This is a genomic window from Rhizobium sp. 57MFTsu3.2 (assembly GCF_012932765.1).
Lineage (GTDB): Bacteria > Pseudomonadota > Alphaproteobacteria > Rhizobiales > Rhizobiaceae > Rhizobium > Rhizobium altiplani.
Genome location: NZ_JDWI01000032.1, coordinates 1 through 55,801 on the forward strand (window position 1 = coordinate 1; position 55,801 = coordinate 55,801).

The window sequence follows — 55,801 nt, forward strand, 5'->3', positions numbered from 1 at the left end:
CCTCCTCAGCCGGCGTCAGCACCGTGCTCTTGGGAGACTTAGGCCCCATCGGTGCATCGGCCGTCGTGGTCCGCTCGCGCCATTTGGCCACCGTCTTCGAGTTCAGGCCGTAGCGGGCGGCAAGGGACCGGGTACTTTCTTGCGACGCTTGGAGTTCGGCTCGAAGACGCGGCGTCGTGCGGGCGCTGCCGTGAAGAATACTTCCCATAATGCATCCTCTTCCTGACGACTCAGGTTCAATGATGCACCATCACACTCAGGGACTACACACCTAGCCCTTGCGAAAGCGCGCGATCGCGCTGCGCTCGATGGCGGCGCAAGTGAGCTTATCGAGGCCGAGGCGGTCGCGAAGCAGGCTGAGAAGGCGCAGCTCTTCCGCCTTCACCGAGAGATCGGCGGAAGCAATTTCGACCGCGAGCGCATAGGCCGTGTCGTAGAGGCGCGACGGCAGCGTGTCCTTGACGGTTTCGAGCACGATGTCGAGCCCTTCGGGACCAGCCAGCAGTCCCGCGCAATCGCGCGCGATGGAAATCAGCTTTTCGTCGTCGAAATCACGGAAGACCGGCAGGAAGCCGATCAGTTGGCCGATTCGCTCCATCTCGCGATCGTTCATCGTGCTGTCGACGGCGGATGCCATCACCATCACGTAGATCAAGGCGTCATGGGCGGAAAGCGGCTTGTTCATGTCTCGATGATCCCTTCGAAGTGAGGCCAGAGTCTAGGAGTTGCCCAGCGACATTACAAGCCGTCGGGCGGCAGATCGGAAGGCAGATCCTCAGGACCGCTGGTTTCTGCGAGGCTGCGAGGGTCGTTGCCATGGATGCCTTTGCCCGCCTGTTTTGCCTTCTCGCCGGCCTCGGCGAGCGCAGATCCCTTCGCCGCCTCTGCCCAGCCGTTTTCGACGAGCCACTGTGAAATTTCCTGCGTGCCGATCCTGCAGGCGGCCGTGACGGTACCGGTCCATTCCGCACTGTCGAGATCGCAGCGGACGGCCCTGAGGCGCAGCAGCAGCCGCAGATTGGTCTTTGCCAGCATCCCGCATGGCCACTCACGGCCCCCGCTGTCGATGCATGTCTTGTCCGCCGGCGTTGGGTCGATGCCGGCAAGCTGCAGGCGACGGTCGCCAAACGCCAGGACACCGGCGCTTTCCGCGATCGGGCGAACAAGGTTCACGCCCCTGTCTTTGGCAGGGTTTGCCGGTTGCTCCGGCACAACGGGCGCGATGCGCTCGAGTGGCTTGCCGTCGATGACCGCAGGGTAGAACTGGCTGGCCTCGTCGACACGCCGCGCATTCATGCTGGCTTCGGGATTTGAGGTCGGTTGAGCCGTCGGAGCGGGGGGCGGCACTTGCGCTTCCATCGGCGCTGCCGTTTCCGCCGGATCAATGGCCGAGCCAAGCCGCTGTCCGCCGGCCGCAATCAGGTCGGCGACAATTCCGATCCCTGCAACAGCGGTCAGAATTGCCGCAGGACGCATGGAATATCTTCCTACTGGCTGGCCCAGATGATGCGGGCGATCCAATCCACGTCGGAAAGTTCAATTGTTCGGTTGGGATGCTCCGGGTTGAGCGACATCAATTCGATCGATCGCGGGCTCTGGCGCAACAGCACCTTCGCCATCACTTCGCCTTCGCGCGTCTTGACGACGACGCGATCATTGCGTCGAACCTGCGCGCCAGGCTCGACGATCAAGACGTCGCCGTCGCGGTAGAGCGGCATCATGCTCTCGCCCTGGACTTCGAGCGCATAGACGCCTGCCTTCTGCGAGGGTGCGGCCGGGAATTCCACAACGTCCCAGCCTTGCCCAGCCGGAAAGCCGCCATCATCGAAGAAGCCGCCGGCACCGGCCTGCGCAAAGCCGAGCAGCGGAATCGAGCTGCCCTGCCGCGGGAAGCCGCCTTCCGGAAGACTGGAAAAGCTCCCTGCCGGCCGCATGAACGTCAGGAACTGCTCCATGCTGGCGCCCGTTGCATCCAGCACCTTGGCGATCGATTCCGTCGACGGCCAGCGCAACCGCCCATCGGCGGAGAGCCGCTTGGACTTGTTGAAGGAGGTTGGATCGAGCCCCGCGCGCCGGGCAAGACCTGAAGGCGTCAGGTCATGCCGTTCGGCAAGCCTGTCGATCGCCCCCCAAATCTGCTCGTGTGACAGCATGTCGCCTGATTCCTGCGCGCCTGCGCCATCGTTCAACGACGAAATATTAACCGCAAGCCCAGCGGGAGTAAAGAGATGAAAGGAATAAAATCCTGTCTCGCCTCAGGCGACCAAGGCCATGTTGATCTTGCCGAGCTGGATCACCGCCTGCGTACGGCTGTCGACATCGAGCTTGAGCAGGATCGCCGAGACATGCGCCTTGATCGTCGCCTCGGAAACGCCGAGCTCATAGGCGATCTGCTTGTTGAGAAGACCTTCCGCCAGCATCGTCAGCACACGGCTCTGCTGCGGTGTCAGCGTGTGCAGCCGGTGGATCAGGTCGGCGACGTCAGGATCCTGTTCCTGCCCGTCCCGATAAGTCTCGGGGGTCGCGATATCGCCGGCAAGGACCGTCTGGATACCGCGGCGAATGTCGTCGATCCCGGAGGATTTGGAGATGAAGCCGGATGCGCCGAGTTCGAGCGCGCGACGGATCGTCGTGGCGTCATCCGTCGCGGAAATGATGACGATCGGCAGCCCGGTGAATTCGGAGCGAAGCGCCATCAGGCCGGAAAAGCCGCTGACACCAGGCATCGATAGATCGAGCAGCATCAGGTCCGCTTCGGGATGTGCTCCAGCCGCCATGCGCGCTGCGGCAAAATCGCCGGCCTCGACGATCTCGGGATGGCCTTCCATACCAATCACTGCCTGGCGCAGCGCATCCCGGAAAAGCGGGTGGTCGTCGGCAATGATGATTGTCTGTTCCTGCATCGATAGCTCCCTCCCAAGAGCTCGATCGCCGAGACATGCCTCGTGCCTCCGCACGATACAAGCCTCCATTCGGAGGTGACTATATCAAATCATGTCTTTTGCGGAAGGGCGTTGCGCTCCTCCTCGCTTCGGAATTCCTTGACTATCCCCATGAAGCTCCGCATCCAGCGCTCCATGATGCCGATCGAACGGTTGATCTCCTCGTCGGAGGGAAGCGCCTTGTTGACGATGCTTTTGTTCTCCAGCGCCGTGACGCGGGCCGAAAGCCGGTCGAGTTCCTGCTCATAGGCCGCCCGCTCATCGGCGGCCATCCTGCAGACGAGCGCGCCGTCCTTCTCCTCGCAAAGCGACATGGCGCCGGTCTGCTTGTCGAGCCGCACGAAGTGGTCGCCGCTACGCTCCAATTGAAAGCGCAATGCGTCGGTTTCAGCGGCATGAACGCCGAGCGGCAGGAGAAGCGCGAAAAGGCCGATTGCGATATTTCTCATGGTTTCCTCCGGAAATCTCGGTGGCCACCGCATTTTTCGCGGCGAGGCGTGGACATCGCCGCCGCTTTGCGGCAAAGCCCGGGAAAGACCAGCCATTCTGAGGTTATCATGACCCTGACACCCACGCTTTACAAGATCGTGACGGAAACGCTCTGGCAGGAGGCGAGGGCAGCCGGCGTTTTTCGTGGCGCGCCGATCGACCTTACGGACGGCTACATCCACTTCTCGACAGCCGCCCAGGTCAGGCAGACGGCGGCCCTTCACTTCGCCGGCCAGGCGGGGCTTCTGCTCGTTGCCGTCGATAGCAGCAAGTTCGGCGACGAACTCGTCTTCGAACCCTCGCGCGGCGGCGCTCTCTTTCCACACCTCTATGCGGAATTGCCGATGTCGGCCGTGTTATGGGAGGCGCCGCTGCCGCTCGATGTCGCCGGCCAGCACGTCTTTCCGGATCTTGCGCCATGATCGAGCTTTTCAAGCACGCCGCCCGCAAGGGTCTCTTCCTCTTCGACCCCGAAACCGCTCATGGCATGTCGATTGCCGCACTGAAGGCAGGCGCCGTGCCGGCCTGCCGGATCGCCCCCGATCCACGCCTGCGGCAGAGCGTTGCCGGGCTCGATTTCGTCAATCCGATTGGCATGGCGGCCGGCTACGACAAGAACGCCGAGGTTCCGGAAGCGTTGCTGAAGATCGGCTTCGGTTTCACCGAGATCGGCACCGTGACGCCGAAGCCGCAGCCCGGCAACCCGCGCCCACGCATCTTCCGGCTGGTCGAGGATGAAGGCGTCATCAATCGCCTCGGCTTCAACAACGAAGGCCACGATGCCGCCTTCGCACGCCTGTCGGTCATTCGCGGCAACGGCATGATCGGCATCAACATCGGCGCCAACAAGGACAGCGAGGACCGCATTGTCGACTATGTCCTCGGCATCCGCCGGTTCTATTCGGTCGCTCGCTATTTCACCGCCAATATCTCATCACCGAACACGCCGGGCCTGCGCGATTTGCAGGCGCGCGAAAGCCTCGCCGCGCTCTTGTCGGCAGTGCTTGCTGCCCGCGATGCCGAAGCCGAAAAGGCAGGCAGAAAGATCCCAGTCTTCCTGAAGATCGCGCCTGATCTGACGGAAGAGGGGCTGGACGATATCGCCGCCGAAGCGCTGTCGCATGCCCTGGACGGCCTGATCGTTTCGAACACCACGCTTTCCCGCGAGGGCCTCAGGGACCAGCGTCAGGCGAAGGAGGCCGGCGGGCTTTCCGGCAAGCCGCTGTTCGACAAATCGACCGCCGTTCTCGCCAAAATGCGCAAACGCGTCGGCCCAGGCCTGCCGATCATCGGCGTCGGCGGCGTCTCGTCCGCCGAAACCGCGCTCGAGAAGATCAAGGCCGGTGCCGATCTCGTGCAGCTCTATTCCTGCATGGTTTATGAGGGGCCGGGCCTCCCGGGCACGATCGTTCGCGGCCTGTCGAAGCTGCTCGATCGCGAGCAGGTCAGATCCATCCGCGACCTCAGGGATACGAGAACGGACTACTGGGCAGGACGGAACGTCTGATCCGCCCGCGGCCGCACGAGCATCGCCAGGAAGACACCGCGAAACAGCAGGAAGCCGTTCATCGCCAGCCATAGGCCATGATTGCCGAACAGCGGCACGAAAACGGCCAGCGCTATGAGATAGCCGGCAAACGACATGAGCATCCGGTTGCGCATGTCGGTCGACCAGGTGGCGCCGATGAAGACACCGTCCATCAGGAAGGCCAGCGCCCCCGTAAGTCCGGTGACGGCGGCCCAGGGCAGGTAGGTTTCGGCCGCCTGCTGCACCTCCGGCGAGGTGGTTAGCACCGAAATCAACCATGGACCGGCCAGCAGGAAGAACACGGAAATGAGGCCGGCAAGCCCGAAGGACCAGAGCGCCGTCAGCTTCAGGCCACGCTCGAAGGCCGGCCGGTATCGCGCGCCGATCGCCCGTCCGGTGATCTGCTCTGCCGCGTTGGCCAGTCCGTCGAGATAATATCCGGAGAGCAGGAAGAAGTTCATCAGCACGGCGTTGGCGGCCAGCGTGACCGCTCCGAAGCTCGTGCCGATCCGCGTCATCAGAGTGAAAGCGGCGAGCAGCACGAAGGTGCGGATCAGGATGTCGCGGTTCAGCGCGAAAAGCTCGGCGAGGCGATGCCGGGAGAAGATCTCCGTGCGTGTCGGCCGATGCGCGCGATCGAAGCCGCGAAGGACAATCAGCAAGCCGACGACAGCACCGGCTGTCTCGCCGACCATCGTACCCCAGGCGACGCCCGCCACGCCCCAGTCAAGCCAGAGGCCGAGATAGATCGCCAGTATGATGTTGATGCCGTTGATGATCGTCTGCAGCAACAGGCCAACGGTGCCCTGGCCGCGGCCGAGCACGAAGCCGAGGATCGCGTAATTGGCAAGCGCTGCCGGGCCGGCAAGGATGCGGATGGAGAAATAGGTGCTGGTGGCGGCCGCAACGGCGCTCTCCGGTCCCATCAGCTTCAGCCCGGCTGCGAGTAGCAGTGGCGAAAGACAGAGAAGCGCTATGCCGCAGCCGAGCGCGGAGATCAGCGCTCGCCAGAAGACGCCCTGCTGGGCGTGCCGGTCGTGCCGTCCGAAGGCCTGCGCCGTCAGTCCGGTCGTGGAGGCGCGCAGGAAGTTGAAGCTGCCGAGGATAAGGTCGAAGAGCATGGCGCCGATCGCAAGCCCTGCCAGCGCATCCGGCTGACCCATGTGGCCGACGACGCCGGTGTCGACGAGGCCAAGGAGCGGCGTCGTCATGAAGCCGAGCGTCATCGGAATTGCAATCGACAGCACCAGTCGGTGCGTCACGTCGAATGCCAGCCTGTTCTCGTGACCGTGCGTATCCATGTCTGCCTCTGAGGAAGGAGGCAGAATCGCCTCAGCCGGAAAGCACCATTGCCCAATAGGGCACGCTTTTGGAAGCAGAATTGCGTGCTACCGCAACGCCGAGACCATTGTAACGACCGAGCATGTTCTCCAGATGGTGCGGAGAGTTGATCCAGGCGGTCACAACGGCCGGCACCGACTGTTGGCCGGCCGCGATGTTTTCGGCGGCCGGCATCTGTACGCCGCTTGCCTTGACGCGCGGGCCGAAGCCGTCGCCGATCCCCATCACGTGCTTCATCTTGCCTGCCGATGCCATGCGCTTGGCCTGGAACATCGCGGCATCCTTGGCAGCAGGATCCGCCGAAAGCGGCGGCAATCCGTTCTTGGCGCGCAACTGATTGACTAGCGGTAGAGCGTCCGCCGTTTCGTCTTCGCCATCAGAAGGCGTGGAAGCGAACTTGGGCGCGGTCGTGCAGCTTGCAACACCGGCGACCAGCACGAGGCCGGATATGTGTAGTAGCCCACGCCGCGAGAGGATGAGAGAGGACATATTAGCGCCGATAGCTGAAGAGACGGATGAGGACGAAGACCGGGATCACGACGGTCGCACCAAGCAACAAATAATCGCCGACGCGTCCCAAAGCGGCAAAGCCGCGATGCCAGACTTCCAGAACGAAATTGCGGAAGCCGTAGACGAAATCCAGCGGCGCCCAGCCGAACACGGCCATGATGAAGCCGACGATCAGCGATACGACCAAAAGCTTGACCAATGTGCGGCCGAGGGAATCGCCGAGAAACTTGTTCACCTGATCGGACATGCGCCATCTCCTGTTTGTCCCTGAAATACGGGCGCGGAACGCCGCTCGCAAGCCTTTTTCAGGTCTGGCGTCTCCGCCTCTGAAATAGGACTTGAGTTTTTTTGTGACCGCAGCCAAATGCGGGCCAATCCCAATAGGTCTTCACCATGCAGCCCAACCAACTCACTTCAGGCGACGTGATCGCCGATCGCCGCGCCGACTACGCCAAGATGCTCGACGAAAGCGGCGAACCGGACGCCGCCGCCGAATTGATGGAGCAGGCGTTGGAACTCGTGCCGGGCTGGGCGGCCGGCTGGTATCGGCTGGCCGGCTACCGCGAAAAGGCCGGCGATAAGTCAGGCGCGATCGACGCCTACCGGCGCACTTTGGAGGTCAGTCCGGACGATATTTTCGGAGCCGAGCTCAAGCTCGCTTTGCTTGGCGACGTCGAGATGCCGGACCAGCCGCCGACCAGCTATGTCGAGCGATTGTTCGACGACTATGCCGATCGCTTCGAGACGTCACTGGTGGAGAAGCTCGATTACAGCGTTCCCGCCAAGCTTGCGGCGCTCGTCGCGACGACCGGCAGGAACTATGCGTTGGCCGTGGACCTCGGCTGCGGCACCGGCTTGCTCGGACCGGAGATCCGTGATCGCGTTGCGCGCCTCGAGGGATTCGATCTGTCGCAGAACATGCTCGCCAAGGCTGCCGAGAAGCATATCTACGATCACTTGGCGCAAGCCGATCTGTCGCTGGCTCCGGAAGCGACGGGCCTCTTTGTCGAGGGAGCGACGCATCGTGCCGACCTCGTCACTGCCGCGGATGTGTTGATGTATCTCGGCAATCTCGAGAGTGTGTTCGAGGCGGTTTCAGCGCTTGTCTTGCCGGGCGCCGATTTCGCATTTTCGGTCGAGGACGCGGGTGAGGGCGATGGCTTTCATCTCGCGCCGTCGCTGCGCTACGCCCATTCCGAAAGCTATATACGCGCGCTCTGCGCCCGCCACGGTCTCGAGGTCATCGCCGTCAGCAAGACGCCCATTCGCAAAGATGGCTCAAACATCATTTCAGGTATCCTGTTCCTTACGCGCAAGGCGGGATAGCGGAACGATTCTTGCGAAGTGAATAATAGGTCAGCATTGCTTACGTATTTCGCTTGATTGCACTGCGAAAACGCCTGATAATCCTGGCTAATTCAGTAGGGTTCTTTCAGGATTTCGAGGCACCCGGGACCATTCATCACCTACATTTCGTCACGCTCGGGTCTCGCCCTGGCGCATATGAACATGTCTGCCGTTTGGGGATCAACGACAATGGCACAGCTCTTCAATGCCCTCGGTTTCTGGAATACCAGCGCCACTCGCCATACACCGGTCGAAGACGTCCAGGGGATTTTCTCCGGCAGCCTTATTGCGGCGCTCGGGCTTTATGTTCTGGCCAGCGCCGGCCTTCTGACCGGCAGCACCGCCGGCGTCGCGTTTCTGCTCCACTACGCCTTCGGCGTGAACTTCGGTCTCGCCTTCTTCCTGCTCAACCTGCCGTTCTTTTATCTTTCGTGGACGCGGCTCGGCATGGCCTTCACGGTCAAGACATTTATCGCGATCGGCCTGACATCGCTCATGACCAGCCTGCAGCCGAAGGTCATGGACATTTCCGCCATCCATCCGGCCTGGGCGGCCCTTCTCGGCGGTCTGCTGCTGGGTTTCGGCCTTCTGGCGCTCTATCGCCACCGCGCCAGCCTCGGTGGGGTCGGCATCCTGGGCGTCTATATGCAGGAGCGTTTCGGCATCCGCGCCGGCCTCGTGCAGATGGCGATCGACCTTTGTGTGCTGGCCGCAGCCTTCTTTGTCACCACGCCACCGGTGGTTTTCTATTCCGTTCTAGGCGCGGTGGTGCTGAACCTCTTCGTGGCCGTCAACCACCGCGCCGATCGCTACATCGCGCTTTAGGCAGCCCGTGCCGGCTTGTCGATCGGGTGCTGCGAGCGGAAGCCGACTGCCAGCCGGTTCCAGACATTGATCGTGCCGATCGCGACCGTGATCTTGGTGATCTCTTCTTCCGTGAAGTGGGCCTTCAGGGCTTCGAAATCGGCGTCCGGTGCGCCGGTTTCGGCGATACGGGTCACGGCATCGACCCAGCCGAGAAGGGCGCGTTCCTTGGCGTCATAGATCGGCGATTCCCGCCAGACGCACATCAGGTTGATCCACTGTTCGCTAAGCCCGTCATGCCGGGATTCCTTCACGTGCATGTCGACGCAATAGGCGCAGCCGTTGATCTGCGAGGCGCGCAGCTTGATCAGATGGATGAAGCGGCGTTCAAGGCCCGATTCCTGAACATACTGCTCGAGGGCGGCGACCGCCTTGTAAGCGTCCGGCGCGGCCTTGGCGAAGTTGAAACGTGCTTGCATGGTTCATTCTCCTTTTAGGGTTCTGCGGCTCAGCGAGCCGCTCTGCGTTCATTGATCTCAAGGAAGGCGCAGCCGCGGGCGGCGATCCCGCCGTCGTCATCAGCAGCGAGCTGCACCAGGATGTCGGCGATGCTGGTCTTGGCGAGTTCGGCGCGGTAGACGCGCTCGGCCCTCAGCATCGCCGCGCTGATCTGGCACGGTTTGGTGAAATAGCGCCCTGGAAGCTGGTTCGGCCCGCGCTGGCGGATCTCGCCGCAGCGGAAAGCCGGCTCCGGCCCTTCGACAGCAAGGACGATGTCGAGAAGGCTGATCTCCTCTGTCGGCTTCGCCAACTTGTATCCGCCCTTCGGCCCCGGAACCGTGCTCACGATACCTGCGCCGGAAAGCGCCTGCAGATGCTTCAGAAGATAGCTCGTCGAAACGCCATGGAACTCTGCGAGTGCCGCGGCCGAGAGCACCCCGCCTTCGGAAAGGCCGGCCAGCATGGAAACGCTGTGTATCGCCTGCTCGACTCCATCACCCAGTTTCATCAGACCATCCTCAATTCGTGGATAAAAAATATCTATGATTATTGCACCTGTCAAGCGGCGATATGCGAAGGATCGGATAGACGTGCGCATTTTGGTCGTCCGGGGTTGTGAAGCGGGACGGATTCGCTAAAGTCGGCCCCGTTGGGCAAAAACAATTCCAATAAGGGAACAGCAATGAGAAAGACGATTTTCCTGGCGGCCGCTGCCTTGCTTGCGGCGACGCACCTCGCATCCGCCGAGGACACGATCCGCATCGCAACGGAAGGTGCCTATCCTCCATTCAACTATGTCGAATCCGACGGCAGCCTGAAGGGCCTCGACGTCGACATGGCCAATGCGCTCTGCGACGAGATGAAGGCCAAGTGCACGATCGTAGCGCAGGATTGGGATGGCATCATCCCCGGGCTCCTGGCCAAGAAATATGACGCCATCATCGCGTCGATGAGCATCACCGAGGAACGCAAGAAGCAGATCGACTTCACGAACAAATACTACACGACGCCGCTTGCGGTTGCCGTGCCGAAGGACAGCCCGCTCAAGGGCGTTTCGGTCGATGACATGAAGGGCAAGACCGTTGGCGCCCAGGCTTCGACCACGCAGGCCGACTACCTGAACGACGTCTACGCCAAGGGCGGCGCCGAAGCGAAGATGTATCCGACGCAGGATGAAGCCGTCGCCGACTTGCAGAACGGTCGTATGGACGCCCTGATCTCCGACAAGTTCGTGGTGGTCGACTGGCTGAACAAGGCAGGCAAGGATTGCTGCAAGTTGCTCGGCGACGTCCCCGGTACGGAAACGCAGGCCGGCATCGGCATCCGCCAGGGCGAGACCGAGCTGAAGGAACGCTTCAACAAGGCGATCGACGCGCTCGTTGCGAACGGGAAGTACAAGGAAATCACCAAGAAGTACTTCCCCTTCGACATCTACTGATCGCTTGCCGATCCAATCGCGCGGAGGCCAAAAGCCTCCGCGCCCTCTGATCAAGTCCATCCTATGAAAACAGATATCCTCGTCCTCGGTGCCGGCATTGTCGGCGTCAGTGCGGCCATTCATTTGCAGGATCGCGGCCGCTCCGTCGTGCTTGCCGACCGCGGCGAACCGGGCGGCGGCACCAGCTACGGCAATGCCGGACTGATCGAGCGTTCCTCCGTCGTTCCCTACGCCTTCCCGCGACAGCTCGGCGCGATTGCCAAGTATGCGCTGAACAATTCATCGGATGTCCGTTACGATCCGGCCTACCTGCCGCGCATCGCGAAATGGCTGGCGCGCTACTGGTGGCATTCCTCGCCGACCAATCTGGAAAAGGCGACACGGGCGCTGCTGCCATTGATCGAAGCCAGTGTCACCGAACACGACAAGCTGATTGGCCGCGCCGGCGCCTCCGACCTCATCCGCGAGCGCGGCTGGATGTCGTTCTACAAGAACCCGCGCCGTTTCGAGGCTGCCCGTGCGGAAGCCGAGGGCGTGTCCGCCCATGGTCTGGCGATCCGTATTCTCGATGCCAGCGAGTTTCTGGCGATGGAGCCTGCCTTCGCCGCGCGCGGTGGAAGCATCGCCGGCGCCGTCCACTGGCTCGACCCGAAGACCGTAACCGATCCACAGGCGCTGACGGCAGCCTATGCCAACCTCTTCACGGCAGCCGGCGGCACGGTCGTCCGAGCTGACGCCTCCGCTCTTCGCGAGGAGAAGAACGGCTGGTCGATCACGACAGCCGAAGGCGAGATCATCGAAGCCGGCGAGGTCGTCGTTGCCCTCGGCCCGCAATCCGGCCTGATCTTCCGCAAGCTCGGCTATTCCTTGCCGCTGGCGGTCAAGCGCGGCTACCACCGGCATTATGCGCAGCGCGAAGGCCAGCCGCTCGGCCACTCCGTCGTCGACGAGGAAGCCGGCTACGTGCTGGCGCCGATGGCGCGCGGTATCCGGTTGACGACGGGCATCGAATTTGCTGCGCCCGATGCGCCGCCGAATACCATCCAGCTCCGCCGCGACGAGGCTCAGGCCCGCGCGCTCTTCCCGCTCGGTGAGCCAGTGGAGGCCACGCCCTGGCTCGGCCTGCGTCCCTGCCTGCCCGACATGCGCCCGGTGATCGGACCGGCGCCGCGCCATCGCGGCGTTTGGTTCAATTTCGGCCACGCCCATCACGGCCTGACGCTCGGCCCGGCAAGTGGCCGGCTGCTGGCCGAGCAGATGGCCGGCAACGACACGTTTGCCGATCCGAAGCCCTTCCACCCGCATCGCTTCCTGTAGTTACAAGGTCTGCCATTCTATTTCTGCAGCCGCTGCACTACCTTTAGGGCCGTGGACCAGATCGATTCCGAAGCCCGCGTTGTCCTGCCTCAGCCTTTCACCCGCTGGTTCGCGGACAAGGGATGGCGTCCACGCGCCCATCAGCTGGAATTGCTGGCCCGCGCCGAGGCTGGTGACAGCACGCTGCTGATCGCGCCAACCGGCGCCGGCAAGACGCTCGCCGGCTTTCTGCCATCGCTGACCGACCTGACGCGTCGCGGCAAGATCCTCCCGGGCTCCGCCTTCACCGGTATCCACACGCTTTACATCTCGCCACTGAAGGCGCTTGCCGTCGACATCGAGAGAAACCTGATGAAGCCAGTGGAGGAAATGGTCCTGCCGGTGACGGTCGAAAACCGCACCGGCGACACGCCCGTTGCCAAGCGCCAGCGCCAGAGATTGAGCCCGCCCGACATTCTGCTGACCACCCCCGAGCAAGTGGCCTTGCTGCTCGCCAGCCGCGAGGCAGAGCGCTTTTTCAAGGACCTCAAATACGTCGTTTTCGACGAACTGCATTCGCTCGTCACCTCGAAGCGGGGCCACATGCTTTCGCTCGGCCTTGCCCGCCTGCGCCGGCTGGCACCCGCCCTGCAGACGATCGGCCTTTCGGCTACCGTCTCCGACCCGATGGACCTGCAGAAATGGCTAGTCGCGCAGCGGGAAGGCGAGGATCACCACGCCGGATTGGTCATCGTCGAAGGCGGCGCCAAGCCCGACATTTCGATCCTGTCGACCGAGGAGCACATTCCCTGGTCGGGCCATTCGGCGAAATACGCGATCCCCGACGTCTACAAGCAGCTCCTCGACCACCGCACGACGCTGCTCTTCGTCAATACCAGGTCGCAGGCCGAGATGCTGTTCCAGGAACTCTGGACGGTGAACGAGGAAAACCTGCCGATCGCGCTGCATCACGGCTCGCTCGATGTCGGCCAGCGCCGCAAGGTGGAGGCCGCGATGGCGGCAAACCGGCTGCGGGCGGTTGTCGCCACCTCGACGCTCGACCTCGGCATCGACTGGGGCGATGTCGATCTTGTCGTTCATGTCGGCGCGCCAAAGGGAGCCTCGCGGCTTGCCCAGCGCATCGGCCGCGCCAACCACCGCATGGACGAGCCGTCGAAGGCGATCCTCGTGCCCGCCAACCGCTTCGAGGTGATGGAATGCCAGGCAGCACTCGACGCGAACTATATCGGCGCGCAGGACACGCCGCCGGTCGGGAAGGGCGCGCTTGATGCTCTGGCGCAGCATGTGCTCGGCATGGCCTGCGCCGAACCTTTCGATATGCTGGAACTCTTCGACGAGATATTGAGCGCCTCGCCATACGCCGATCTCTCGTGGGAGACCTTCGAGCGCGTCGTTGATTTCGTCGCGACGGGCGGCTATGCGCTGCGCACCTATGAGCGCTATGCCCGGATCCGCAAGACCAAGGAAGGACGCTGGCGCGTCTCAAATCCCCAGGTCGCCCAGCAATACCGGCTGAACCTCGGCACCATCGTTGAAAGCCCGATGCTCAACCTGCGCATGGTCAAGCGCGGCGAAGGCGGCAGGATCGGCCGCGGCGGTGCGACGCTGGGCAAGGTCGAGGAATACTTCCTCGAGCAGCTTTCGCCCGGCGACACCTTCATCTTCGCCGGCAAGGTGCTACGTTTCGAGGGCATCCGCGAGAACGAGGCGGTTGCCTCGCAGGCCTTCTCGATGGATCCGAAGATCCCATCCTATGCCGGCGGCAAGTTTCCTCTTTCCACCTATCTGGCGGACCAGGTGCGCTCGATGATAGCAGATCCCGACCGCTGGCGCCGCCTGCCGGACCAGGTGCGCGACTGGCTGGCGATCCAGCAGGAAAAGTCGATGCTGCCGAAGCGCGACGAGCTCTTGATCGAGACCTTTCCGCGCGGAAGCCGCTGCTACATGGTGATCTACCCCTTCGAGGGACGACTGGCGCACCAGACGCTCGGCATGCTGCTGACCCGGCGCCTCGAGCGAGCCGGCGCCAAGCCTCTCGGCTTCGTCGCGACGGATTATTCGCTCGGCATCTGGGGCTTCGAGGACATGGGGCTGATGATCCGCAACGGCCGGCTCAGCCTTGCCGATCTCTTCGACGAGGACATGCTGGGCGACGATCTCGAAAGCTGGCTCGACGAATCTTTCCTTTTGAAGCGAACCTTCCGCAATTGTGCCGTGGTTGCAGGTTTGATCGAGCGCCGTCACCCGGGCAAGGAAAAGACCGGGCGCCAGGTCACGGTCTCGGCCGATCTGATCTATGATGTGCTGAGAACCCACGAGCCGGATCACATTCTGCTGCAGGCGACGCGGCAGGATGCGGCAAGCGGGCTTTTGGATATTTCCCGGCTTGGCGATATGCTGAGGCGAATCAAGGGCCATATCACGCATCGCGCGCTCGACCACATCTCGCCGCTGGCGGTCCCCGTCATGCTGGAGATCGGCAAGGAGCCAGTGCATGGCGAGGCGCATGATGCCGTGCTGGCGGAAGCCGCCGACGACCTGATCGCCGAGGCGCTGGCTTAGAATAAGTCCCGGATAGGTTTGCGCCGGCTTACCATCCGGAATGCCCGATACGGAGATAGGGAGCGACCCGAAAAGGAGCTTCCGAGACCAAGGACTGACCCGAGTGATGAACCGCCTGGCGCTTGCGCGTGAACTGAACGGACTGGCCGCGCGACCGGGCGTCGAGACTTCGGTCCACGGCGTTGCCGCCGTCTGCGATCCGCTCGGCGCGCTCTACATGCCCGATGCCGGCATTCTCGTCGTGTCCGACCTGCATCTCGAAAAGGGTGCGGCCTTCGCCCGTCGCGGCATGATGCTGCCGCCCTACGATACGCTGGCGACGCTGACTGTGCTTTCGGCCGTCATCACCCGCTACGACCCGAAGCTGGTGGTCTCGCTCGGCGACAATTTCCACGACCGCGTCGGCTCGGCGCATCTGCCCGAGTCGTTCCGCAGCCTGATTGCGGAAATGGCGCGCGGCCGCGAATGGATCTGGATCAACGGCAATCATGATCCTGACGGCACTGTCGATCTGCCGGGTGCTTCCGTCGATGAGATGCATTACGGCGGTCTGACCTTCCGCCACGAGCCGAGAGGCGGGCTGCAGCAGGGCGAGATCGCCGGGCACCTGCATCCGGCCGCAACCGTCCGCCGCCGCGAAAAATCCGTCCGCCGGCCGTGCTTTGCCACCGACGGCGCCCGCCTGCTGATGCCGGCCTTCGGCGTCTTGACCGGCGGCCTCGACCTTCGCCACAAGGCGATGAAGGGCCTGTTCGATCACACTGCGCTCATCGCCCACCTCCTTGGGCGTGACCGGATCTACTCAGTCAGGTTTGGCAACCTGGTGGGTTAAGCGCGCGATAGGCGACAGGCGTGCAAACCGCCGTCGCGCTAGTCGCCGAAATAGTAGAGCGGCTGGCGAGTGAGCTCACCACGGCCGAGATGGCCGTACACATCGTTTCCCAGAATCCAGAAGGCAATCGCCTGTGTCTTCGTGTTGAAGATGTAGTCGCCGGAGATCCAGTGTTCCGCTTTGTTGCCAGAAAGCGCATACAGATAGTCGCCAACCTCATACATGACCGCCCGGTGCGAGTTGTAATCGTATAAGTAGCGCTCGGCCATCTATTCTCCTGATTCTATTTCGGAAAGAATCCCATGGTCCCGAATGTATTGTCAAACAATACTGTAGATGTACGAAGATCGACCCAATTTTGTTTGGTTCGTGTTGTATAGTGTTTCTATTGGACGTTCCCAGTGAAGGCCTTAATTGCACTCCTGCAATTGCCGTTGATAGGTCACTGCCATGTTGTTGAACCGCTGCGCCGTCTTCTGCAGCTGTGCATTCGAGCGCCAGTCGCCGCGCACGTAACCCTTCGGGCCGGAATAGTAGGCGAGATAGAGGTTGTAGGCATCGTTCAGGGGAATGCCGGTCACCTGGCTGTTTTGCGCGTGGTACCAGCCGATGAAGTCGATCGCATCGGCGAAGTTGGTGCGGCGCGCGGCCCAGCTGCCGGTGGCGGATTGGTAGTGATCCCAGGTGCCGTCGAGCGCTTGCGAATAGCCGTAAGCCGTCGAAGGTCGCGTCCACGGAATGAAGCCGAACAGCTTGGTGCGCGGTGGTCGCGCATAGGGCTGGAAGCCGGACTCGGTATACATGGTCGCCATCAGGATCGGAACCGGAACGCCATACTTGCGCTCCGTCTTTTCCGCCGCGCGCTGCCAGCTCGTGAACATCCCGTCGCGCTGCTCGAAGACGGCGCAGATGTTTCGGGTCTGTTTGGGAGCGGTCGCACAGCCGGCAACAAGTGCCAGAAGCACGAGAGCGGGGAGGGCACGGATACGCATTACAAGAACCTCTCGTTTCCGAGAGATTACTAACTCGTAAATATTAACGAGCGGTTTTTAGCGGAATGCGAGTTGCCACCTGCAAATGGCGGCAGTGCCGCTTAGGAGAGCAGCTTTTCCAATCCGGAATTTTGTCAGCGCCCGCCTGCGCTTTTCGACGCTTTGCTGCGTTAAAACGACGAAACCTCGCCGCTCGAAGAACAGTTTGGCCGTCAGGCCCGCTTCCCTTGCCAAACTGCCTGGCCCTGGGAGGCCGCACGAGCGTTGGTTCAAGTGTACTTTGCGCGTGGCCCAAAGGCATTTATTGTCGAAGAATGCCGGGCGCGGTTGGGAGTGTCTGATGTCGGCAGTGCCTTTCTCGAAGATTTCGACGCCGATCAACGCGCTGTTCGCCGCAATTGGTCTCCTGATCGTTGCTGCGCTGACGACGCCCAATCTCGCCGCGGAAGAGCAATTGGCCTTTGAGTTGCTGCTTGCGGCAATTTGGGTGGTCTATGTGCTCCAATTGGTTGGGACGTTGCTCTCACGTCGACAACGCCCGTCGAGCGGGGTGACGGCCCTTGTGATCGATTTGCTTGCCGTTCTGGTTCCGGTCGTTGCATTCCTGTTCGTTGGATCCCGCGATCGGAGCCTGTATTGCGCCATTTGGCTTCTCAAGCCGCTGCGGGACTCGAGCTTCTTCAGGCTGATGGCAAAGGTGGTTGCGAACGAATCGCGCAATCTGCTTGGCGTCACGTCGGTCTTCGGCATCGTTCTCTTTGGTGCCGCGCTGGCCGGTTATGTCATCGAGCGCGACGTCCAGCCAGACAAATTCGGCAGCATCCCGCAGGCGATGTGGTGGGCCGTCGTGACGTTGTCGACGACCGGCTACGGCGACGAGATCCCGCAGAGCCTCGGAGGGCGGATACTGGCTGGCCTGGTGATGATGAGCGGTATCGGCATTTTTGCGCTTTGGGCCGGTATCCTCGCCACCGGTTTCTACGAAGAGGTTCGCCGTCAGGACTTTGTTCGCAACTGGCAACTGGTCGCCGCCGTACCTCTATTCCAGAAGCTCGGCGCTGCCGCACTCGTCGAGATCGTGCGGGCGCTGCGACCGCGCGTCGTCCCTGCCGGTAGCGTGATCTGTCGCAAGGGTGATATTGGCGATCAGATGTTCTTCATCGTCGAGGGGCGGGTCAGCGTGGCAACCCCCGATCATCCGGTGGAACTTGGCAGCGGAAGCTTTTTCGGCGAGATGGCGCTGATCACGGGCGAGCCGCGATCAGCAACTGTCAGTGCCGCAACTGAGGTGTCGCTGCTGTCGCTCTATGCGGTGGAGTTCCAGATGCTGTCGAGCAGCAGCCCCGAGATCGCAGAGACCATCCGCAAGACTGCGCTTGAGCGACGGGGCGGGCTGCCGAATGCTTGATCCAATCCCGCTGTGGCTGCGGCAGGGCCGCAGCCATTGACGCTCATGCTTGGACCGGCTCGTAGCGAAGGATCACTGCGCCGTTCTTCGTCGTCGTGCTGTCCAGTAGCCTCAGCGGAAGCTGCCAGTCTCCCGGTTTGAAATGTGGGTTGTCGCCGCCGAGGATGACAGGCACAAGGCACATGCGGATCTCATCCACCAGGCCTTCCTTCAGGAGCGAATCCGCCAGTTCGGCGCTGCCGAAAATGAAGATCGACTTGCCGGTTTCGGCCTTCAGCTTCTTGAGTTCCGAGACGGGTTCACTCACGACGCGGGTTGTTCCAGTCGGCCGTCGGCATCGACCTCGATACGGCTATCTTGGCAATGCCGTTCATATAGGTCTTGATCTTCTCGCCTTCCTCGTCCGTGGCGGTCGGCCAATAGGCGGCCATGCCCTCATATGTCTTGCGGCGAAGACGAGCAGGTCGCCCTCTTCGCCAAGACGCTCGGAGTACTGTTGCAGTTCGGGACCCCAGACAAGAGTGTGAAAATCGATATCCCACGGCTTCGTCCCTTCGAAATAGCCGTCAAGCGTCATCAGATTCCAAACGATAAGCTTTCTCATCCCTTCGTCCTCCTCGAAACTGGTTGCGACTCGTAACTGGTTGAACGCTTGGTTGACTGATGGCAAAATGCAAGCAGTCTTTGGAGGTGCTAATGGACGACGCTCATCGCTCCGGCTGCCCGATCAATCTGACGCTCGAGGTCCTCGGCGATCGCTGGAGCCTCATCGTCATCCGCGACATCATGTTCGGCAATCGGCGCCATTTTCGCGAACTGCTGCAGAATTCGCAGGAGAAAATTGCCTCGAACATTCTTGCCGACCGCCTCCGCCGCCTAGTCGACAGGGGATTGCTGACGCGTGAGGATGATCCGACGCACAAGCAGAAGGCAATCTATAGCCTGACCGAAATGGCGATCCAACTCGTGCCCATCTTCGCGCACATGGGTGCGTGGGGTCGCAGGCATCTTCCGGTTACCGAGGAACTCTCCATTCGGGCGGAGCTTCTGGAGGAGGGGGGCACCGAACTCTGGGAGGAATTCATGGACGAGCTACGCGCCAAGCATCTCGGCAAGAAGCTGCCTGCCGGAACGCCGTCCGTCCTCGCGCGCCTCACCGAAGCCTATCTCGGCGTCGTCGCCCGCAAGACGAAATCCGCCTGATCAATCCTTGCGGAACACCACGCTGGCACCCCAGCCGGTAATGAGCGCCAGGAAGACAGAAACCAGGCCGTAGGCAATCGGCTGCGAGTGCGCCGCGTCGGTAATCATCTGCTCGATGCCCGTCTTGATGACACGCAACGGCACCGACTTCTCAGTGATGAAATTGCCGCTCTTGAAGAGATAGGCTCGCACGGTATGCACGCCGTTCGGAATGTTTGCCGGCAACCGCAGGCTGGCTTTGAAAAGGCTGGAACTGACGAAACGCACGCCGCTCGGGTCGCGATCGTAGAGGCCGCCGTTTTCCTGCAGTCGGCGAAAGGCCTGCCGGAATTCGCCGAGATTGCTGGCGTTGCCGACGAAGCCGACCGGCGTCAGCGGGATGTGGTCGATGCCGATCCCCCTATCGGTGAGGTCGAGCGGCGTGGTGATGTCGTCAAGCATGCGCGAACTCGACATCGAATAGGAGTGCGGCACCGCCTCGAAGGTCATCGATCGCGTATTCATCCAGACGCCGAACACGCGCTCCTTCCGGCGCACGGTCGCGTTTTCTCGCGGCCCCTCGAGAACGACGACCACGTCATATTGGCCGATTGCCAACAGAAGACTGTCAGTGTTGGTCACGGCTCCAAAGATCGTCAGGTCCGCGCCCCGAAAATCCGAAGTGATGGCGATTTCGCTGGTGGAGGTGCCGATCTCCAGCCCTTCGGTCTTGCTCTGCGCGGCCTGGCCCGGGAGCAGCATCTGCGCCATTGCTGCGGTGGGCAGCAAGAGAACGATAGATAGAAGAGCAGCGAGGAAGCGGCGCATCAATTCGCTCCCATGACGACGGAGTAGACGTCCGCTGGGGTTACGACGAGCGCAACGGCAAGACGAAGGCCGACGGCAAGCACCAGCAGTCCGAGAAGCGCGCGAAGCTGCTCACCGCGCAGCTTCTGTCCGACACGCACGCCATACTGCGCGCCGATCACGCCGGCAATCATTAGGAAAAAGGCGAGCACGATGTCGACCGAGAAGTTCGTCGCCGCCTGCACGACCGTCGTGTAGGCGGTCACGAAGATGATCTGGAACAGCGACGTGCCGACGACCACGTTGGTCGGAATGCGCAGGAGATAGATCATCGCCGGCACCATGATGAAGCCGCCGCCGACGCCCATGACCGATGTCAGGATGCCGATGCCGAAGCCGAGCGCGACGACCGGGATCACACTGAGGAAGATCTTCGACTTCTTGAACCGCATCTTCAGCGGCAGCTTGTGCACCCAATGGTGATGACCGGGGCGCCGCGGTGTCGGCGGCACGTTCTTCGCCGCACGGCGCATGGCACTGACGCTCTCGACCAGCATCAGTCCACCGACCGTGCCGAGAAAGACGACGTAAAGCAAGGAGATGATGAGATCGAGCTGACCGATCCGCCTGAGCAGCGAGAAGATCCAGATGCCGATTGTCGCACCGGTGAGACCCCCAATCAGCAGTACGGTTCCGAGCTTCAGGTCGAGCGATCCACGCCGAAAATGCGTGATGGCGCCGGATATGGAGGAGGCCACGACCTGATTGGCGCCGGTGGCGACGGCAACGACCGGCGGGATGTTGTAGAAGATCAGGAGCGGCGTGATCAGGAAGCCGCCGCCGACACCGAACATTCCGGAGAGAAAGCCGACGGCTGCTCCCATGCCGAGAATGATGAAGATGTTCACCGACAATTCTGCGATAGGCAGATAGATTGTCACAGCAGACCCCAATCTATGAACTGCCCCCACAGGCAGGCGTCTTACATCTTGTTCGAATGGTGCATCATACGGTGAAATCGTTGCCAGAGGATTTCGATTAGCGACACGCGATCCACTCGATAGCGTGATCACTCTCGAATATTCAGGCTTTTTTTGGGTTTTATGACAGACCTTTAGGGGTCGATCCCGACAAAGCGTGCCTAGTGCCGCATCCGGATCGCCGGTTGAATGCGAGACGCCTGCCGACTAGGGTCGGAGCAGGATTGTCCGGGGGATTCGCGTGAAGGCAGGATTGGTTCGTTGGTTGCTGATGGCTTGCGTCCTTCAGCCGGTTGCGGCGAAGGCGGAATGGCAGCCGATCGAAGAGGTGCGGACCTACGCGGTGACGGGCAGTTCCGGCGCAGCCTTGTACGATTCCATCGGCGAGCACGGTCCCGAGCTTGCCGGCGGTCGGGTGGTGGCGCACACGACTTTCAAGCTGACCTGGACCAGAAAATACGAGCGCCGGGGCGATGCCTGCGTGCTTGCCGTGGCGCGGCCGAAGCTGATCATCACCTACACGCTGCCGAAGCCGACCGGCAAGCTTCCCGCTGCCACCCAGGCAAGCTGGGCGACCTTCATTGCCGGCATCGAAACGCATGAGCGGGTGCACGGGGACTATATCGAGCAGATGGTCCGGGACATCGAGGCGATGAGCGTCGGCTTTTCCGCCGACAATGACCCGGATTGCCGCAAGATCCGGGTCGAACTCACCAAGCGGCTCGGCGAACTCTCGGCGCGACAGCGACAGCAGGGCCGCGATTTCGACAAGGCGGAGATGAGCGAGGGCGGCAATATTCGCCGCCTCGTCCTGCAGCTCGTGAACGGCCCCTGAGGGCCGTTCGAACCTATGGCGGTTCAGCCCAAAGCGGCAGCGGCCACCGGCGCGAGGTGCGGCCAGACCTCGAGGGCGCCGCGATAGATCATGCTCAGCGCCACGTAGACGATGATGGCAAGGCCGAGATAGGCGATCCAGTGGTAGCGGTTGAGCAGGCGCGCGATGAAGTTCGCCGCAATACCCATCATCGCAATCGACAGGATGAGGCCGATGACGAGGATCGTCGGATGTTCGCGGGCAGCCCCCGCAACGGCGAGCACGTTGTCGAGCGACATCGACACGTCGGCAATGACGATCTGGCTGGCTGCCTGGAAGAAGGTCTTCTTCGGCGCCGCCGCGTCGCCTTCGGCACCCTCCACTTCGCCGCTGCCGTTGCGCAGATCGCGCCACATCTTCCAGCAGACCCAGAGCAGGAGAATACCGCCGGCCAGCAGCAGGCCGATGATCTCGAGAAGCTGGACGGTAACGCTGGCGAGCGCGATACGCAGCACGGTGGCAGCAAGAATACCGACGAGGATCGCCTTCTTGCGTTGGTCGGCCGGCAATCCGGCGGCGGCAAGACCGATGACGACGGCGTTGTCGCCGGCAAGCACGAGGTCGATGAGAATGACCTGCAAGAGCGCCAGCAAGCCGGCCGAGGTGAAAATTTCCATAATCTGATAATCCCTGACATATGCGAAACGCCCGCCGGCGCGCCGATAACGCATAAATGATCGCTGATCGGCTGATCAAGGGGCGAGGACCTATTGTGGAAAAGTTCTGTCGCCCGTTGCAGTTCCGCCCGGTCGACAAACGACCTTCATTTTCCTGACGTAGAGTTCTTTGCATGGCCTGGGATTGGCCATTGCGCCGCGAACGTGCTAGCGAGAGCCGCAAAAAGCCCCGGCCGGCATGATCGAGGGGCGCAGCAACGCTTTCGGACTCCACGCAGACATGATTCGCATCGAGAATATCAGCAAGCAGAACAGCCACCGCATCCTCTTCATCGAAGCCTCCGCAGCCCTCAACAGAGGCGAGAAGATCGGCCTCGTCGGCCCGAATGGCGCCGGCAAGACGACGCTCTTTCGCATGATCACCGGGCAGGAGCAGCCCGATGAAGGCCAGGTCGCGGCCGAAAAGGGCGTGACGATCGGCTATTTCAATCAGGATGTCGGCGAGATGGCCGGCCGTAGCGCCGTGGCCGAGGTCATGGAAGGTGCTGGGCCTGTCAGCGTCGTCGCGGCCGAGTTGCGTGAACTCGAAGTGGAAATGGTCGATCCCGACAAGCTCGACGAAATGGACCGGATCATCGAGCGCTATGGCGAAGTCCAGGCACGGTACGAGGAACTGGACGGCTACGCTCTGGAAGGGCGTGCGCGCGAAGTGCTGGCAGGCCTGAGCTTCACCCAGGAAATGATGGACGGTGATGTCGGCGGACTGTCGGGCGGTTGGAAAATGCGCGTGGCGCTCGCCCGCATTCTTCTGATGCGTCCGGATGTCATGCTGCTCGACGAGCCGAGCAACCACCTGGACCTGGAAAGCCTGATCTGGCTGGAAGAATTCCTGAAGACCTATGACGGGGCGCTTCTGATGACCTCGCACGACCGCGAGTTCATGAACCGCATCGTTGGCAAGATCATCGAGATCGACGCCGGCTCGTTGAACAGCTACTCCGGCGATTACGGGTTCTACGAACAGCAGCGGGCGCAGAACGAGAAACAGCAGCAGGCGCAGTTCGAGCGCCAGCAGGCGATGCTTGCCAAGGAAATCAAGTTCATCGAGCGTTTCAAGGCGCGCGCATCGCACGCCTCGCAGGTGCAGAGCCGCGTCAAGAAGCTGGAGAAGATCGACCGGGTCGAGCCACCGAAGCGCCGCCAGACGGTCGCCTTCGACTTCCTGCCGGCCCCGCGCTCCGGCGAAGACGTGATCAACCTCAAGAACGTCCACAAGAAGTACGGCAGCCGAACCATCTACGAAGGCCTGGACTTCATGGTCCGCCGCAAGGAGCGTTGGTGCATCATGGGCATCAACGGTGCCGGCAAGTCGACCCTGCTGAAGCTGGTTGCTGGTTCCGCCGAGCCGGACCAGGGCAGCGTTGCCCTCGGCGCCAGCGTCAAGATGGGCTATTTCGCCCAGCACGCCATGGATATCCTCGATGGCGAGCGGACAGTGCTGCAATGGCTGGAGGATTCCTTCCCGCAGGCAGGGCAGGCGCCGCTGAGAGCGCTGGCCGGCTGCTTCGGCTTCTCCGGCGACGACGTCGAAAAGAAGTGCCGCGTGCTGTCGGGTGGCGAAAAGGCGCGGCTTGTCATGGCCAAGATGCTCTTCGATCCGCCGAACCTGCTGGTGCTCGATGAGCCGACCAACCACCTGGACCTCGACACCAAGGAAATGCTGATCAAGGCGCTGTCGCAATACGAGGGCACGATGCTGTTTGTCTCGCACGACCGGCATTTCCTCGCGGCGCTTTCCAACCGCGTGCTGGAACTGACGCCTGACGGCATCCACCAATATGGCGGCGGCTACACGGAATACGTCGAGCGCACCGGTTACGAGGCACCTGGCCTGCGGGGCTGAGGGTAGCGGGGCGCCGGTCGACCTGCAGGTTCGATGCGAGCCGCTATCGTGACGGCCACTGCACGGGCCTCGCCGGGGTCCTTCAAAGGTCGCCGTTACGATCGGCAATTTGGCGCTGCCGGGCAGGCCGTAGCGACCGGGGAAGGCGGCGAGCCGCGGCCGGAGTTCCGGTTGCCGCAGCGCCGCCTCAGCCAGGCGACGTTCCAGATCGCGGAACTCCTCCGTGTCGTCAGCAGTCGTCTGTTGCATCGTTCCCATCATTCGAAGGATGGTCTGGCGCCGGTCCTCATTGGCGCGCGTTCAAGGCGGGAAGTAAGGGTGATAGCCGGCATCGTGGTGCATCTGTGCCGCCGTCAGCCTGCCCCTGCAGGCCCGGGCACGACGGCAGGTGGCGATGGAGCAATCTTTCCAGAAGCCGCACTCGCTGGCGGCCAGCCGTGTGATGACGCATCCGCCGGATCGCGCCTTTTCCTCGCCATCGACCAGTCCGCCATCCTCGAAATTCATGGCCTCGACGACGGCGAGCACGTCGACAACGGGCAGGGCGAGAAGTCTTTTCAGGAACAGGCTGCTTCGCATGCGTCTCCTCCACGGCAGCTCCGCCGCCATGTTTTCGACCATCGATCCGGAGAGCCCACGCAAATGCGGAACCTCACTGGTTAGATTTATTGTGGCTCCGCATTTGCGTGGCCTTCGGCGTTCTTCGGGATATCCCTACCCCTTCAGGCGATCGCCTCGTCTCGCTGCGTCCGAGCAGATCGGCCCGAACTTGCATGGCTGAACCAAGCCGGATGCTGGAACGTCCGGGGGAGACTTGTGATGGCAGCGGTCTAATGCCGATGCCCGGCTTTCGCCTCCCTGCCTTCGACTACACGTTACAGCCTCCGGCAGGGCGCCGGCTCCCGCCTGCCCGCGAAAGTCTCGCGAAACACCCCGGCGACGGAAGCGGGAGGATTTTAGGCACGGGGCCGGGGAGCGAGGATGAGAGATCGGATAAGTGATTGATATGGCTTAACTCGGCGCTGTTTTGCTCCGCTGAGGCACCATGCACTCGATCGGATATTGCATCAGCATATCCCGATTTCGCATGGTCGGACCCGCCTCTAGTCTGCAGATGGGATACTGGTCACATTTACCGTAACGTACTTCCGTATTGAGCCCCGCAAGCATTCACTCCGGATGACGCATCAAGATCGGAGGAGGCCTGCCATGAGGTCTATCGCGCTACTATGCATGCTGCTGCTCGCCGGTCCGGCACTTTCGGCAGATAGGACCGCACGGCAGGTGTTCGACCAGGAGATCGAGCGGAATGCAGTCCAGGCGGCAGTTTGGGGCATACCCGTCGTCAACTACGATCTGATGCGGCAGGAGATGCTTGAGAAGACGCCCGGCAAGGTCGGACAGGTCATCTATTGGGGTCGCCCGCTGGACTGGATGAACCAGACGCTGACGCCCAATCCGGACGCTCTCTACTTCATGGTTTTCTTCAGCACGAAGGACGGCCCCGTCGTTCTCGATCTGCCGCCGGCGGAGGAAAAGGCCTCCTTCAACGGCAATATCGTCACCGCATGGCAATTGCCGCTCGAGGATGCCGGTCTGCTCGGATACGACAAGGGCAAAGGCGGCAAGTTCGTGGTCCTGCCGCCGGGTTACACGGACAAGCTGCCGGACGGGTCCATTCCGCTGCGGTCCGAGGTCTACGGCGGCTACATGCTGTTTCGTTCGAACCTTGCGAGCCATGGTGATGCCGATGTCCAGGCCTCCATCGACTACGGCAAGAAGCTGAAAATCTATCCGCTGTCGGCCGCCGCCAATCCGCCGGAGACCGTTTTCTCCGACGTGAAGGATGTTCTGTTCGATTCCACGATCAGATGGGACGCGAGCTTCTTCGACAATCTGAACCGTGTCGTACAGGAAGAGCCGTGGATCTCCCGCGACCGCGTGATGATCGACCAGCTGAAATCGATCGGCATAGAGAAAGACAAGCCGTTTGAGCCCGATCGCCACACCAAATCCCTGCTGACCAAGGGCATCAAGGAGGCCGAGACCCTACTGGAGGCGAAATACGATGCCGGTCTGCCGCCCTTCTTCAGCGAGAAGAGCCGCTGGACCTTCCCGGCCTATCCCGATCTCATCAAGGCCATGCAATCTGATTTCGCCGAACAGGACGCCTATCCGGTCGATCATCGCGGCGTTGCCTACAGCTATGCCTATATCGGCATCAAGAGGCTCGGGGCCGGTCAGTTCTATGCGATCTCGATCCGCGACAAGGATGGCAATGCCTTCGACGGCGGCAAGACCTATCGTCTCCATGTGCCTGGCAATGTTCCCGTCCAGCAATATTGGTCGGTGACGGCCTATGACCGGCAGACGCACGCGCTGATCAAGAATGTTGCGCGTGCCAGCCGTTCGTCGCAGATTCCGGAACTGGTGAAGAACGGAGACGGATCCGTCGATCTCTATTTCGGTCCCAAGGCCCCCAAGGGCAAGGACACCAATTGGGTGCCGACCGATCCGAAGCGGCAGTTCGAACTGATGTTCCGCGCCTACGGCCCGACGAAGGAGTTTTTTGACAAGAAGTGGGTGTTGTCGGATGTCGTCAGGGTCGCCGCGCCCTAGGTGTCAGCACGAGGGCCCATTTATGACTGGCATCGTGAGCCAAGAGCTCCCATGACGGATACAGAAACGATCATCATCGGTGCGGGACCGGCAGGATTGGCCTGCGCCGTGGCGCTGCAGGCGCGTGGACGCCCGTTTCTGGTGCTTGAGAAAGGCGACACGCTGGCTGCCTCCTGGCATCGCCACTACGACCGCCTTCGGCTGCATACCCACAAGATGCACTCGGCTCTGCCGGGAATGCCAATGCCACGGCGGTTTCCGAAGTATCCCTCGCGGCAGCAGGTGATCGAGTATCTCGAAACCTATAGCTCCTCGAACGACATCGAGGTCAGGTTCGGCGTGCGCGCGACGACGATCCGCAAGGACAAGGCGTGGATTGTCGAGAGCTTCGAGGGGGCATTCGAGGCGAGCAATGTCATCCTCGCGACCGGGCTTTCGAACGCGCCGATAAGGCCGTCCTGGGAGGGGCAGGAGCTGTTTTCGGGCAAGCTTCTGCACTCCTCGGAGTTCCGGAATGCCGCGGAGCTTGCAGCCGAGCGGGTCCTCGTCGTCGGCTTCGGCAACTCCGCCGGCGAGATCGCTCTCGAATGCGCCGAGGCCGGCCTTCATGTCGCCATGTCCGTGCGTGGTCCGGTCAACGTCGTGCCGCTCGAGCTGTTCGGCGTGACGACCGCCAGCATTGCCATCGCCCAGCGGTTCCTTCCCTATCGCCTAGTCGACGCGGTGAACGCGCCGATCCTCAGCCTGCGTTTTGGGGACCTCGGGGCGTTCGGAGTGGAAAGGGCAAAAGGCGGGCCGCTGGCCGGCATTATCGAAAGGGGCCGCACGCCGATGATCAACATCGGCACGATCGAGCGGATCAGGTCGGGGGATATCAAGGTGTTCCCTGCCGTCACGAGTTCCGACGATCGTCAGGTGCAATTCGCGGATGGCCGCTCCGGCATTTTTGACGCGATCGTCCTTGCGACCGGCTATCGGCCGGGGCTCGAGGCGTTGCTGGCCGACTTCAAACAACGATTTGGCGGCGCCGACGGTCCCGCGCGCGGAGATCTCCAGCCGGCGAATGATGGCCTCTACTTTTGCGGCTTCACCGCCGTTCCAACCGGCCTTCTCCGGGAAATCGGACTTGAGGCCGAGAAGATCGCGGCCTCCATCGCCGGCCAATGATGTGTCGTCCATCGCCCGGGACCGGCTTTGTGTTGCCGAGCCTGCGACGGTTGGACCAGCCGTTCAGGCTGGCGTCAGACGTGCTGCCTACATGAAGCGCGGGCTGCAACGGAAAGGCTGATTTGATGAACAGGTACGCATGGTACGCTCTCGCCGCATCTGCCGCGATCGCAACCGCTTCGCCGTCATGGGCGGCTACGACTGTGAAAGTGACCGAAGGCGGCGAGGGCGGCGGGCCGATGACCCTGACGCTCGACCAGGCCACGATCAAGGCAGGGGAAACGATCTTCGCGGTTCACAACGACGCGATGACCGAGGAGCACGAGATGGTGCTCGTCAAGCTGAAGTCCCCGGACCAGAAGGTTCCGTTGATTGCATCCAGGCATAGGGTCGATGAAAAGCAGCTCAAGAGCATCGGCGAAGTCTCGGACCTAAAGCCGGGAGCGGACGGGCAGTTGAAAACGAAGCTCGCGCCCGGCGCCTACCTGCTTCTGTGCAATATCAAGGGGCATTACGAGGCGGGCATGCAGGCCAGCCTTACCGTGACCAAGTAGCCGCGAGATCGAAAGCCAGCCGAAAGCACCGCTGGCTTTGATGACAGGTGCCAGAGGCGGCTTACGCCGCCTCCTTGTCCTTTGCGTAAGGGTCGAAGCGGCCGTAGAAAGTCTCGCCCTTGGCCGCCATGTCCTCAAGCAGCGCCGTCGGCTTGAAGTGTGCACCGTAAGCTACGGCTAACGTTTCACATAGCTCCACGAAGGCCTTCACGCCCATCCCGTCGACGTAGGAGAGCACGCCGCCGGTATAGGGCGCGAAGCCGAAGCCGAGGATGGAGCCGACGTCGGCCTCGCGCGGATCGGTGACGATGCCTTCCTCGATGGTGCGGGCTGCCTCCAGTGCGATGGTGACGAGGAAGCGCTGCTTCAGCACCTCGACATCGACGTCTTCCGCCTTCTTCTGCGGGTAGAAGGTCTTCAGCTCGGGCCAAAGCGACTTCTTGGCCGGTTTCGCCGGATAGTCGTAGAAGCCCTTGCCGTTCTTGCGGCCGCGGCGGTCGAGCTCGTCGACCATCTTGTTGATCAGCGCCATATGTTCAGGATCGACGGCGGCTTCGCCGAGATCGGCGACGGTGGCCTTGAGGATTTTCTGCGACAGATCGATCGCCACCTCGTCGTTCAATGAGAGCGGGCCGACCGGCATGCCGGCCATCTTGGCAGCATTCTCGATCATCGCGGGTGGGACGCCCTCGATCAGCATGTCGTAGGCTTCGTGGATATAGCGGAAGACGCAGCGGTTAACGAAGAAGCCGCGGGTGTCGTTGACGACGATGGGCGTCTTCTTGATTGCGGCGACGTAATCGAGTGCCACCGCCAGCGCCTTGTCGCCGGTCTGCTTGCCAAGAATGACCTCGGTCAGCATCATCTTCTCGACCGGCGAGAAGAAATGCACGCCGATGAAATCGGCAGGGCGCTTGGAGTTCTTGGCAAGGCCTGAAATCGGCAGGGTCGAGGTGTTGGAAGCGAAGATGGCGCCTTCCGGCAGCACGGCTTCAACCGCCTCGATCACGGCCTTCTTGACCTCACGGTCTTCGAACACGGCTTCAATGACGAGATCAGCATCCTTGAGGTCGGCATAGTCCGCGGACGGGACGATGCGCGAAAGCAGCGCCGCACCGTCATCCTGCGTAAGGCGTCCCTTACCGATCGAGTCCTTCACCAGGCCTTCACCCACGCCCTTGCCCTTGGCCGCCGCTTCGATGTCGCGGTCGATGAGGGTGACGGGGATGCCGGCGGCGGCGGTTACATAGGCGATCGAGGCTCCCATGAAACCGGCGCCGACGACACCCACTTTCTTCAACTCCGTTTTCGGGATTCCGGCGGGGCGGCGGGCCCCTTTGCCGAGCTCCTGCATGGAGATGAAGAGCGAACGGATCATCGAGAAGGCTTCGCTGGTCTGCAGGATCTCGGTGAAATAGCGCTGTTCGATCTTGAGGCCGGTGTCGAAAGGCACCTGTAGGCCTTCATAGACGCATTTGAGGATTGCGAGTGCTGCCGGGTAGTTGCCCGCCGTTTCGCGGCGCAGGATCGCCGGTGCGGCCGGCCAGAGCTGCGCTGCCGCAGGCGTCCAGATACCGCCGCCGGGCGCCTTGAAACCCTTTTCGTCCCAAGGCGCGACTGGCTTGAGGCCGTCCTTGATCATCTGCTTGGCAGCCGGGATCAGCTGATCCGGCTCGACCACCTGATGCACGAGGTTCATCGCCTTGGCGCGTGCTGCTGTCAGCGACTGGCCTGTCGTCATCATCTGTAGGGCCGACTGGGCGTCCGCCAGGCGCGAGACACGCTGCGTGCCGCCGGCACCGGGGAAGATGCCGACCTTGACCTCGGGCAGCGCGATCTTCACCGACTTGGCATTCGAGGCGACGCGGCCATGGCAGGCGAGCGACATTTCGAAGGCGCCGCCCATGCAGGTGCCGTTGATCGCCGAAACCCAGGGCTTGCCGGAGGTTTCGACTTTGCGGAAGAGGCCGGTCATGCGGCCGACGAGATCGAACAGCTTCTGCGCAGCGCCATCGGGATTGGCGGCCTTCTCCTGCTGATAGAGCGAGAACATCGACTTGATCATCGAGAGGTCCGCGCCGCCCGAGAAGCTCGACTTGCCCGAGGTGATAACCGCGCCCTTGACGGCGCTATCGGCAACGACGGCATCAACGATGGCGTTCAACTCGTCCATCACCTCTTCGGTGAAGACGTTCATGGATTTGCCGGGCATGTCCCAGGTGACGAGAGCGATGCCGTCCGCGTCGGTTTCGACGGTGAAGTTCTTGTAGGTCATCGTCTCTCTCCCTTAGACGCGTTCGATGACGGTTGCGGTGCCCATGCCGGCGCCGATGCAGAGCGTGACGAGCGCGGTGTTGAGGTCGCGCCGCTCCAGTTCGTCCAGCACGGTGCCCAGGATCATCGCGCCGGTGGCGCCGAGCGGATGGCCCATGGCGATGGCGCCGCCGTTGACGTTGATCTTGTCGTGCGGGATCTCGAAGGCCTGCATGTAGCGCAGCACGACGGCGGCGAAGGCTTCGTTGAGCTCGAAGAGATCGATGTCGGCGAGCGACATGCCTGATCGTTTCAGAAGCTTTTCGGTGACGTCGACAGGGCCGGTCAGCATCAGCGCCGGGTCGGAGCCGATATTGGCAAAGGCCTTGATGCGGCCGCGGGGCTTGACGCCCATGCCTTCGCCGCCGGCCTTCGAGCCGAGCAGCACGGCGGCCGCGCCATCGACGATGCCGGAGGAATTGCCGGCGTGGTGAACGTAGTTGAGGCGCTCGACCTCCGGATGCGCCTGGATGGCGACGGCTTCGAAGCCGCCCATCTCGCCCGGCATCTGGAAGGAGGGGTTGAGCGCCGCCAGCGCCTGCATGTCGGTGCCTGGGCGCATGTGCTCGTCATGGGCAAGGATAACAAGGCCGTTCTGGTCCTTCACAGGAATGACGGAGTTCTTGAAGTAGCCCTTCTCCCAGGCATTCGCAGCGCGCTTCTGGCTCTCGACGGCATAGGCATCGACGTCGTCGCGCGAGAAGCCGTATTTGGTGGCAATCAGATCGGCGGAGACGCCCTGCGGCATGAAATAGGCCGGGAAGTTCACCGACGGATCCATGAACCAGGCGCCGCCGGACATGCCGAGGCCGACGCGAGACATGCTTTCGACGCCGCCTGCGATGACGATGTCATCGGCGCCCTGGGCGATCTTCGCCGCGCCGAAATTCACTGCGTCGAGGCCGGAAGCGCAGAAGCGGGAGATCTGCATGCCGGGCGCCTTGGTGGAGTAGCCTGCCTCGAAGGCGGCCCCACGCGGGATGACCGCGCCTGCTTCCATCACTGGATCGACGCAGCCCATGACGATGTCATCGACCGTTGCCGTATCGAGCCCGTTGCGGTCGCGGATCGCCTCCAGCGTCTTGGCGGCAAGCCGCACCGATGGCACCTCGTGCAGCGAGCCATCCTTCTTGCCGCGGCCGCGTGGCGTGCGCACGTGGTCGTAAATGAAAACCTCGGTCATTCCTCTATCTCCCTATCGGCGGCAAGCGCCGTTGAACTCAAAAGGCCTCGGCGGCCAACGTCATCATCGTTTCCGCGCCGGTCTCGATGCGGGCCTTGCGCAGTGCCGTTTCCGGCATGATCCGCTCCATGAAGAAACGGGCTGATATCAGCTTGTTGCGCAGGAATGTTTCGCGTTCGGTTTCTCCAGCGGCAAGGCCATCATTGGCAGCCTTGGCCATCTTTGCCCACATGTAACCGAGCACGACGAGGCCGAAGAGATGCATGTAGTCGGTGGAGCCGGCGCCGGCATTGTCGGGCTTGGCCATGGCGTGCTGCATGAACCACATGGTCGCCGCCTGCACGTCGTTCAACCCCTTCTTCAGGTTCTTGGTGAAGAAGGCCATCTGTTCTTCGTTGCGGTTCTCCTCGCAGAAATCGCCGATTTCCTTGAACAGCGCCATGACGGCGCGGCCGCCGTTCTGGCCGAGCTTGCGGCCGACCAGGTCGAGCGCCTGAATGCCGTTGGCGCCCTCGTAGATCATGGCGATGCGCGCGTCGCGCACATACTGGCTCATGCCGTGCTCTTCGATGTAGCCGTGACCGCCGAAGACCTGCTGTGCCATGACCGCGTGGTCGAAGCCCTTGTCGGTCAGGACGCCCTTCAGGATCGGCGTGACGAGGCCGAGAATGTCGTCGGCGGTCTGGCGCTCCTTCTCGTCCGCCGAACGGTGGGCGATGTCGGATTTCAGGGCCGTCCACAGCAGGAAGGCGCGGCCTGCCTCATTGAAGGCGCGGATCGTCATCAGCGAGCGGCGGATATCCGGATGCACGATGATCGGGTCGGCTTTATTGTCCGGCGCCTTCGGGCCTGACAGTGAACGGCCCTGGATGCGCTCGCGGGCATAGTTGACGGCGTTCTGATAGGCGACTTCGGAGATCGCCAGTCCCTGCAGGCCGACGCTGAGACGCGCCTCGTTCATCATCACGAACATGGCGCTGAGACCCTTGTTCTCGGCACCGATGAGGAAGCCGGTTGCCCCGTCATAATTCATGACGCAGGTGGCGTTGCCGTGAATGCCCATCTTGTGCTCGATCGCACCGCAGGAAACCTGGTTGCGCGCACCGACCGTGCCGTCCGCCTTGACCAGGTACTTCGGCACGATGAACAGCGAAATGCCCTTCGTGCCTTCAGGTGCGCCCTCGATGCGCGCCAACACCAGATGCACGATGTTGTCGGTCATGTCGTGCTCGCCGGCCGAGATGAAGATCTTCTGGCCTGACAGCTTGTAGCTGCCGTCTGCCTGCGGCACCGCCTTGGTGCGCAGCAGGCCGAGATCGGTGCCGCAATGCGGCTCGGTGAGGTTCATGGTGCCGGACCATTCGCCGGAAACCATCTTCGGCAGATAGGTCTGCTTCTGCTCCTCCGAGCCATGCACGAAGATCGCCGCGATCGCGCCCTGGGTGAGCCCCGGGTACATCATCAGCGACATGTTGGCGGAGGAGGTGTATTCGCCGACGGCGGCATGCAGTGCGTAGGGAAGACCCTGGCCGCCGAATTGCTCGGGAACCGCAAGGCCAGTCCAGCCGCCATGGCAATAGGCGTCATAGCCGCCCTTGAAACCATCGGGCACCGAGACCGAGCCGTCTTCATGGCGCACGCAGCCTTGCTGATCGCCGGAATAGTTCAGCGGGAAAAGCACTTCCTCGGCAAGCTTTGCCGATTCTCCGAGAATCGCCTCGATCATGTCAGGCGTCGCGTCGGCAAACCCCGGAAGATTGTTGTAGCGTTCCAGGCCGAGCACGTCGTTCAGCACGAAAAGCGTGTCGTTTACCGGGGCCTTATAGACTGGCATCGTTCGAATTCCTCCAATTCGGCACGCCGGACGAAGCCGGCATTTGAGAGTCTCTTACAAAATATTGACGTTTGCGTAAACGTCAAATTTCGCGCTTGCTCGAATTTGTGATGCGATTGTGTGGTGCGGTGTCGGGAAGGGCCGACCGGGAACGTCCTTGGGGTGTCGACCTTTCATCAGAGCAACAACGAGGAGGACAATCCATGCTCAAGGTCAGTTCGAATCTCTGGTTTGAGAAGGACGTCCAGCAGGCCGTCGAATTCTATGTGGCAACGATCCCGAATGCGTCCATGGGGCGCACGACCGTGCTTCCGGCCGAGACGCCGAGCGGCCCGCCCGGCAGTGTCATCATCATCGAGTTCAAGCTCGGGCATCAGGATTTCGTGGCCATGCAAGCCGGTCCGCTTGATGCGTTCAACCATGCATTCTCGATCGCGGTACAATGCGAGACGCAGCAGGAGATCGACCGGATCTGGAGCACCTTCCTGGAGAACGGCGGCGTGGAGGAGCAGTGCGGCTGGCTGCGGGACCGATGGGGCCTGTGTTGGCAGATCGTTCCCCGCGTGCTGAGTGAGATGATTGCCGATCCCGACCGGGAGCGCGCCAAGCGTGTCACCGAAGTCCTGCTCGGCATGGTGAAGCTCGATATCGCGAAGCTCGAAGCAGCCTACCGGTAGCTCTTGATGGCAGTTTTCGGTCGTGGCGGTGCGGGAACGGCAATCTTGTGGGTCGTGTGCGGGCATTGAAAACGCCTGCAACTCTAGCCGTGCGGATGCGGTTTGCGGCCTCTCGCAGAACCTCATCGCCGGCGTGACGGCCGAGCCTGTCATTGATGCCATTGAAGCCATCCATATCGAGATAGAGCGCCCCAAAGGTCTCGTTCGCCGTCAGCGCGGCTGTTTCTCCGTCATCGATTCGTCGGCACATACAATGATGCGATGGGGGCTGAGGGCAAGTGCATAGCGGCGTTCCTAAATGTGGACAACGCCCACACTGCGCGTGAGGCTTTCGTCTAAGCTTTGCCGGAACTGTTTGCTTCCGGGGGAAGACAGGCTAGATTTCACAAGGCAGACTGATGAAAGAGCTTTGGAGGAGCGATTTTATGAGACGGATGTGGCCGGAGGAGTTCAATTCCATTCTAGATGGAGCCGAGGAAGTCACGCTGGAGCTGCCGGCGGTGGAGCACGAAGACGGCTCACGCAGCGAGGCGGTGAGCCGCAAGGCCCTGAAGGTCCGCATGTCCATGGAGGACTACGAGCGCATCTGGCCGCTGGCCGAAATGCGCTACCGTCTCGATGGCAAGATGGCCGGCAAGGCGATCACCTTGATCACCACCAATCCGCACTATCATCGGTGGCACCCCGCCGATGGCGGCAGCGTCGACAATGTTTCCGACAGCGGCCGCCACTACACGACGAAGTACGTCGTCGTGCATTTCCTGCTCGACGATGTGAGGGAAACGGCGGCGGCCTGAGCCGCCGCTAGGCTCCAGGTTCACGCGGCGTCCAATGCCTGTTGCAGGTCGGCGACGAGATCGTCCGGATGCTCGATGCCGATCGACAGGCGGATGGTCGATTCCAGGACGCCGATCCGCTGGCGGACGTCGGCCGGCACACCCGAATGCGTCATCGTTGCCGGATGGCTGGCGAGCGATTCCGTGCCGCCGAGGCTGACCGCGAGCTTGAAGATCTGCAGGGCGTTCAGGAACTTGAACGAGGCCGGCTGGCCGCCAACGATATCGAACGAAAAGGTCGATCCCGCACCGCTGCACTGCGCCGCGAAGGTCCGCCCGACCGGCGAATCGGCGTCGTGATAGGGCAGGTAGTGGATCCCCTCGACCTTTGGATGCTCGCGCAGGAAGTCGGCAACGACGCGGGCGTTGTTGTTGGCCCGCTCCATGCGGATCTGCAGGGTCTCCAGCGAGCGGCCGAGCATCCAGCAGGAGTGCGGGTCAAGCTGCGTGCCGATCGCGCCACGCAGTGCCTTGACCTGCTTCATGACGGCCTTCGAGCCGAGAGCAGCACCCGCGATCAGGTCCGAGTGGCCGCCGACATACTTGGTCAGCGAGTAGAGCGAGATATCGGCGCCGTGCTCGATCGGCCGCTGGAAGACAGGGCCAAGCAGCGTGTTGTCGCAAGCAATAACAGGCGTGTGTCCCTGTTTCCTGCCGATCGCGTCTGCGACACGGCGGATCATTGCGACGTCGACGAGGCTGTTTGTCGGATTGGCTGGCGTCTCGACAAGGATGACAGACACCCGGCCCTTGGCCATGGCTTGTTCCGCAGCCGCTTGCACCGATGCCTCGCTGACGCCATCGGCAAAGCCCACCGCCGCAACGCCGAGATTGAGGAAGGTCTTGGCCAGCAGGGTTTCCGTTCCACCGTAGAGCGGCTGGGAGTGGAGCACGGCATCGCCGGGACGAACGAAGGCCAAGAGCGTCGTGGCGATCGCCGACATACCTGACGAAAATAGGGCGCAGCTTTCTGTTCGCTCGTAAACGGCAAGCCGGTCCTCGACGATCTCGCTGTTGGGGTGATTGAAGCGCGAATAGACGAGCCCCGCGCCTTTGCCTTCTGGCGGTTCCTTGCGGCCGGAGACGTAGTCGAAGAAGTCGCGGCCGTCCTCGGCGGACTTGAAGACGAAGGTCGACGTCAGGAACACCGGTGGCTTTACCGCCCCTTCCGACAATTCCGGATCGTAGCCATAGTTCAGCATCTGCGTTTCGGGATGCAGGGCGTGGTTGCCGATATGAGTCTTGGAAGGATGCGGTGCGGTCATTGTCGTCTCCTCGCGAGATGCCGTGATGCTCGCAAATTATATCAGAACGCGCGGACTGTTCTTGCTATTTGCCGCGCGGCTATGCTCTATAAAGCAACTTATTGCGGAGAATGGCGAATTGTGACGCAGAAAATTGCTGACGATATGGATCGGAAAATCCTCAAGGAGCTGATGAGCGACGCTCGCCTTCCCAACAACGAGCTTGCCGAGCGTGTCGGGCTTTCTGCGTCCGCCTGCCTGCGCCGTCTGCGCCGGCTGGAGGATGCTGACATCATTCAGGGCTACACGACACTCGTCGATCCCACCATTGACGGCTGGACGATGACGGCGCTGGCGTCGGTTCGGCTCAGCCGCCAGCACGAGGACGAAATCCAGATGTTCGAGAGCGCGGTTCGCGGGTGGGACGAGGTACTGGAGTGCCATCTCGTCACCGGATCGCGCGACTACGTGCTGAAGGTGATGAGTTCAGGCCTCGAGGACTACGAACGGTTCATCAAGGGAAAGATCGCCCGGCTGAAATGCGTCGATACGATTGAAACCAGCTTCGTGATGAATACGATCAAGGCGCGGCGGGTGTAGTATCCGCAAGCTTGTCACGATCCGGGCATCTATTTCGTTAGGCGCCGCATGCTGGGGGCGGATGGCTGACATCGGTGCCCGCAGTGCCGGCGTGTTTCAACGCGATCATTGCGGCGCAGGCTGCATGTGGTGGATCGGGCTACCGTCCACAGCCACCGCCTGCGCATCCTCGAGTTTCTTGATGTCGTCCTCGCTCAAGGTCGGGCGATCCACCTTGATCGTCAGCTTGTTGAGCTTGGCAGTCAGCGCGAAGGGCGGCGAGTAGTCGGCATCGTTGACGCCCGTTAGCGTGTCGGAACCGACGTCGAAAGCCTCATCCCACTGCAGGATCATCGGAAGGGTGTGTTCCATCTTCTGGGTATCCACGACCTTGCCGTCCACCTTGAGTGTGCCCGTGCCCGATCGGCCGACGCCGCTCATGTTGTTGAAGGCGAGCGTTCCGATGCCGAGGCCATCATACTGGAAGTCGAATTCGAGCATGTGCTTGCCGGCAGTGAGCGCATCCGGCCCTTGCCATTTCACCCGCTTCAGATCGACCAGGTTCCAGAGGAACACCGGCTTGCCCTTGAGAAGATAGAAGCCGTAACCGGCGAAGCGGCCTCCCGAAGTCAGGATCATGCCTTCAGCGTCCCCCTGTGGCACGTCGATGTCGGCGGTGATCGTGTAGGAGCTGTTGAGCAGGGACGGCGAGTCGCCCTGCGGCAGGCCCGTCATCGGATGCGTGTAGGTGAACTCGGTGCGGCCGGCCGTGATGTTCGGGCGCGGGGCGACGATGCGTGCGGCGACCGAGGCGTCCATCGGGAAGACCTGGTATTTCTTCGCCTCGGCGAGGAAGAGATCCTTCATCGCCTTGACCTTGTCGGGATTCTCAGCGGCGACGTCCTGCGACTGGCTGAAATCCTTGCTCAGATCATAGAGCTGAAGGACCTGGTTGTTTAGCGGGTCCGGGTTGGCGGTGCCGAAGGCTTCCCAGGGCGCACGGTTTACCTTGGTGCTGAGCAGCCAGCCGTCATTGTAAAGGGCCCATTGGCCGAACATCTCGAAATACTGCGTCTTGTGGCGAGTCGGCGCCTTGGCATTCACCTTGTCGAAAGTATAGGCGAAACTCGTTCCCTCGATCGGCGCCTGCTTGATGCCGTCCACCATGTTCGGCGCCGGAATGCCTGTTACCTCAAGCAGCGTCGGGACGACATCGATCACGTGCATGAATTGCTCGCGCAAGCCACCCTTGTCGGTAATCCGTGCCGGCCAGGAGACTGCCATGTTCTGCCCGACGCCGCCGAGCCGCGAGGCGTTCTGCTTGAACCAGGAGAAGGGCGTATCGAAGGCCCAGGACCAGCCCGCCGACATGTGGTTGTAGGTCTGTTCGGTACCCCAGACGTCATACCATTTCATCTGTACATCGGTCGGCATTTCATTGATGCCGTTGAAGAACGCCACCTCATTGGGTGTGCCGAGAGGGCCGCCTTCCGCGCTCGTACCGTTGTCGCCGTTGATGTAGATGACGAGCGTGTTGTCGAGCTTGCCCATGTCCTCGATCGCCTGGACGACGCGCCCGATCTCGTGGTCGCTGTAGGCGGCGTAGGCGGCATAGATTTCCGCCTGCCTGATGAAGAGTTTCTGGTCCTCTGGTTTCAGATCGTCCCAGTTCTTGAGGATACTGGAGGGCCAGGGCTCCAGCTGCGTGTCCTGCGGGATCACGCCCAGCTTCTTCTGGTTCTCGAAGATCTGCTCGCGCAGCTTGTTCCAGCCTTGGTCGAAGAGATGCATGGCGCTGATCTTCTCTACCCACTCCTTCGTCGGGTGATGAGGCGCGTGTGTTGCGCCGGGCGCGTATTTCATGAAGAAAGGCTTGTCAGGCGCCGTCTGGTTGAGGCGAGTGAGATAATCAATGGCGTCATCGGCCATGCCGGTCACGAGGTTCCAGCCTGGCTTGCCCTCGAAGGGATAGATCTGGGTGGTGTTGCGGAACAGGTTCGGCTGCCACTGGTTCGCGTCGCCGCCGACGAAACCGTAGAAATATTCGAATCCCATGCCAGTCGGCCATTTGTCGAACGGCCCGATCGAGCTGGCGGCGAAGGCCGGGGTGTTATGGTCCTTGCCGAACCAGGAGGTGGCGTAACCATTGTCGCGCAGGATCCGGCCGATGGTGGCCTTGTCCTCGGGGATGATACTATTATAGCCGGGGAAACCCGTCGACTGCTCGGAGATCACGCCGAACCCGACCGAATGATGGTTCCGTCCGGTGATGAGAGCCGCGCGGGTCGGCGAGCACAAGGCAGTCGAGTGGACATTGTTGTACCGAAGGCCATTGGCGGCGACGCGATCCATGGTTGGTGTCGGAATAACGCCGCCGAACGTGCTCGGCACACCGAAGCCTGCGTCATCCGTGATGACCAGCAGGATGTTCGGCGCTCCTTTCGGCGGCACGATACGGGGCGCCCACCAGGGTTTCGAACTGAGAGCATCGTTGGTGATGGTACCGCCGAAACTCGGGTCCGGCGCCGGCAGCTGCCTGCCATCGATGGTTGTCGTAGCACCCGGCGCACCCAGTGTTCCGGTGACTTGTTGTGCATATGCCGCTCCTGTAGCAAGAGCCAATGTTGCTACGGCGGAAGCCAGTGACATCAGTCTCGTCAGTTTCATGACGGTTCCCTCCAACTAGCCCAAAATCGAACTCCCTTTCATTCCAAGCGGTTCGTTTACTTCTGGTAGAAGATATCACGAGAGCGAGGCCAAAACCATGCGCGTGGGGCATTAGCACAATGGTGGAGTGGTCTAGGCCGGCCTCGAGGAGCGGCGGTTTATCATGGAAAGATCGCCCGCCTGAAATGCGTCGATACGATCGAGACCAGCTTTGAGATGAATACCATCCAGGCGCGGTGGGTGTAGTATCCGCAGGCAAGCTTGATGCTCACCTGCGCCGCAGGTTTCGTCGACAACGACCGGAGGACAGCTATGACCGAGTTTCCTTACAGTTCCGCTCTCATCGTCGGTGCAGGCCCGGGCCTCAGCGCGTCGCTTGCGCGTCAACTGACCGGGCGCGGCGTCAGGGTCGCGCTGGCGGCGCGCAACACCGACAAGCTGAGCAAACTCGCTGGCGAAACCGGCGCGCTGATGTTTGCGGCGGATGCCGCCCAGCCGGCGTCCGTCGCCGCCCTTTTCGACGAGGTCGCGGCGGAAATCGGGGATCCGGAGGTTGTAGTCTATAACGCCAGCGGGCGCCTGCGCGGACCGTTGACCGAACTCGATCCGGCAGCGGTCGAACAGGCAATTGCGGTCAGCGCCTATGGCGGCTTTCTCGTTTGCCAGCAGGCTGCAAGGCGCATGATCCCCCAAGGGCGCGGAGCGATCCTGTTTACCGGGGCGACGGCGAGCGTGAAGGGATATGCCCAGTCGGCCGCGTTTGCCATGGGCAAGTTCGCCCTTCGCGGCCTTGCCCAGAGCGCTGCCCGTGAATTGGGGCCGAAGGGAATTCACGTCGCCCATTTCATCATCGATGGCGGAATCCGATCGGAGGTGCGCCGGGAAGACCCGGCCAAGCCGGATGCGACGCTCGACCCGGATGCCATCGCGCAGACCTACATCGATGTCTTACTGCAGCACCGAAGCGCCTGGTCACAGGAAATCGAGGTTCGGCCATGGACGGAATCGTTCTGATCTCCGTCTTGAGCCTTTCAGGGGACTGGCCGATTTCAGCACGCAAAGTGCTGAAAATCCTGAAAAGTTAAAAAAATCTCACGTCGGTTAACGGGTTATTTACCACGTTTCGTGAAAGGTGCTGTTTGAGCATTGGCGACTTGCATTCCTTTTTTCAGTCTCGCGTTTCATGGGAATGCCGCTACGCCGTACAGGTTGAGGAAAGTCTAATTGATTATCCCTTCATGAACGGTGCTCACGCCCGCATTCCGATGCGGCGGTGACGGAAGCCAATGATCGGCCCTGACGAGGGTTCGGACAGATGAAGCGAGCAAGAAGATGAACGGATCGCGATCAAATTCCCCACGGCATTCCGACAGGGCTTCGCTCGATGCGCTGAACCGCACCATCGAAGGCCTGGAGGCGAGGATCGAGGGTCTGATGGGTGCGGGTGCTCGCGACCAGCGCCAACGCGCTCCGGCGCCGGAGCGCGACGTCTACTCTGATCCTTACGCCGCCCGCGCACCCCATGCCGCCGAGGCGCGGCCGGATCCTTTCGCAGAAATTCGCCAGCGCCAGCGCATCCTGGAAGCAAGCCGGGAACGTCCTGCTGCGCGCGAACCCGCCGCCTACACGCGCGAGCAGCCAGCTCCGTCGCGTGCGCCGCTCCCTGTTGCCGAACGCGCGCCGCGTCCCGCCGCTCCGCAACCGGCCTCGGCACAGCCGGCCTATCGTCCGGCGGAAGACACGATGACCGAGATCGCGCAAGCGCTCGTCAATCTTCGCCAGGACCTGAAGCGTGACATCTCCGATGGCGTGACGCGCGAAATGAACGCATTGCGAGAAGAGATCCGCAGCATCAAGGTCGGCGCGGAAGACAACCGGTTCGCCGATGACATCCGTGCCGATATGACCCGCCTCGCAAGCAGCATCGATCAGCTTGCCAGCCGCTCCAGCGCGCCTGAGGCGCAAGGGCTGCGTGGCGAGTTCGAAGAGCTCCGCTCGTTGATGGACGGGCTCGCCCGCGAGGATTCCATTCGCCACATGGAGACCCGCTGGGACGGCGTCGAGAACCAGCTGCATGCGCTCGACACCGCCGGCCTGCAGGAGGAGCTTGTGGCGCTTGCCTACCGGCTCGACGATATCAAGCGCCATATCGGCGGCATGGGGGAAAGCCCGGCCGTTCGCGCGCTGGAGGACAAGCTTATTTCCATCGCCACGGCGATGGAGCAGTTCGGCAGCATGATCCAGCCGCACGATCGGGCGATGGCCGAGCAGTTTGCGGCAATGGATAGCCGTCTCGACGAAATCAGCCGTGCTATCGCGGCAACCGGCCGCGCTGCCGCCAGCGGCGATCCGGCCATGATGCATCGTCTCGAAGGCCGCCTGAACGCCCTGGGCGAGCAGATCGATCTAATGGGTCATAGCGTCGCGAGCCGCGCGGCCCCGACCGATGCCCTGGCGGATCGGTTGGAAACCCTGACGTTGCGCGTCGAGGAACTCGCCAACGCCGAGGCGACCTCGCGCCTCGACGAGCGCCTGGAGCATCTGTCCTACCTGCTCGAGCGGAGCCACAAGGCTGCGCCACAGCCGGAACTGACCGGCGCACTCGCAGATATCTCGCGCAAGATCGACGCACTCGAAGTCGGCTCGGTCAACGATGCGCTTGCGCAGCGCCTCGACTATCTCGCGCGCCGCATCGACGAGATGGACTTCCAGCCGCTTCAGCCCGTCGTTGCTTCCGTGGACGACAGTGCTATCAGGCGCATCGAAGGGCGGCTCGGCGATATCGTCGCACGCCTGGAGGAAAGCACCGCGGCACCGGCGGCTGATACGCATGCGCTACGCAACCTCGAGGACCAGATCGCAAACCTTTCGGCGCTTATGAGCGAGCCGCGGCCGGCTGCCGAACTGCCGGCGGAATTCGACCGCCGCATGGGCGCGATCGAAGACTACATGGCGACCAGCGACGAATACATCATCGAGGCTGCCCGCCAGGCGGCGGAAGCGGTGGTCGAAGCCTATGCAAGAAACGGTGCCCTGCAAGGTGGCGCGCCGGCTGCGGCTGATATGTCGGCGCTCCATGCGCTTGCCGAAGACTTGCGTCAGCTCGAAGACCTGAGCCGCAGCAGCGAAGAGCGCACGCACAAGACCTTCCAGGCCCTGCACGAAACGCTGGTCCAGATCGCCGAGCGACTGGACACCATGGAAGACCGCGCGGTCGCAAGGCCGGCAGCGAGAATGCCGGCGGCCGATGTCGATTTTGCCGTCGATACTTTTACGATGATGCAGGCCGGCGCCGAGGAAGCACAGAAGCCGGTGGTTTTCGGAACCCGCGCCTCGGCAAGCAGTCAGCCCGAGGTCGCCGACGAAGCGCCCGCCCTACCGGTCATGGCGACGACCGACACCAGTGTGGTCGCGATCGAAGCGGCAATGAAGCCCGTATCATCCGCAGCTCCCTCCAAGGGTAGCCTGCTTGCTGGCCTCGGCAAGCGCCTGCTGCCCGGCAAGAAGGCCAAGGCTGAGGCCGCCACCGCTGAACGCACGCTCATCGACCCGGTTCCTTCCATCGATCCGGTCGATGTGATGCCGCCGGAAGCTGCCAATGAGCCACTGGAGCCCGGCTCCGGCGCGCCTGACGTCAAGAAGATCCTCGAGCGCGTGCGCGCCAGCCAGAACGCCGCCCGCGTGAATGCGAAGCCGGCAACGGAAAACGAGCGCGCGGACTACATCGCCGCAGCCCGCCGCGCCGCGCAGGCTGCTGCGATGGAGACAGAGCCGAGCGCCAAGCCACAGCCAGCCAAGGCCGACAGGAAGGCAAAGGACAAGGATGCGGTGAAGGGGAGCACCTTCTCGCGCTTCCGCCGTCCGATCCTGCTGGCCGTCGGTGCCGTATTGCTGGCCATCATGGCGTTCCCGCTTGCCCGCACGCTGACGACCGGCCAGTCGGCGCCGTCCGCCGAAGTGGCGGTGCTGACCGATTCATCCAGCAATGCCCTGCCGGTGGACAGCGAGACGGCGCCCGACCAGGCCGTGGTAGCCGCTCCGGAGGTTCCGGCCACTGAAGCCCCGGCCGTGGACGCACTGGCCGCGCCGCTTGCGAGCAGCGATACGGCACCGGCGCCGGCAGCACCCGACCATCTGACGGCCGCCGCACCGCTGACCGGCGACGCGGTTGCCCCGCTCGCGCCCTCCGGCGCTCCCAAGGACGCCTCCGGTTTCGTTGCCAAGGAAACGACGCCGGCTGCTGCCGGCATGGCGACGACGCCTGCCGCTCCGGTGGCGGAAACAGCCGGCATTGCCATTCCCGACACGGTACAGCCGAAGTCGCTCGCGGATGCCGCCAGGAGCGGCGATCCGCTGGCGCTGTTTGAAATCGGCGCCCGCTACAGCGAGGGCCGGGCCGGCGTCGCCGCCGATCCGAAGGAAGCGATAAGCTGGTATCAGCTCGCCGCCGACAAGGGCTTCGGCCCGGCGGAGTATCGCCTCGGAAACATCTACGAGAAGGGCACAGGCGTCGACCGCGACATCGCCAAGGCGAAGCAGTATTACGAGCAGGCGGCAAACCGCGGCAACGCCAGCGCGATGCACAATCTCGCCGTGCTCTATGCCTCCGGCGCGCTCGGCCAGCAGGATTACAAGGCAGCCGCGGACTGGTTCGTCAAGGCAGCTGACCTCGGCATCACCGACAGCCAGTTCAACCTGGCGATCCTCTGTGCCCGCGGCAATGGGATCACGCAGGATCTGACCGAGTCCTACAAGTGGTTTGCGATTGCCGCCAAGGGCGGTGACAAGGACGCGGCACAGAAGCGCGAGGAAGTTGCGAAAGCCATGAAGCCGGACCAGCTTGAGAAGGCGCGTGCCAAGGTTGACCAGTGGAAGGCCGTGCCGCTCGACAGCAAGGCGAATGGCGTGGACCTTCCCGACGAGTGGGTCGGCAATGCCACCAAGACCTCGACCGTCGATATGAAGAAGGCGATCCGCAACATCCAGGCGATCCTCAACAACAACGGCTTCGACGCTGGCCAGCCGGACGGCGAGATGGGCGCGAAGACGGTTGCGGCGATCAAGAACTTCCAGAAATCGATCGGCCAGGAGCCGAGCGGGAATATCAACGACGATACGGTGAAGGCCCTGCTGGCGCGCAACAAGGGTCCTGCCACCAAGGTCTGACCAAACGTTCGCCCGATCTCCCAGGCCGCGCATGAGAGATCGGCACGTATGCGCGCTTGGCGTGCAGGTCCGTGCAAGCTTCGCGGAATACCTATGAGCACAGGCCTTGATGCAGTTGATCGACCCGCGAATGGCACGATTGTATTTTATCGTGGCTCAGGCGGAGTAATTTCGCATTCGACGTGTATTTCTTTGGCAAATGCTATTTGCAAAATATTGCAACTATGATTCTTCTTGCTGCGTAAGTGCTCTGCGTATCGTGATTCGTGAATATCTTTGATGCTGAATGACTTGGCGGAGATTCCGAATGATAGGTCTGGATATTGAGAGTTGGGCGCTGACGCGAGCTCATCATATTGTCCTGAACGAGGGATTGAATCTTGCGAAGGCGGCGCAAGATCTGGATCGCAAGCGGTCGCGTACGCTGGTATACGAGCTTCAGAAAGTTATCGCCGCCGCCATTCTTGAAGCGCATGCAGCCTCGATCAATTCCAATAGACTGCAGGCGGGGCAGGAAGCCTGATTTTGTCTTGCCTGGACGCGGTGGCCATCGACTGAACTCGGCGACTCCGGCCGTTGCAAAGGGCGGAGGAGGAACCCCATGAAGAGAACCTACACGGGCAGCTGCCATTGCGGCAAAATCCGCTATGAGGTCGATGCCGATCTCCAGGCCGGCACCGGTCGCTGCAATTGCTCGGTCTGCGGCAAGCGGCGCTATTGGGGCGCGATCGTCAAGCCTGAGGATTTCCGCCTGCTGTGCGAGGAGACAGCGGCGGGCGACTACCAGTTCGCATCGATGAGCGGCCATCACCGCTTCTGCCGGATCTGCGGCCTGCATGCCTACGGGCATGGCCATATTCCCGAGATCGGCGGCGACTACGTTTCGATCAATATCGCCTGCCTCGACGACATAACGCCGGAGGAGCTCGCCGCGCTGCCCATCCGCTACATGGATGGGCGCCACGACAACTGGTGGAATGAGCCGGCGGTGACGAGTTACCTCTAGGCCCTTTCAGGGTTCTAGTCTCAGGCAGGCAGCCTGGCAGCCCTGCTGCGCTCGGCGCGCAGGCCGAGAAGCCCGGCGCCGGTTACCAGAATGATCGCCGTTGCGTAGAGATCGGTGGTCAGCTGGTAGCCGAGAGACTTGGCGAGGAAGCCGGCGAGAATGGCCGGAAGGCTAAACGCCAGATAGCTCTGGATATAGAAGGCCGACAACAGGCCGGCGCGCTCGTCGGCCTTGGCGAGCGGCATGATCGTGCCGATCGACCCGAGGAAGTTTGTGCCGAATCCGGCGCCGGTAAAGAAGGTGCCGACGAGCAGCAGCGGCACGTTGCCGAAGTGGACGCCGGCGACAACAGTCAGAATTCCAAGCGTGGTCGCCGCCGTGCCGAAGCCGAGATTGGCCGCGCCGGACTTGGCGCGCCTGAGATAGACCACAACCGCCCCCGACACCATCAGCGCCGTCACGATCAACCCGCCCGTGAGCGGCGCCCGGCTGCCCGTCGTGCTGGCGACCAATGACGGAACCAGCGAGAGGTAGAAGCCGCCAAGCGTCCAATTGGCGATGTTGATCGGCGTCACCAAGGCGAGCGGCCGTTTGACCTGCGGCGGAATCGAAATTGTCGGCTTCAACGAATTCCAGAAACCCGGCCGACGGCCGCCAGTCTCCCGGGTCGCCCAGATGGCGCCGGCTTGCCCGGCGAAAGCCGCGAGCAGGATGGCATAGACGAGGTGGAGCGGGAAGGGACCATACTGGATCAGGGCGCTCGTGCCGACTGCACCGACCGCCATGCCTGACAGCGGTGCGATGGAGTTGACGATCTGGCCCTTCGCCCGGTCGACGTCGACCAATGCTGCCCCAATCGAGGCGCCGGCAATTCCGGTTGCCAGGCCTTGCACGATCCGCGCCGCGATCAGCCAGTCTGGGCCGCTTGCCACGACGAACAACGCCATGGCGACGATCTCCAACATCAGGGCGGTGAAGATCACCGGCTTGCGGCCGAGGTGGTCGGAGATCGAGCCCGCTATCAGCAGTGCAGTCAGGAGCGCGAAGGCATAAACCGCGAAGATCACGGTGATCAGCACCGGCGAGACCGCAAAGCTTTCCTGATAGATTCGATAGAGTGGCGTCGGCGCTGCGGAAGCGCCGAAGAAGGTTGCCAGCGTAATTGCATGGAAGGGGATCGGATTACGGGAGGTCGGTGTGGATTTGGCGGCGCCGAACATATATAAGCCTCTTAAAGCTAATTTGTTGCGTTAGCCATGTAGGTCGACCTGCCACTAAAAGCAAATAATTTGCGTTAACAGCTCGATCAAAGATGTTGAACCATGCGCCGGCGCAGGAAACAGGACGTTAGAAATGGCAGCAAAAGAAAATCCCCGGCCGGGCGGCCGCAGCGCCAGGGTGCAGGCTTCAGTGCATCAGGCAGTCCGCGAACTGCTGGCCGACATGGACCGGGCAGACGTGACAATCCCGCTGATTGCAACAAAGGCCGGCGTTACCCCGTCGACCATCTACCGTCGCTGGGGCGACCTGCAGGAATTGCTGGCCGACGTCGCCGTCGAGCGCCTGCGCCCGGACATGCAGCCGATCGACACCGGCAGCGGCCGAAGCGATCTTGAAGCCTGGGCGGAACAGTATGCCGAGGAGATGTCCTCCGGCGTTGGGCGCGAGATTATCCGCGACGTGCTGGCCGCGCAGGACAATGCCAATGCCGCCAAGTGCTGCGCCTTCACCCGCGAGCAGGTGGAGCTGCTGAGCGATCGGGCGCTCGCGCGCGGCGAGAGCTTTCCGCTGGTCGATAGCGTGATGGATCAGGTCGTTGCGCCGATCATCTACCGCATACTTTTCGGCGACGAGCCAACCGCCGAGCGTGTGCGCGGCCTCGTGTCCGGCGTGATGGCGAAGGATGCGGCGGTCACTCCGCCGCCGCCCGCTTCTGAGCGGAAATCTGCGTAATGTAGGCCCTCAACGCTGCCGGGCGCACCGGTTTGTGTTGGAGCCCAATGCCGTGCCGCTCGACTTCGGCGCGGACCTCCGGCGTGCGGTCGGCCGTGACGATCAGCGCCGGAATGAACGCCATGAAACGCTCCCTGAGCGTCAGGATGGCGGAAACGCCGGTGCCGTCGCCGAGGTGATAGTCCGCGATCACGAGATCCGGCGGCGGCTGGCGTGTATCGAGCGCGCCGACATCGGCCAGCGAACCCAGGCATCGCACCTCGCAGCCCCAGCCGCTGATCAGCAGCTGCATGCCTTCCAGAATATGCGGCTCGTTGTCGACGCAGAGGACCTTCAATCCCTGCAGGCTCTGCGCCGAATGCTCCACCGGCTGGGCTGCGCCCAAGCGCTCGAGTAGTCGCGACGCGTCGCGCGGCATGACGATGCGGAAATCCGTGCCCTTGCCGTGTGTCGAGTGGAGTTCCACCGGGTGATTGAGGACACGCGCGATGCGATCGACGATCGAGAGGCCGAGGCCCAGTCCGGAAGCCGTCCTGGCGCCTTCGTCGAGACGGGCGAATTCCTTGAAGACCGTCCGGAACTTCGAAGGCGGAATGCCGATCCCGGAATCCATCACCTGGATGACGACCTGATGTCCGCGCCGACGCGCACCAACCAGCACCTTTCCGTCGATCGTGTATTTGATCGCGTTGGAAACAAGATTCTGCACGAGGCGGCGAAGCAGGTTGGGATCGGAGCGGACCCGAAGCGAGGTTGGCATCACCACCAGCTTCAGGTTTTTCTCACGGGCGATCGGCTCGAAGTCCGTTTGGATCCGCTCCAGCAGGTCGGAAAGTGGCACGGAGGCGAGGCGCGGCCGCATCGCCCCGGTGTCCAGCCGCGAAATATCGAGAACCGCGCCAAGGATGGTTTCGACCGATTCCAGCGCGGAATCGATGTTGCGAACGATCGCACTGCTTTCGGACTTTCCCATGCGCTCGACAAGCGCCGAGGAATAGAGCCGGGCCGCATTGAGCGGCTGCAGGATGTCGTGCCCGGCAGCGGCGAAGAAGCGTGTCTTTCCTAGATTGGCTTCGTCGGCGGCGGCTCTCGCTTCGCCGAGTTCGCGATTGACACGGGTCAGTTCCGCCGTCCGCTCGGCAACGCGCTGTTCCAGCGTTTCGTTCGCCTGCTTGAGCGCTCGGTCGGCGGCGACGCGTTGGGTGATGTCGGTAAAGGTTGCGACGATGCCCTTGTCCGGCATCGCGTTGGAGCGCACTTCGATGATGCGTTCGCCGCCGCCGAGCACCAGCGCGAAGGGTTTGTCCAGCGTCAGGAAGTGCCGGACGGTCTGGTTGACGTCGCCGGCTGGCACATCGCCGCGCTGGCTGAGGATCGCCACGATGTCGGCGAGCGGGAAGCCCACCTGTCCGGTATTCTCCGGAAGGTCCAGCAACTGCCGGAAACGGCGGTTCCAGATCGTCAGGTTGTTCGAGCTGTCGAAGACAGCGATGCCCTGGTCCATCTGAGACAGCGCCGTCTGCAGCATGTCCTGGTTATATTGCAGGGCCTCGCTCGCCTGGTCGAGCAGCCAGGCGGTGTCGGCCGAGGCGTCCTCCACTTTCTGAAGGATCAGCGACAGCACAAGTCGAGCGGAGGAAGAGCCGATGGCGCTGCCGAGTAGCTGTTCCGCAAAATGAATGAGCGCCATGTCGGCTGGTTGGTCGTCCTCCAGCTTGCGGCCCGAATTCTGCTGGTAGGTCTGGAACGAACGCTCCATGCGCTCCTCGCCGAGATAACGCGAGACCGTCGCCTTGAGATCGGCGATACTGATGCGGGTCTTCCAGCCGCGCGTGGCAAACTGCGAGCGGGACTGCCGCTTGACGAAGATGCCGGCCTGGATGCGTTCGAGCGGCCGCGCATTGCGGGTAACCGATCCGACGACGAAGAAGGCGGTGTTGACGAGCAGGCTCATGACCGTGGCATTGACCAGCGGATCGGCATCGGGTGCCGAAAAGATCGTCGTGCCGGGAAAGATGAAACCGAGGACTGCGCTTGCGACACCCGAATAGTCCGGTCCGCCAAGCGAAGGCAGGAACAGCAGGTAGACCCAGATCACGAAGCCCGACGTCAGCCCAAGAATGGCACCGCGCGCATTGGCTCGCCGCCAGACAAGGCCACCGAACAAGGAAGGGGCCATCTGCGCAATCGCGGCGAAGGAGAGGAGGCCGATCGAGGCCAGCCCCGTCGTGCTGTCGGTTGAACGATAATAGGCGTAGCCGAGCAGCAGTACGGCGAAGATCGCGCTGCGCCTTATGTTGAGCAGCGTCTTGGCGAAATCGCTGCGCTGACCCGAGCAGTCGACGAGCTTCCGGTGCAGGAAGATCGGCATGATGATGTCGTTCGACACCATGATCGACAGCGCCACCGAAGCGACGATCACCATGGCGGTGGCGGCGGAAAAGCCGCCGATGAAGGTAATCAGCGAGACAAAGGGCATCTGCCCGGTAAGCGGTAGCGAAAGCACGTAGAGATCGGCATTGCCGCTGCCGCCAAACGTCAGCAGGCCACCGATCGCCACCGGCAGCACGAAGAGATTGATGGCAACGAGATAGAGAGGGAAGAGGAAGCCGGCCAGCCGAAGCTCCCGGGCGGTCCTGTTCTCGACAACGGTGACGTGGAATTGTCGCGGCAGCATGATGATCGCAAACGCGGACAACAGCGTCAGCGTGATCCAGCGGCTGATCGGTGTCTGGTAGTTCAGGGCCGAGAGCACGAGCTGGTTTTCGCTGGCCTTCTGCCAGAGATCGGATGGACCGTCGAAAAGGAACCAGACCACGCAGACGCCGGCGGTGAGGAAGGCAAACAGCTTGACCACCGACTCCATGGCGACGGCAAGGATCAACCCGTCCTGGTGCTCGGTCGCATCCGTGTGGCGCGTGCCGAACATGATCGCGAAGCAGGCGAGCACTAGCGTTACGAGCAGTGGCAGGTCGAGAAAATAGAGGTTGCCGCTGCCGATGCCGTAATCCGACGGGTTGAGCATAGCCGTCACGGTGCTCGACACCGATTTGAGCTGCAGGGCGATATAGGGGATAGCGCCGACGAGGGAGATCAATGCCACGATTGTCGCGACCGCCGGATTCTTGCCGTAGCGCGCGGAGATGAAATCGGCGACGGATGTCAGCTTCTCGGCCTTCGCGAGCTCGATGATCCGCCGCAGCACCGGCATCCCGAGCGTGAAGACGAGGATTGGGCCGATATAGATGCCGAGGAATTCCAGCCCGCGTTGCGATGCCAGTCCGACACCACCGAAATACGTCCAGGAGGTGCAGTAGATCGCGAGGCTGAGCGCATAGACCGCCGGGCGGCCGCCCACGGGCGTTCCGAACATCCGACGCCTGCGGTCGCCATGGCTCGCGACCGCAAAGAGCAGCAGCAGATAGCCGAAAGCAGATGCAAGTATGACCCAGCCTGGCAGCATTGAACCTCCACCGATGCACCATGCACCGGTTCTCCCGGACTATTGGAGATTACGGGAATTTGGCGTCCTTGAACATCAGGGGGTGTATAGGTCTTAAGTCAAAGACCGCACGCCGGCCCAATAATTTGTAATTGGCAATTGAATAATTGCATTGAACATGTAGCTAATAAAAACAATGACCTGTCAGTGCGACTGCATCAGAGGGAGACGGATCGGATGCTCAATGAGTTCAAAGCATTTATCGCCCGCGGCAATGTCATGGACCTTGCTGTCGGTGTTATCATCGGCGGCGCTTTCGGGGGGATCGTCAGGTCGCTGGTGGACGATATCATCATGCCGATCGTCGGTGCCATTTTCGGCGGCTTCGACTTTTCGAACTATTTCATCGGCCTGTCGTCCAACGTGAACGCGCCGACACTGACTGCTGCCCGCCAGCAGGGCGCGGTCCTGGCCTATGGCAGCTTCATCACGGTTTTGATCAACTTCATGATTCTCGCATGGATTATCTTCCTGATGGTCAAGGGCGTGAATACGCTCCAGAAGCAGGTGGACAAGCAGATGAAGATCAAGGAGGCCAAGGACGAGGCCGCCGCGCCGCCGGCCGATGTGGCGCTGCTGACGGAAATTCGCGACCTGCTGGCCAAGCGTCCGGCCGTCTGATGAGATTATGAGCCTTCGCCGACGGGCGCGGGGCTCATCCATCACGAAAATCGATATCGCATCACCGAATGTCATGGGATTTGCCGCCTTATTTGCTTTATATGGGCGCAAACCGGAGTGATGCATGTCGATAGTCAGCAGTCTTAGCCCGCGCGCCCTCCTGGCGCCAGAAAGCGGGATCGTCGAAGTCGTCAACTATGCCCGTGGCCGTGACGGCCTCCTGCCGCTTTGGGTCGGCGAGGGAGATCTGTCGACGCCGGATTTCATCAACAAGGCGGCGATCGAAGCGCTGTCGAGCGGCGAGACCTTCTATACCTATCAGCGCGGCATCCCGGAACTGCGTCAGGCGCTTTCCGACTACTATGCCAGACATTTCGACCTCTCTCTGCCGGTCGAGCATTTCTATGTCACTGGTTCCGGCATGCAGGCGATCCAGATCGCCGTGCAGGCGCTGACCTCGCCGGGCGACGAGCTTGTCTACCTGACGCCTGCCTGGCCGAACATCGCCGCCGCCCTGGAAATTGCCGGCGCCCGATCGGTCGGCGTGCAGCTGACCTTCGAGGGCGGCAAGTGGGCGGTCGATCTCGACCGCATCGCGGCGGCCATCACCCCGAAGACCAGGGGGCTGTTCATCAACACGCCGTCCAATCCGACCGGCTGGACCGCAACCAAGCATGATCTCGCAGCCATCCTGGCGCTCGCGCGCAAGCACGATCTCTGGATCATGGCCGACGAGATCTACGCGCGCTATTACTTTGCCGGCGGTCGCGCGCCGTCCTTCCTCGATGTGATGGAGCCCGACGACAAGGTGATGTTCGTCAACTCCTTCTCCAAGAACTGGTCGATGACCGGCTGGCGTGTCGGCTGGATCGTTGCCCCGCCGCAAACCGGCCAGGTGATCGAGAACCTCATCCAGTATTCGACCTCGGGCGTGGCGCAGTTCATGCAGCGTGGTGCGGTCGCGGCCCTGAATGAGGGCGACAGCTTCGTGCAGTCGAACATCGACAAGGCCAGACGCTCCCGCGACATCCTGTGCGACGCGCTGATTGCAACGAACCGCGTCGAGACGCTGAAGCCGGACGGCGCCCTCTATGCATTCCTGAAGATCGACGGCGTGACCGACAGCCGCAAGGCAGCGATCGACATCGTCGACAAGACGGGTGTCGGGCTGGCACCCGGCGCGGCGTTCGGCGCTGGCGGCGAGCTCTTTCTGCGCGCCTGCTTCCTGCGCGACCCGGCCCAGATCCAGATGGCGGCCGACAGGCTGTGCGACTACATCCTCAAGCTCTAGGAGTGTGGAGCCGGCTCGACCCGGGCGATTATCCTTCCCAGACCATAGCTAGATTGCTCCGAGCGTCTCGTCGAGCCAGTTGAACACGCGCAGGTCCCTCAGCCCATATGCCGCCGGCTCGCAGTGCAGGTCCGCGCCGTCGGATGCCGAGAAGGGGATCAGCGTCTTGGGACAGCTCAAGAGGTCGTATAGCTGGCGCGACTGCCCTGGCCAGAATGCTTCGTTGGCCGGCTCGGTAATCAGCATCGGGCACTCGATCTTCCCGGCAACGTCCATGAGGTTGTACGCCATCGTCGCTTTGAAGGCGTCGAAATACGACGTCACGCCATAAGGTCTCATCCGGAAGGCCACGGATTTCTTGGTGGCCGGGTCCAGCATCTTGTTCAGATTGCCGTCGAACTCATCCTTGCGGCCTGCCTTCAGGAGTTCGATCATCGGAGGCGGCAGCGTGGCCGTCCATGATTTGGAAACATCGCAGACACCGGGATCAACGATGGCGGCGGCGATCCGCTTCTCAAACGCAACCGCGCGCGGAACCCAGTATCCGGCCTGGCTGATGCCCTGGATCGCGATCCTCTTCGGATCGACACCGGGACGGCCCAGGGCAAAGTCGACCACCGGCGTGACAACATGCTCCCAATCCGGCCTGAAGGTGAGTTGCTGCTTCCACAGGGCGTAACCTTGTCCGGCCCGTCGAACGTCAGGCAGTCGTAACCTCGCGCCGTTGCTCCGGCTGCGCCAAGCATCCACATGTCGAGCGCTGAGCCGTCGCTGCCGTTGACGAGGATCAGCAGGGGGCGCTTTTCCCGGGCGCTCTTGCCCCGGAAATAGAAGCCACGCAGGCCTACGCCCTCATAAGGAATGCTGATCTGTTCAACTGGGGGATCGCATAGATCGATCGACTTCAGCCAGCAATCGTCCATCATCTGCCAGGCTGCCGCAACCCGCATTGGATCACCGGTGCCGTCCGCGAAGTAGATGGCGCTGTCATAGAAACTCTGCGTCCAGAGATAGGCCTGCCGCGCGCTTTCCGTGTGACCGCCATCTGCCGAGTTTTCGGCCAGGAGGCGGGCTTCATCGCCAGCGGCGATCATCGCCCGGTACGCGCTGTCGAAGTTGCCGTCTTCGATCTGCCGGATGGTGAACAGGACCTTGCCGATGTTTGCGCCCTGGTAGTAGGCGCGACCGAGGCTCGCCAGGAGGACGAATTCGAAGGCGGAGTTCTTGAAGAAATAGGTTGTCTGATGGGCGGCCAACGGCGTTGTCGGCAGATTGGTCGTTTGGTGCGCAAGGTCTTGCGCCTCTCCGGCGGAGGGTTCGGTCGTTGCTCCCGCGCCCGTCCCCACTCCTCAGCGCTCTTTTTAAGGCCGGACTGCTTCCTCGTCATCCTCATGGATCCCCCTCCGGATGCCTGCCCACGGATGCTAAAGCGTGGGGACTATAACATCTTCGCGGCCCGATGGTTAGAGGCATTGCAACCGCAGGGGTTAGACTGGCGCTCTGGCGCTCGAAGGAAACTATTTATCGTTGTCACTAGTCGATTGGCGCTTCGTGCGCGACCCGGCGCAGATCGAGTTCGCTGCCCAACGGTGCTGCGACGACATCCTCAAGCTTTAATGGGATCAAAAGCTGACAGACGAAGGTGCGCCTGCGGCTCCCTCACGGCAATAGCCTGGAGGAGCGAGGCGGCTTCAACCGCCAAGCTCCACTTTCGCTTAGGATTGCCTAGCTCCTCAATCGTTGATTTCGGGCTCGACGAGCTTTGCCAGATTGCGCAGCGATTCCTGCCAACCGAGATAGCATGCCTCCGGGGGAATAAGGTCCGGTACGCCCGCCTGGACAACATTCAGTTCGGTGCCGACAGAGACCTTCTTCAAGGTTACCGTGACCTCCATTTCACCGGGAAGGTTCGGGTCGTCGAACTTGTCCGTGTAACGGAGCTTCTCGTTCGGAACCAATTCCAGATAGCTGCCTCCAAAGGAGTGGCTATTTCCAGTCGTAAAGTTCCGGAAGGACATCCTGTGTGTTCCGCCGACCGCTGGCTCCAGATGATGCACCGTGCAGGTAAACCCATTTGGCGGAAGCCATTTGGCTAGCGCATCCGCCTCCAGGAATGCGCGATAGACTTTCTCAGGGCTGGCAGCCAGGATGCGGTGAAGACGTATCGTGTTGGGCATGATGATCCTCCTTTGAATGCAGCATGGGAATGCCCGAG

General features: G+C 62.0%; 51 protein-coding genes and 3 pseudogenes. 25 read left to right on the forward strand and 29 right to left on the reverse strand.

Going from position 1 to position 55,801, the window contains the following annotated elements; genetic code table 11:
• From AF71_RS25675 to AF71_RS25700, 6 genes and pseudogenes are all read right to left on the reverse strand, one after another.
• Positions 1 to 208 (reverse strand): annotated as a pseudogene (locus AF71_RS25675) (IS481 family transposase); the annotation flags it as partial.
• 63 nt (positions 209 to 271) lie between these two features.
• On the reverse strand, positions 272 to 685 hold the full coding sequence (locus AF71_RS25680) for a tellurite resistance TerB family protein (RefSeq protein WP_018858613.1): 414 nt from the start codon (positions 683 to 685) through the stop codon (positions 272 to 274).
• A gap of 53 nt (positions 686 to 738) precedes the next feature.
• A complete protein-coding gene (locus AF71_RS25685) occupies positions 739 to 1,476 on the reverse strand; it encodes a thermonuclease family protein (RefSeq protein WP_169683759.1) in 738 nt (245 codons plus the stop codon).
• Positions 1,477 to 1,487: 11 nt separating this feature from the next.
• Positions 1,488 to 2,153: a helix-turn-helix transcriptional regulator gene (locus tag AF71_RS25690; RefSeq protein ID WP_018858611.1), complete on the reverse strand. Its 666-nt coding sequence runs from the start codon at positions 2,151 to 2,153 to the stop codon at positions 1,488 to 1,490.
• 102 nt (positions 2,154 to 2,255) lie between these two features.
• Positions 2,256 to 2,903 (reverse strand): response regulator transcription factor, encoded by a 648-nt coding sequence (locus AF71_RS25695; protein ID WP_169683760.1) that lies wholly within the window; start codon positions 2,901 to 2,903, stop codon positions 2,256 to 2,258.
• Between the two features lie 89 nt (positions 2,904 to 2,992).
• The gene (locus tag AF71_RS25700) at positions 2,993 to 3,391 is read right to left on the reverse strand and encodes a hypothetical protein (protein WP_018858609.1); all 399 of its coding nucleotides are present in this window, start codon (positions 3,389 to 3,391) and stop codon (positions 2,993 to 2,995) included.
• Between the two features lie 108 nt (positions 3,392 to 3,499).
• Between AF71_RS25700 and AF71_RS25705 the strand changes: the two genes are divergently transcribed.
• Positions 3,500 to 3,853: a DUF952 domain-containing protein gene (locus AF71_RS25705; protein ID WP_192240370.1), complete on the forward strand. Its 354-nt coding sequence runs from the start codon at positions 3,500 to 3,502 to the stop codon at positions 3,851 to 3,853.
• Complete coding sequence (locus tag AF71_RS25710) at positions 3,850 to 4,938, forward strand: quinone-dependent dihydroorotate dehydrogenase (protein ID WP_169683762.1); 1,089 nt, start codon at positions 3,850 to 3,852, stop codon at positions 4,936 to 4,938. The genes AF71_RS25705 and AF71_RS25710 overlap by 4 nt, the downstream gene beginning before the upstream one ends.
• Here the strand turns inward: AF71_RS25710 and AF71_RS25715 are convergent.
• From AF71_RS25715 to AF71_RS25725, 3 genes are read right to left on the reverse strand one after another with little or no spacing between them, the layout of a single operon-like run.
• Positions 4,914 to 6,260 (reverse strand): MATE family efflux transporter, encoded by a 1,347-nt coding sequence (locus tag AF71_RS25715; protein ID WP_025660372.1) that lies wholly within the window; start codon positions 6,258 to 6,260, stop codon positions 4,914 to 4,916. The genes AF71_RS25710 and AF71_RS25715 overlap by 25 nt on opposite strands.
• Positions 6,261 to 6,291: 31 nt before the next feature.
• Entirely contained in the window at positions 6,292 to 6,789 is a 498-nt protein-coding gene (locus tag AF71_RS25720; protein ID WP_169683763.1) for a CAP domain-containing protein, read from the reverse strand.
• A 1-nt stretch (position 6,790) separates the two neighbouring features.
• Positions 6,791 to 7,057: a DUF6460 domain-containing protein gene (locus AF71_RS25725; RefSeq protein ID WP_018858604.1), complete on the reverse strand. Its 267-nt coding sequence runs from the start codon at positions 7,055 to 7,057 to the stop codon at positions 6,791 to 6,793.
• A gap of 146 nt (positions 7,058 to 7,203) precedes the next feature.
• On the opposite strand from AF71_RS25725, the gene AF71_RS25730 reads away from it, so the two are divergent.
• Together AF71_RS25730 and AF71_RS25735 are read left to right on the forward strand one after the other, a co-directional pair.
• Complete coding sequence (locus AF71_RS25730) at positions 7,204 to 8,136, forward strand: methyltransferase domain-containing protein (protein WP_169683764.1); 933 nt, start codon at positions 7,204 to 7,206, stop codon at positions 8,134 to 8,136.
• A 210-nt stretch (positions 8,137 to 8,346) separates the two neighbouring features.
• The gene (locus tag AF71_RS25735; protein WP_018858602.1) at positions 8,347 to 8,982 is read left to right on the forward strand and encodes a YitT family protein; all 636 of its coding nucleotides are present in this window, start codon (positions 8,347 to 8,349) and stop codon (positions 8,980 to 8,982) included.
• On the opposite strand, the gene AF71_RS25740 is transcribed toward AF71_RS25735, so the two are convergent.
• Together AF71_RS25740 and AF71_RS25745 are read right to left on the reverse strand one after the other, a co-directional pair.
• A complete protein-coding gene (locus AF71_RS25740) occupies positions 8,979 to 9,440 on the reverse strand; it encodes a carboxymuconolactone decarboxylase family protein (protein ID WP_018858601.1) in 462 nt (153 codons plus the stop codon). The two genes, AF71_RS25735 and AF71_RS25740, sit on opposite strands and share 4 nt — an antisense overlap.
• Before the next feature lie 29 nt (positions 9,441 to 9,469).
• Complete coding sequence (locus AF71_RS25745) at positions 9,470 to 9,970, reverse strand: Rrf2 family transcriptional regulator (protein WP_018858600.1); 501 nt, start codon at positions 9,968 to 9,970, stop codon at positions 9,470 to 9,472.
• A 174-nt stretch (positions 9,971 to 10,144) separates the two neighbouring features.
• On the opposite strand from AF71_RS25745, the gene AF71_RS25750 reads away from it, so the two are divergent.
• The 4 genes from AF71_RS25750 (at position 10,145) to pdeM (ending at position 15,611) form a co-directional block, all read left to right on the forward strand.
• Positions 10,145 to 10,900, forward strand: coding sequence for an ABC transporter substrate-binding protein (locus tag AF71_RS25750; RefSeq protein ID WP_018858599.1), 756 nt, complete (start codon positions 10,145 to 10,147; stop codon positions 10,898 to 10,900).
• Positions 10,901 to 10,963: 63 nt separating this feature from the next.
• Positions 10,964 to 12,217 carry an FAD-binding oxidoreductase gene (locus AF71_RS25755; RefSeq protein WP_169683765.1) on the forward strand — a complete coding sequence of 418 codons (1,254 nt, stop codon included), beginning with the start codon at positions 10,964 to 10,966 and terminating at the stop codon, positions 12,215 to 12,217.
• Positions 12,218 to 12,268: 51 nt separating this feature from the next.
• Entirely contained in the window at positions 12,269 to 14,779 is a 2,511-nt protein-coding gene (locus tag AF71_RS25760; protein WP_018858597.1) for a ligase-associated DNA damage response DEXH box helicase, read from the forward strand.
• 106 nt (positions 14,780 to 14,885) lie between these two features.
• Complete coding sequence (pdeM, locus tag AF71_RS25765) at positions 14,886 to 15,611, forward strand: ligase-associated DNA damage response endonuclease PdeM (RefSeq protein ID WP_018858596.1); 726 nt, start codon at positions 14,886 to 14,888, stop codon at positions 15,609 to 15,611.
• A 38-nt stretch (positions 15,612 to 15,649) separates the two neighbouring features.
• Here the strand turns inward: pdeM and AF71_RS25770 are convergent, their stop codons facing one another.
• Together AF71_RS25770 and AF71_RS25775 are read right to left on the reverse strand one after the other, a co-directional pair.
• Positions 15,650 to 15,880, reverse strand: coding sequence for a hypothetical protein (locus AF71_RS25770; protein WP_025660367.1), 231 nt, complete (start codon positions 15,878 to 15,880; stop codon positions 15,650 to 15,652).
• Positions 15,881 to 16,021: 141 nt separating this feature from the next.
• Positions 16,022 to 16,603, reverse strand: coding sequence for a transglycosylase SLT domain-containing protein (locus tag AF71_RS25775; RefSeq protein WP_018858594.1), 582 nt, complete (start codon positions 16,601 to 16,603; stop codon positions 16,022 to 16,024).
• Between the two features lie 340 nt (positions 16,604 to 16,943).
• Between AF71_RS25775 and AF71_RS25780 the strand changes: the two genes are divergently transcribed.
• The gene (locus AF71_RS25780; protein WP_169683766.1) at positions 16,944 to 18,011 is read left to right on the forward strand and encodes a cyclic nucleotide-gated ion channel; all 1,068 of its coding nucleotides are present in this window, start codon (positions 16,944 to 16,946) and stop codon (positions 18,009 to 18,011) included.
• A 43-nt stretch (positions 18,012 to 18,054) separates the two neighbouring features.
• On the opposite strand, the pseudogene AF71_RS25785 reads toward AF71_RS25780, so the two are convergent.
• Positions 18,055 to 18,615: pseudogene (locus AF71_RS25785) on the reverse strand (dihydrofolate reductase family protein).
• 92 nt (positions 18,616 to 18,707) lie between these two features.
• Here AF71_RS25785 and AF71_RS25790 point away from each other — a divergent pair.
• Positions 18,708 to 19,214: a helix-turn-helix domain-containing protein gene (locus AF71_RS25790; RefSeq protein ID WP_169683767.1), complete on the forward strand. Its 507-nt coding sequence runs from the start codon at positions 18,708 to 18,710 to the stop codon at positions 19,212 to 19,214.
• On the opposite strand, the gene AF71_RS25795 is transcribed toward AF71_RS25790, so the two are convergent.
• Both AF71_RS25795 and AF71_RS25800 read right to left on the reverse strand, forming a co-directional pair.
• Positions 19,215 to 20,021, reverse strand: coding sequence for a TIGR02186 family protein (locus tag AF71_RS25795; protein ID WP_018858590.1), 807 nt, complete (start codon positions 20,019 to 20,021; stop codon positions 19,215 to 19,217).
• Entirely contained in the window at positions 20,021 to 20,941 is a 921-nt protein-coding gene (locus tag AF71_RS25800; protein WP_018858589.1) for a sulfite exporter TauE/SafE family protein, read from the reverse strand. The genes AF71_RS25795 and AF71_RS25800 overlap by 1 nt, the downstream gene beginning before the upstream one ends.
• Positions 20,942 to 21,251: 310 nt before the next feature.
• Here AF71_RS25800 and AF71_RS25805 point away from each other — a divergent pair, with 310 nt between their 5' ends.
• Positions 21,252 to 21,815, forward strand: coding sequence for a DUF922 domain-containing protein (locus AF71_RS25805; protein ID WP_113471936.1), 564 nt, complete (start codon positions 21,252 to 21,254; stop codon positions 21,813 to 21,815).
• A gap of 23 nt (positions 21,816 to 21,838) precedes the next feature.
• Here AF71_RS25805 and AF71_RS25810 read toward each other — a convergent pair whose 3' ends face one another.
• A complete protein-coding gene (locus AF71_RS25810; protein WP_062373483.1) occupies positions 21,839 to 22,471 on the reverse strand; it encodes a TerC family protein in 633 nt (210 codons plus the stop codon).
• A gap of 280 nt (positions 22,472 to 22,751) precedes the next feature.
• Between AF71_RS25810 and AF71_RS25815 the strand changes: the two genes are divergently transcribed.
• Positions 22,752 to 24,374: an ABC-F family ATP-binding cassette domain-containing protein gene (locus AF71_RS25815; protein ID WP_169683768.1), complete on the forward strand. Its 1,623-nt coding sequence runs from the start codon at positions 22,752 to 22,754 to the stop codon at positions 24,372 to 24,374.
• 300 nt (positions 24,375 to 24,674) lie between these two features.
• Here AF71_RS25815 and AF71_RS25820 read toward each other — a convergent pair whose 3' ends face one another.
• A complete protein-coding gene (locus AF71_RS25820; protein ID WP_156828782.1) occupies positions 24,675 to 24,953 on the reverse strand; it encodes a hypothetical protein in 279 nt (92 codons plus the stop codon).
• 630 nt (positions 24,954 to 25,583) lie between these two features.
• On the opposite strand from AF71_RS25820, the gene AF71_RS25825 reads away from it, so the two are divergent.
• The 3 genes from AF71_RS25825 to AF71_RS25835 all read left to right on the forward strand — a co-directional run bounded on the left by AF71_RS25825 (position 25,584) and on the right by AF71_RS25835 (position 28,714).
• Positions 25,584 to 26,993 carry a DUF1254 domain-containing protein gene (locus AF71_RS25825; protein ID WP_169683769.1) on the forward strand — a complete coding sequence of 470 codons (1,410 nt, stop codon included), beginning with the start codon at positions 25,584 to 25,586 and terminating at the stop codon, positions 26,991 to 26,993.
• A gap of 51 nt (positions 26,994 to 27,044) precedes the next feature.
• Positions 27,045 to 28,160, forward strand: coding sequence for an NAD(P)/FAD-dependent oxidoreductase (locus tag AF71_RS25830; RefSeq protein ID WP_113471927.1), 1,116 nt, complete (start codon positions 27,045 to 27,047; stop codon positions 28,158 to 28,160).
• 125 nt (positions 28,161 to 28,285) lie between these two features.
• On the forward strand, positions 28,286 to 28,714 hold the full coding sequence (locus tag AF71_RS25835) for a plastocyanin/azurin family copper-binding protein (RefSeq protein ID WP_018858582.1): 429 nt from the start codon (positions 28,286 to 28,288) through the stop codon (positions 28,712 to 28,714).
• A 61-nt stretch (positions 28,715 to 28,775) separates the two neighbouring features.
• Here the strand turns inward: AF71_RS25835 and AF71_RS25840 are convergent, their stop codons facing one another.
• From AF71_RS25840 to AF71_RS25850, 3 genes are read right to left on the reverse strand one after another with little or no spacing between them, the layout of a single operon-like run.
• Complete coding sequence (locus tag AF71_RS25840; RefSeq protein WP_169683770.1) at positions 28,776 to 30,989, reverse strand: 3-hydroxyacyl-CoA dehydrogenase NAD-binding domain-containing protein; 2,214 nt, start codon at positions 30,987 to 30,989, stop codon at positions 28,776 to 28,778.
• A 12-nt stretch (positions 30,990 to 31,001) separates the two neighbouring features.
• On the reverse strand, positions 31,002 to 32,210 hold the full coding sequence (locus AF71_RS25845; protein WP_018116981.1) for an acetyl-CoA C-acetyltransferase: 1,209 nt from the start codon (positions 32,208 to 32,210) through the stop codon (positions 31,002 to 31,004).
• A gap of 37 nt (positions 32,211 to 32,247) precedes the next feature.
• Complete coding sequence (locus tag AF71_RS25850) at positions 32,248 to 34,044, reverse strand: acyl-CoA dehydrogenase C-terminal domain-containing protein (RefSeq protein WP_169683771.1); 1,797 nt, start codon at positions 34,042 to 34,044, stop codon at positions 32,248 to 32,250.
• A gap of 203 nt (positions 34,045 to 34,247) precedes the next feature.
• Between AF71_RS25850 and AF71_RS25855 the strand changes: the two genes are divergently transcribed.
• Positions 34,248 to 34,721 carry a VOC family protein gene (locus AF71_RS25855; protein ID WP_169683772.1) on the forward strand — a complete coding sequence of 158 codons (474 nt, stop codon included), beginning with the start codon at positions 34,248 to 34,250 and terminating at the stop codon, positions 34,719 to 34,721.
• Between the two features lie 88 nt (positions 34,722 to 34,809).
• Here AF71_RS25855 and AF71_RS31900 read toward each other — a convergent pair.
• Positions 34,810 to 34,959, reverse strand: a pseudogene (locus tag AF71_RS31900) (diguanylate cyclase); the annotation flags it as partial.
• Positions 34,960 to 35,146: 187 nt separating this feature from the next.
• On the opposite strand from AF71_RS31900, the gene AF71_RS25865 reads away from it, so the two are divergent.
• A complete protein-coding gene (locus AF71_RS25865) occupies positions 35,147 to 35,518 on the forward strand; it encodes a hypothetical protein (protein WP_037090126.1) in 372 nt (123 codons plus the stop codon).
• A gap of 20 nt (positions 35,519 to 35,538) precedes the next feature.
• Here the strand turns inward: AF71_RS25865 and AF71_RS25870 are convergent, their stop codons facing one another.
• A complete protein-coding gene (locus tag AF71_RS25870) occupies positions 35,539 to 36,822 on the reverse strand; it encodes a cystathionine gamma-synthase family protein (protein WP_169683773.1) in 1,284 nt (427 codons plus the stop codon).
• Positions 36,823 to 36,942: 120 nt separating this feature from the next.
• Between AF71_RS25870 and AF71_RS25875 the strand changes: the two genes are divergently transcribed.
• Complete coding sequence (locus AF71_RS25875) at positions 36,943 to 37,401, forward strand: Lrp/AsnC family transcriptional regulator (protein ID WP_018858578.1); 459 nt, start codon at positions 36,943 to 36,945, stop codon at positions 37,399 to 37,401.
• Positions 37,402 to 37,506: 105 nt separating this feature from the next.
• On the opposite strand, the gene AF71_RS25880 is transcribed toward AF71_RS25875, so the two are convergent.
• On the reverse strand, positions 37,507 to 40,047 hold the full coding sequence (locus AF71_RS25880; RefSeq protein ID WP_169683774.1) for an arylsulfatase: 2,541 nt from the start codon (positions 40,045 to 40,047) through the stop codon (positions 37,507 to 37,509).
• Between the two features lie 312 nt (positions 40,048 to 40,359).
• Here AF71_RS25880 and AF71_RS25890 point away from each other — a divergent pair, with 312 nt between their 5' ends.
• From AF71_RS25890 to AF71_RS25905, 4 genes are all read left to right on the forward strand, one after another.
• Positions 40,360 to 41,061, forward strand: coding sequence for an SDR family NAD(P)-dependent oxidoreductase (locus tag AF71_RS25890; RefSeq protein ID WP_018858576.1), 702 nt, complete (start codon positions 40,360 to 40,362; stop codon positions 41,059 to 41,061).
• 318 nt (positions 41,062 to 41,379) lie between these two features.
• Positions 41,380 to 45,213: a peptidoglycan-binding protein gene (locus tag AF71_RS25895; RefSeq protein WP_169683775.1), complete on the forward strand. Its 3,834-nt coding sequence runs from the start codon at positions 41,380 to 41,382 to the stop codon at positions 45,211 to 45,213.
• A 307-nt stretch (positions 45,214 to 45,520) separates the two neighbouring features.
• Positions 45,521 to 45,736, forward strand: a complete 216-nt coding sequence (locus tag AF71_RS25900) for a hypothetical protein (RefSeq protein WP_018116992.1) — start codon at positions 45,521 to 45,523, stop codon at positions 45,734 to 45,736.
• A 78-nt stretch (positions 45,737 to 45,814) separates the two neighbouring features.
• A complete protein-coding gene (locus tag AF71_RS25905) occupies positions 45,815 to 46,219 on the forward strand; it encodes a GFA family protein (protein ID WP_018116993.1) in 405 nt (134 codons plus the stop codon).
• A gap of 20 nt (positions 46,220 to 46,239) precedes the next feature.
• Here AF71_RS25905 and AF71_RS25910 read toward each other — a convergent pair whose 3' ends face one another.
• Positions 46,240 to 47,439 carry an MFS transporter gene (locus AF71_RS25910; RefSeq protein ID WP_169683776.1) on the reverse strand — a complete coding sequence of 400 codons (1,200 nt, stop codon included), beginning with the start codon at positions 47,437 to 47,439 and terminating at the stop codon, positions 46,240 to 46,242.
• A gap of 133 nt (positions 47,440 to 47,572) precedes the next feature.
• Between AF71_RS25910 and AF71_RS25915 the strand changes: the two genes are divergently transcribed.
• Positions 47,573 to 48,172, forward strand: coding sequence for a TetR/AcrR family transcriptional regulator (locus AF71_RS25915; protein WP_018858573.1), 600 nt, complete (start codon positions 47,573 to 47,575; stop codon positions 48,170 to 48,172).
• On the opposite strand, the gene AF71_RS25920 is transcribed toward AF71_RS25915, so the two are convergent.
• Positions 48,132 to 51,635 carry a PAS domain-containing hybrid sensor histidine kinase/response regulator gene (locus AF71_RS25920; RefSeq protein WP_169683777.1) on the reverse strand — a complete coding sequence of 1,168 codons (3,504 nt, stop codon included), beginning with the start codon at positions 51,633 to 51,635 and terminating at the stop codon, positions 48,132 to 48,134. The two genes, AF71_RS25915 and AF71_RS25920, sit on opposite strands and share 41 nt — an antisense overlap.
• Before the next feature lie 216 nt (positions 51,636 to 51,851).
• Between AF71_RS25920 and mscL the strand changes: the two genes are divergently transcribed.
• Both mscL and AF71_RS25930 read left to right on the forward strand, forming a co-directional pair.
• Positions 51,852 to 52,295 carry a large conductance mechanosensitive channel protein MscL gene (gene mscL / locus AF71_RS25925; protein ID WP_018858571.1) on the forward strand — a complete coding sequence of 148 codons (444 nt, stop codon included), beginning with the start codon at positions 51,852 to 51,854 and terminating at the stop codon, positions 52,293 to 52,295.
• A 124-nt stretch (positions 52,296 to 52,419) separates the two neighbouring features.
• Positions 52,420 to 53,586, forward strand: coding sequence for a pyridoxal phosphate-dependent aminotransferase (locus tag AF71_RS25930; protein WP_169683778.1), 1,167 nt, complete (start codon positions 52,420 to 52,422; stop codon positions 53,584 to 53,586).
• A 48-nt stretch (positions 53,587 to 53,634) separates the two neighbouring features.
• Here AF71_RS25930 and AF71_RS25935 read toward each other — a convergent pair whose 3' ends face one another.
• From AF71_RS25935 to AF71_RS25945, 3 genes are all read right to left on the reverse strand, one after another.
• Entirely contained in the window at positions 53,635 to 54,021 is a 387-nt protein-coding gene (locus tag AF71_RS25935; RefSeq protein ID WP_169683779.1) for a hypothetical protein, read from the reverse strand.
• The gene (locus AF71_RS25940) at positions 54,018 to 54,932 is read right to left on the reverse strand and encodes a hypothetical protein (protein WP_169683780.1); all 915 of its coding nucleotides are present in this window, start codon (positions 54,930 to 54,932) and stop codon (positions 54,018 to 54,020) included. The genes AF71_RS25935 and AF71_RS25940 overlap by 4 nt, the downstream gene beginning before the upstream one ends.
• 387 nt (positions 54,933 to 55,319) lie before the next feature.
• Positions 55,320 to 55,763, reverse strand: a complete 444-nt coding sequence (locus tag AF71_RS25945; RefSeq protein WP_169683781.1) for an SRPBCC family protein — start codon at positions 55,761 to 55,763, stop codon at positions 55,320 to 55,322.
• Positions 55,764 to 55,801: the final 38 nt, after the last annotated feature.

Excerpts from the sequence above, each read along its gene's own strand:
- AF71_RS25830 (WP_113471927.1), top strand. The coding sequence starts at position 27,045 with ATGACGGATACAGAAACGATCATCATCGGTGCGGGACCGGCAGGATTG.
- AF71_RS25795 (WP_018858590.1), bottom strand. The coding sequence starts at position 20,021 with ATGCGCCGCTTCCTCGCTGCTCTTCTATCTATCGTTCTCTTGCTGCCC.
- AF71_RS25855 (WP_169683772.1), top strand. The coding sequence starts at position 34,248 with ATGCTCAAGGTCAGTTCGAATCTCTGGTTTGAGAAGGACGTCCAGCAG.
- AF71_RS25915 (WP_018858573.1), top strand. The coding sequence starts at position 47,573 with ATGGCAGCAAAAGAAAATCCCCGGCCGGGCGGCCGCAGCGCCAGGGTG.
- AF71_RS25770 (WP_025660367.1), bottom strand. The coding sequence starts at position 15,880 with ATGGCCGAGCGCTACTTATACGATTACAACTCGCACCGGGCGGTCATG.
- AF71_RS25935 (WP_169683779.1), bottom strand. The coding sequence starts at position 54,021 with ATGATCGAACTCCTGAAGGCAGGCCGCAAGGATGAGTTCGACGGCAAT.
- AF71_RS25895 (WP_169683775.1), top strand. The coding sequence starts at position 41,380 with ATGAACGGATCGCGATCAAATTCCCCACGGCATTCCGACAGGGCTTCG.
- AF71_RS25750 (WP_018858599.1), top strand. The coding sequence starts at position 10,145 with ATGAGAAAGACGATTTTCCTGGCGGCCGCTGCCTTGCTTGCGGCGACG.
- AF71_RS25720 (WP_169683763.1), bottom strand. The coding sequence starts at position 6,789 with ATGTCCTCTCTCATCCTCTCGCGGCGTGGGCTACTACACATATCCGGC.
- AF71_RS25705 (WP_192240370.1), top strand. The coding sequence starts at position 3,500 with ATGACCCTGACACCCACGCTTTACAAGATCGTGACGGAAACGCTCTGG.
- pdeM (WP_018858596.1), top strand. The coding sequence starts at position 14,886 with ATGAACCGCCTGGCGCTTGCGCGTGAACTGAACGGACTGGCCGCGCGA.
- AF71_RS25740 (WP_018858601.1), bottom strand. The coding sequence starts at position 9,440 with ATGCAAGCACGTTTCAACTTCGCCAAGGCCGCGCCGGACGCTTACAAG.
- AF71_RS25710 (WP_169683762.1), top strand. The coding sequence starts at position 3,850 with ATGATCGAGCTTTTCAAGCACGCCGCCCGCAAGGGTCTCTTCCTCTTC.
- AF71_RS25810 (WP_062373483.1), bottom strand. The coding sequence starts at position 22,471 with ATGGAAATTTTCACCTCGGCCGGCTTGCTGGCGCTCTTGCAGGTCATT.
- AF71_RS25755 (WP_169683765.1), top strand. The coding sequence starts at position 10,964 with ATGAAAACAGATATCCTCGTCCTCGGTGCCGGCATTGTCGGCGTCAGT.
- AF71_RS25920 (WP_169683777.1), bottom strand. The coding sequence starts at position 51,635 with ATGCTGCCAGGCTGGGTCATACTTGCATCTGCTTTCGGCTATCTGCTG.
- AF71_RS25725 (WP_018858604.1), bottom strand. The coding sequence starts at position 7,057 with ATGTCCGATCAGGTGAACAAGTTTCTCGGCGATTCCCTCGGCCGCACA.
- AF71_RS25815 (WP_169683768.1), top strand. The coding sequence starts at position 22,752 with ATGATTCGCATCGAGAATATCAGCAAGCAGAACAGCCACCGCATCCTC.
- AF71_RS25845 (WP_018116981.1), bottom strand. The coding sequence starts at position 32,210 with ATGACCGAGGTTTTCATTTACGACCACGTGCGCACGCCACGCGGCCGC.
- AF71_RS25825 (WP_169683769.1), top strand. The coding sequence starts at position 25,584 with ATGAGGTCTATCGCGCTACTATGCATGCTGCTGCTCGCCGGTCCGGCA.
- AF71_RS25930 (WP_169683778.1), top strand. The coding sequence starts at position 52,420 with ATGTCGATAGTCAGCAGTCTTAGCCCGCGCGCCCTCCTGGCGCCAGAA.
- AF71_RS25905 (WP_018116993.1), top strand. The coding sequence starts at position 45,815 with ATGAAGAGAACCTACACGGGCAGCTGCCATTGCGGCAAAATCCGCTAT.
- AF71_RS25870 (WP_169683773.1), bottom strand. The coding sequence starts at position 36,822 with ATGACCGCACCGCATCCTTCCAAGACTCATATCGGCAACCACGCCCTG.
- AF71_RS25685 (WP_169683759.1), bottom strand. The coding sequence starts at position 1,476 with ATGCGTCCTGCGGCAATTCTGACCGCTGTTGCAGGGATCGGAATTGTC.
- AF71_RS25865 (WP_037090126.1), top strand. The coding sequence starts at position 35,147 with ATGAGACGGATGTGGCCGGAGGAGTTCAATTCCATTCTAGATGGAGCC.
- mscL (WP_018858571.1), top strand. The coding sequence starts at position 51,852 with ATGCTCAATGAGTTCAAAGCATTTATCGCCCGCGGCAATGTCATGGAC.
- AF71_RS25700 (WP_018858609.1), bottom strand. The coding sequence starts at position 3,391 with ATGAGAAATATCGCAATCGGCCTTTTCGCGCTTCTCCTGCCGCTCGGC.
- AF71_RS25780 (WP_169683766.1), top strand. The coding sequence starts at position 16,944 with ATGTCGGCAGTGCCTTTCTCGAAGATTTCGACGCCGATCAACGCGCTG.
- AF71_RS25735 (WP_018858602.1), top strand. The coding sequence starts at position 8,347 with ATGGCACAGCTCTTCAATGCCCTCGGTTTCTGGAATACCAGCGCCACT.
- AF71_RS25900 (WP_018116992.1), top strand. The coding sequence starts at position 45,521 with ATGATAGGTCTGGATATTGAGAGTTGGGCGCTGACGCGAGCTCATCAT.
- AF71_RS25695 (WP_169683760.1), bottom strand. The coding sequence starts at position 2,903 with ATGCAGGAACAGACAATCATCATTGCCGACGACCACCCGCTTTTCCGG.
- AF71_RS25880 (WP_169683774.1), bottom strand. The coding sequence starts at position 40,047 with ATGAAACTGACGAGACTGATGTCACTGGCTTCCGCCGTAGCAACATTG.
- AF71_RS25730 (WP_169683764.1), top strand. The coding sequence starts at position 7,204 with ATGCAGCCCAACCAACTCACTTCAGGCGACGTGATCGCCGATCGCCGC.
- AF71_RS25835 (WP_018858582.1), top strand. The coding sequence starts at position 28,286 with ATGAACAGGTACGCATGGTACGCTCTCGCCGCATCTGCCGCGATCGCA.
- AF71_RS25890 (WP_018858576.1), top strand. The coding sequence starts at position 40,360 with ATGACCGAGTTTCCTTACAGTTCCGCTCTCATCGTCGGTGCAGGCCCG.
- AF71_RS25820 (WP_156828782.1), bottom strand. The coding sequence starts at position 24,953 with ATGCGAAGCAGCCTGTTCCTGAAAAGACTTCTCGCCCTGCCCGTTGTC.
- AF71_RS25840 (WP_169683770.1), bottom strand. The coding sequence starts at position 30,989 with ATGACCTACAAGAACTTCACCGTCGAAACCGACGCGGACGGCATCGCT.
- AF71_RS25850 (WP_169683771.1), bottom strand. The coding sequence starts at position 34,044 with ATGCCAGTCTATAAGGCCCCGGTAAACGACACGCTTTTCGTGCTGAAC.
- AF71_RS25790 (WP_169683767.1), top strand. The coding sequence starts at position 18,708 with ATGGACGACGCTCATCGCTCCGGCTGCCCGATCAATCTGACGCTCGAG.
- AF71_RS25945 (WP_169683781.1), bottom strand. The coding sequence starts at position 55,763 with ATGCCCAACACGATACGTCTTCACCGCATCCTGGCTGCCAGCCCTGAG.
- AF71_RS25715 (WP_025660372.1), bottom strand. The coding sequence starts at position 6,260 with ATGGATACGCACGGTCACGAGAACAGGCTGGCATTCGACGTGACGCAC.
- AF71_RS25690 (WP_018858611.1), bottom strand. The coding sequence starts at position 2,153 with ATGCTGTCACACGAGCAGATTTGGGGGGCGATCGACAGGCTTGCCGAA.
- AF71_RS25680 (WP_018858613.1), bottom strand. The coding sequence starts at position 685 with ATGAACAAGCCGCTTTCCGCCCATGACGCCTTGATCTACGTGATGGTG.
- AF71_RS25805 (WP_113471936.1), top strand. The coding sequence starts at position 21,252 with ATGGCTTGCGTCCTTCAGCCGGTTGCGGCGAAGGCGGAATGGCAGCCG.
- AF71_RS25910 (WP_169683776.1), bottom strand. The coding sequence starts at position 47,439 with ATGTTCGGCGCCGCCAAATCCACACCGACCTCCCGTAATCCGATCCCC.
- AF71_RS25775 (WP_018858594.1), bottom strand. The coding sequence starts at position 16,603 with ATGCGTATCCGTGCCCTCCCCGCTCTCGTGCTTCTGGCACTTGTTGCC.
- AF71_RS25745 (WP_018858600.1), bottom strand. The coding sequence starts at position 9,970 with ATGAAACTGGGTGATGGAGTCGAGCAGGCGATACACAGCGTTTCCATG.